Below are 57241 nucleotides of genomic sequence, written 5' to 3' on the forward strand. Positions count from 1 at the left end.
CAGACACAGCTTCGCCACGCATCTGCTTCAGAGCGGCGTCAACATCAGGGAGGTGCAGAGCCTTCTCGGACACAAGAATGTCGAGACGACTATGATTTACACTCATGTCTTGCGCGACATGTCTAATGCGCCACAAAGCCCACTTGATACGCTTTACGGAAAACACAGTGACGAAAAAAGAGAGATTACCACGCTGCGCTCGCAATGACAATAAAGGATGCCCATATCATCTTGCTTGTAATTATCCGGCATTGATTAATGGATTAAGTTTTTCACCCTCTCCCTTAGCTTATCAGCAAACAACTGATATTTGTCTCTGCCGTGCTGTTCTCCGGTTATGTCCAGCAATGACGGATAAAAAGGCTTATCAAAACGTATTGTTATTTTTTTAAATCTCGGCAGGAATGCGCCTTTTGGCAATGCCTCAAAACTTCCCCTTATCATTGCAGGGACAACAGGCACATGAAGTTCAAGAGCAAGAATGCCGATGCCTTTTTTAAATTCCATGAGATTCCCATCATAAGACCTTCCGCCTTCAGGAAATATGAAGAGGGCTTTGTTGTTTTTCAATACATAGGCAGAAAGCTGGAGCGCTTTTCCCAGATATGTCTCAGGGTCTATTGGGATAACGTGAGCAAGCCTCGCAAAAAAGGCAGTCAGCCTGCTTGTGAAATATTTCTGAAATCCCTGAAAGTAAAGTGTCCTGTAAATATTTAGAGGGAGAGCGGCAGCGACTGCAAAGCCGTCCAGATTGCTGCAATGGTTTGAGGCGATTATAAACGGGACATTAGGGATATTCTCTACCCCTTTAACTTCAAGCCTGAAAAATATTCTGAAGAACATTTTGATAATCCCCATGAGGAGTGATACAAAAAACCATTCTACTGCACCTTGTTTAAGGCCGACTTTTTTCTTCTCTTCCTCAGAAGGCTCCTGAGAAAAAACTGCCGAGAGTGTTGTTTCTGTTTTTTCTGCTTCAGAGGCTAATCCCCGACCCCTGACCCCTAACCCCTTCATTTTCTCCACTATCTCTCCAACTGTCTGGATATCTGATGCAAAGGCCTCAGGGAGTTTTATGGAAAATTTATTTTCAAGGCTGACAACAAGCTCTATCCTCTGAAGCGAATCAAGCCCGAGGTCAAGTTCAAGGTTGTCTTTGGCTTGAATAGGCATAGGTTCTTTAAGCAGAGGCGTTAAGCATTCAATGACATTTCTGCCTGTTTCATCTGCCATAAGTTCTTTATCTTCACTTTTAACTTTCAACTTTTCACTCTTAACTTTTATCGGGTCTTTAATCATGAACCTTCTCAGTTTTCCGAGAGGAGTCCTCGGCAGAGGTTCAGGGTAAAGAGTAAACCCTTTAATCCTCATGTAAGGCGGCAGTTTGCCTGAGATACGGCTCAGATCCCATCCCAGCGCCTCATGGATATTGCCTGTCTGTTGCTGCCTTGCATAGTCAATGTCAGGGACAATGATTGCATGAAGGGCTTCTATCCTGCCTTTTTCTTCAAGGCCCAGCACGCAGATTTCCTTAATAAGCGGTATCTTTGAATATTCTTTTTCTACCTCTTCAGGATATATGTTTTTGCCTGAACCGAGAACGATTACTTCCTTTATGCGTCCTGTTATAAACAGGTATCCGTCTCCGTCAATATATCCAAGGTCTCCGCTGAAAAAATAGTTGTCTTTGATTGCCTGCTCTGTTGCGGAGGGGTTTTTATAATAGCCCTTCATTACCATTGGGCCCCTGATTGCAATCTCTCCTTCCTTCATCAAACCTAATACACTTCCGTCCGCAGGGTTTATTATTTTTATCTCCACGGAAGGCAGAGGTTTTCCGGTAGAGCCGGGCTTCCGCTTGCTCATCGGGTTGAATGTGACAACAGGAGATGTCTCTGTAAGGCCATAGCCTTCAAGCACTGTAAAGCCAAGCGCCTCAAGGCCGCGCATTACCTCAGGGTCAAGCCTTGCTCCTCCGCTTGCAAAAAACCTGAACCTGTTTCCAAGCGCATTATGAACGGGTTTGAGTATTGCCTTGCTGATATTAATGCCTGTTTTCTTTCTCAGACTGCCGGAAAATTTCAACAGGGTTTTCATTAACAATGGCGCGGGCTCTGGAAGTTTTTTAAATTTATCCATAATCCCGTTTTTTATCATCTCAAGCAGTTGAGGAACGCCGACAAGAATAGTAACGCCGCTGTCTTTCATTGATGCGGTAATGTCAGGCCCCTTTAAACTCGGGGAATATGTTATTGCCGCGCCTAAAAAAAGCGGCACAAGGAATGTGGACATGAACGGGTAGGTATGATGCAGAGGCAGAAGCGAAAGGACATTGTCGGATTTTGTGATTACGCCTGCCTTTATCAGAGCCTCCGCATCAGAGCAGAAATTTCCGTGAGTCAGCATCACGCCTTTAGGAATCCCTGTTGTCCCTGATGTATAGATGATAGATGCGATATCCTCAGGCGATATCTCTGGATAAGGGACTGTTTCTTTAAACCCCGTGGGAAGCGCTGCTTCTATCGGGGTAAATCCGCATATCTCCTTAAAATCAGAAGAATCAATGTTTATTTTCCTTATATCCAGCCCTGCGGCTGCTTCATTTGCATTTGCTTCTGTCTTTGAGTTGAAAAAGATAATCTTTGATTCAGAATCAATCAAAAGATTTCGCACTGTCTCAGCATTCAACTGTGAGTCTATCGGGACTGCAATTGCGCCAGCCATCATGATTCCTAAGTATGAGGCGCACCATTCAGGCCTGTTCTCCGAGAATATCGCAATCCTGTCAGCCTTGCTGATTCCTGTTTTTATCAGGCAGGATGCGATGGCTTTTGAATCTGAGGCAAATGCGCCGTAGGTTAGCGTCTTCCATGTGCGGTCAAAGTAATGGAAGGCAATATTATCCCCGTGCTTTTCCGATGTGTTTAAGAATATGCTGTGGATAGTGTTATCAGCCATTCTTATTCATTATCTGAAAACAGAAATAAAATAGCAAATATTAAGATGATGCCGAAAAATAGACATAGAAGGTTGTCATTGCGAGCAAAGCGAAGCAATCTCGTAGTTTCTGATGAGATTGCCACGAACCCTTAGGGTTCTCGCAATGACAGCTAAATTAACGGTTTCAGAATTCTCTAATGTCGCTCAAAGGGGTTCGACAACAGAATATTATTTTATGCTAAAATCAAAGCGGTTGATGGAGGAATTATGATACAGGAATTGAAATTTGATGAGAAAGGGTTAATCCCTGCAATTATACAGGATGCGGAAAGCAATGAAGTCCTGATGATGGCTTATATGGATAAAACATCTCTTGAAAAGACTTTGAAAACAGGATTTACGCACTTCTGGTCGCGCTCAAGGAAGAAATACTGGATGAAAGGAGAGACTTCCGGAAATGTGCAGGAAGTTAAGGAAATCCTTTATGACTGCGATGAGGACACCCTGCTTGTAAAAGTAACCCAGCGCGGCGCAGGCGCCTGCCACACAGGAGAGAGAACCTGCTTTTTCAGAAGCATCAAATTTAGAGCAATAGCACAGTAGCTCAGTAGTTTTTAAGAAAGATTGTTTGGGACTGCTGGACTGTTGCTCTACTGCTCTGCCGCTCTATAATTTGCTACGCAATCCCCTGTTTTAAAATATCATGCAGATGGATTACGCCGATAGCCTTTCCATCTGCATCAGGGACTGCAAGGGAAGTTATAGAATGGGTTTCCATTATTGAGAGCGCCTTTACCGCAAGTTCATCTTCGGAGATTGTCTTTGGATTTTTTGTCATGACCTCTCCGGCCTTCATATCAAAGAATTCCTTGCCCCATTTTTCTATGCCCCTGCGTATATCTCCGTCAGTTAAAACCCCAAAAATCTTTTTGCCGGCATCACTGACAATCGCAACTCCGAGCCGTTTTGATGATATTTCTACAACCGCTTTTATCATTTCGGTTTCCGGAGATACAAAAGGAAGGGCGTCTCCTGTGTGCATGAGGTCTTTGACTTTTATAAACAGTTTTTTCCCGAGGTTCCCTCCGGGATGAAAGAATGCAAAATCTTCCTGCTTCAGCCCCCTCTTCACAAGAAGGGCCACGGCAAGCGCATCTCCCATTGCAAGCGCTGCTGTTGTTGATGCTGTGGGCACGACTCCGAGAGGGCAAGCCTCTTCTTTGACAGACACATCAAGATGCACATCTGCTGATTTTGCAAGGGTGGAGTTCAGGCTGCCTGTCATCGCAATCAGGCTTACGTTAAATCTCTTTAAAAAAGGAATCAGCCCGGAAAGCTCCGCTGTCTCGCCGCTGTTGGATATGGCGATGATTACATCATCTGATGTTACCATGCCGAGGTCTCCGTGGCTTGCCTCTGCGGGATGCATGAAAAATGCAGGCGTGCCGGTTGAGGCAAGCGTTGCTGCAATCTTTTTACCGACAAGACCAGATTTGCCCATGCCTGTGACAACAACCCTGCCCTTGCTTTTGAATATAATATCTATTGCTTTTTCAAAAGTGCTGTCAAGTTTTTCCGCGAGAGCAGCGACAGCATCGGCCTCAATCTTTAAAACCTTTTTTGCTATATCAATGCTATTTTCCATATGTTTGTTATTATGACTCTTTAATCACCTGATGCAGGGCTTTAATGGTTTTGAGCAGGTTCAAAACCTCATCCAGCCTTATCATATTCGGCCCGTCGCATAATGCCTTCTCAGGCTCGGGATGAACCTCAAAGAATAAGCCGTCAACACCCACGGCAACTGCTGCCCTTGCCAACGGCTCCGCAAATTCCCTCTGTCCTCCTGATGAACTGCCCTGTCCGCCGGGAAGCTGGAGGCTGTGCGTTACATCAAAAATCACAGGATAGCCGAAAGAACGCATTATCGGAAAGGCCCTGAAGTCAACGACAAGGTTGTTATATCCGAAAGATGCGCCCCTCTCTGTGATAAACAAATTATGATTGCCCTCTGCTGTGAATTTTTCTATGATGTTTTTTATATCCCATGGAGCAAGAAACTGACCCTTCTTAATATTCACAGGTTTTCCTGTCTTTGATGCGGCAATGATTAAATCAGTCTGCCTGCACAGGAATGCGGGAATCTGCAACGCGTCAAGAACCTCTGATGCAGGTTTCACTTCTGCAATAGAATGCACATCGGAAATAACGGAAATGTTTAATCTGCTTTTTATGTCTGAAAGTATTTTTAATCCTTTTTCAATTCCCGGGCCCCTGAAAGATTTTATTGAGGTCCTATTTGCCTTGTCATAGGAGCATTTAAATACAAAGGGCATCCCGGCGCTGCCGCATATATCCTTCAGCCTTTGGGCCGTGTGCAGCGTTACATCTTCACTCTCAATAACACACGGGCCTGCAATGATTAAGGGGGGATTATTGTTGCCGACGCTTATGTTATTGATTTTTATTTCCATAAAATCCCTCTCGATTTTCAGATTTTATAGTATACTATAGTCAATACTTTTTAAATATCCTTTTAAGCAAAAGGAGAGAAAGAGGATGTACCTTCAGAGATCACTTGTTATTTTTGCCAGCCTGCTGTTGTCTCTGGTTATAATAGCTTCCCCGCATGCCGAAAAGGACAGGCCTGTGTATATCCTTGCAGTTTCACCCTTTTCACCGCCTGTGACTATACACAGAGATTGGGCGCCTTTCGTTGAGCGGCTCTCAAATGAGATAGGGGCAGATATCCAGCTAAATGTATACAGCACATTTACAGAGATTGAGGATTCCATAAAGAAGGGCATACCTGATTTTGCCTTTTTGAATCCATATCATGCTGTTGTGGCAAAGAAAACACAGGGATACATTCCCCTTGTGAGGAGCGAAGAACCGCTAATAGGTATCCTCGTCGTCCCTAAGGACAGCCCCATCAATTCTATAGAGGATATTAAGGGCGAAGAGATCGCATTTCCTGCGCCAAACTCCTGAGCAGCAGCAATCGTTGTGCGTGCACAACTGAAGGGAAAGAATAAGATTCAGTTTACACAGAGGGATGTGACAACTCACACCAATGTCTTTCGGCATGTTATCCTTGGCTACGCAGCTATTGGAGGCTCTAATATTGCAGCCTTAAACAAGGAACCCCAGGGAGTGATCTCACAGCTTAAGATAATCTATAAGACACAAGAACTCCCTTCACATCCATTGGTTGCACATCCACGGATCCCTGAAAAAATAAGACAGGCGGTAATAGATGCTGTATTAAAACTTGCTGAGGATACAGAAGACCAGGATATGCTCAAAAAGGTAAGACTCTCAAGGCCCATGAAGGTGTATTATAAAAGAGACTATCTACCGCTCGAGAGACTTGAACTTGAAAGATATTTAATTATAGGTGGCGAATAAATGGGCCTGATGCCAAGACGGTTATACGGACATCTCCTTTTACTCGTGTCATTAATCCTCACTCTGACTTTTCTTTCTTATGGACACTTTACCGGGAAAAGACAGGCAGAGGTCTACCTGAAGGCACTGAAACTAAATGCAGAGGTAATAGCAAATAACTTAGCCATTAGCTGTGCAAATTATCTCGTTATCAGAGACTATGCAGCGATGGAGGTCTTCCTCCTGCGCTCCGCAGAACTCCCTGATGTCCGGAGAATTCAGGTATCTGATACGGATGGAAAAGTGCTTACAGATATTGTTCATAACACGGGTTCGTCACCTGCCATTCTTTACGGTTTGCCATCCATCAAAATACCATCTTCGGCTAAGGGTTCCCTTCAGATCGAAAATGACCAGATAGTTATCTATCAACCAATCACCGCGGGCAGTTTGCTTGGTTGGGTTAAGGTTAACTACAGCATGGATACGGTCTCAGATATGAAGAGAATTCTATGGAGGAACAGCCTGCTGATTGGCATAGCCGGAATCCTTGTGAGTTTTGTGCTTATTCTTATAACCCTCAGGCCGCCTATTAGAGCAATCAAGAGGCTTACTGATTTTGCCAGAAAACTGGATGACCTTAAGGGCGAACAGATACCTGTGGAACATAGCTTTATTGAAATAGAACAACTTGGGGAATCCCTCAATCATGCGTCCTTAGAGCTATATTCCGCAGAAAGAAAACTGGTTGAAGAAAGGGAGCGATTGGCAGTGACGCTCAGAAGCATTGGTGACGGTGTTGTCGCCACCGATACAGAAGGCAGGATAGTTTTGATGAATAAGGCAGCAGAGGCGCTCACCGGCTGGACAGTTGAAGAGGTTGAGGGCAAACCCTTAAGGGAGGTATTCCATATAACCGAGGTTGAGGACAACCCTTTAAGGGAGGTATTCCATATAATCAATGAAGAAACAAGAAAACCTATTGAGGACCTTGTGGGAAAGGTTCTCAAGACCGGCAGCATAGGTGTCCATTATAACCACTTCCTCACATCAAGGGATGGTACAGAGAGGAGCATAGCAGATAGCGGCGCCCCGATCATTGATAAAGGCGGGAAGATTATCGGTGCAGTTCTGGTATTCAGGGACGTCACTGAGAGAAGAAAAATGGAGGCACAACTATTAAGGTCACAGAGGATAGAAGCGGTAGGAACCCTTGCATCAGGCATAGCCCATGATTTTAACAATCTTCTGTCAGCCATAATGGGATACTCTGAGATTATGCTGGAGATGGCAAAAGAAGGCGACCCATTTTACAAACCGGCAAATATAATATACAACGCAGCAGAAAGGGGAACAGAGCTGGTAAAGGGGATGCTTACAATAACACAAAGGAAGAAAATCGAAACAAAACCTGTAGACATAAATGAGGTCACTAAACACTCAATAGAGCTTCTTCGGAGGACCATTCCAGAAAATATAGAGATTATTACAAAGCTTGAAGAAGGCATACCATTGATAATGGCAAATTCCACCCAAATTCAGCAGGTGATTATGAACCTGTCTATAAATGCCCGCGATGCCATGCCTGATGGAGGTATATTGACCATAGAGACCGCAGTTGTAAGCGCAGAAGATAGCATCCCCTGGGACAAAGATAGCGGCGTGAAACTATCTGTTTCAGATACAGGATTGGGCATGGATGAAGATACAAAAAGAAAGATCTTTGATCCATTTTTTACCACAAAGGAGGAGGGGAAGGGCACAGGGCTCGGACTTTATACAGTGCATTTAATAACAAGCAATCATGGAGGATATATTAATCTTTACAGCGAGCCCAATAAGGGGACAAGGTTCAGCGTATACCTGCCGATAACAAAGGCTGTAGATATTGAGGAACCACTGAAGGCCGAAGAACTTATGGGCTCAGGAACAATACTTGTTATAGATGACGATGCTCATATAAGGGAACTCTGCAGGGATATACTTAGGCCTCTCGGTTACAGGGTTTTACTGGCAGGCGACGGAAGCGAGGGGATAGATGTCTTCAAGATGATGAAGGATGAAATATCATTGGTCATCACCGATATAATAATGCCGAAGATAGGCGGGAGTGAAGTATTTCAAGCGCTAAGGATCATAAAGCCTGATGCAAAGGTGATACTTTTGTCTGGTTACAGTCAGAATGGTTTTACAGATATAGATAAGCTGCTTAAAAGCGGTGCAAAGGGCTTCATTCAAAAACCTTTCACACGCTATGCCATTGCACAAGCCATCAAAAAGGCGCTGTCAGAAGAATAACCCCGAAAGAAAGCCCCGCCCGAGTTTTATGCCTCCTATATTCACCTCTTTTGTGATAGTTTGCCGTTAAGAGCGCTTTTCCTCTCTGCCTTTTTTCATCTCTATTTCGCTCTCGTCATATTGAAACAAGGCGCGCTTTTCTTTCAAAGAAGCGGCTATAAATTCTCTGAATAGCGGGTGAGGATCCGTCGGCCTTGATTTAAACTCAGGATGAAACTGGCATCCTAAAAACCACGGATGGCCTTCCACTTCTATTATCTCAACAAGCTCTCCGTCAGGGCTTGTTCCGCTTATCTTCATCCCGTGCCGTGAGAGTATTCCTTTATATGCATTGTTAAATTCATATCTGTGCCTGTGCCTTTCTGAGATTTCCTTTATGCCGTAAGCCTTGAATGCATTTGTATTGTTTTCAAGAACACAGGGATATGCTCCAAGCCTCATCGTGCCTCCCTTTTCAGAGACATCAGTCCTTTCTTCTATCCTGCCTTTCCTGAAATCAAACCATCTCTCCATGAGATAAATTACAGGGTCTTTTGCATTCAGGTCAAACTCTGTGCTGTTTGCGGTAAGCCCGCATACATTCCGTGCATACTCAATCACAGCGCACTGCATCCCAAGGCATATCCCGAAATAGGGAATCTTTTTCTTGCGGGCATATCTTACAGCCTCAATCTTGCCTTCAATCCCCCTGTAACCAAATCCTCCGGGCACGAGGATGCCGTTTGCATCCGATAAATATTTATCTGCTCCGTGGACTTCTATCTCTTCAGAATCAATCCACTGCAGATTTACCCTTGCATCATTTGCGATTCCGCCGTGGATAAGGGCTTCCATCAGGCTTTTGTATGAATCCTTAAGCCCTACATATTTGCCGACTATGGCAATAGTTACTTCATGTTTCGGCTCTTTTAACTTTCTTACTATATCTTTCCACTGCATCAGGTCAACATCTTTGGCAGGGAGCTTAAGTTTGCTGACAATCTGCTGGTCAAGCCCTTCTTCGCTGAGCGCCATAGGCACCTCGTATATTGTATCCACATCCATTGCCGTGATGACTGAGTCGCCGTCAAGGTTACAATGGAGCGCTATCTTTTTCTTTGCCTCAGGAGTGATAGGCTTGTCTGTTCTGCATAAGAGCAGGTCAGGCTGAATACCGATTGCGCGCAGCTCCCTTACACTGTGCTGTGTGGGTTTTGTCTTAAGCTCGCCGGCGGTCTTTATATAAGGCACCAGCGTAAGATGCATATAAAGAACGTTTTCCCTTCCTACGTCATAGCGCATCTGCCTTATTGCCTCAAGGAACGGAAGGCTCTCGATATCGCCGATGGTGCCGCCTATCTCAACTATAACTACATCATTATTATCGCTTACTGATTTTATGGCGCGCTTTATCTCGTCAGTTAGATGAGGCACAACCTGAACCGTGTCTCCGAGGTAATCGCCGCGCCTTTCTTTTGTTATGACATTGTAATATATCTTTCCTGTCGTATAATTATTTGCCTGAGAGGTTCTTATATGCGTGAATCGCTCATAATGCCCGAGGTCAAGGTCTGTCTCTGCGCCGTCATCTGTTACGAAGACCTCGCCATGCTGAAACGGGCTCAGCGTGCCCGGGTCAACATTGATATAAGGGTCAAGCTTCTGGATTGTTACTTTCAGCCCCCGCGCCTCAAGAAGGGCGCCTGTTGCAGCCGCAGCAATGCCTTTTCCCAGCGACGATACAACTCCGCCTGTTACGAAGATAAACTTAGCCATTTCTTCACCCTCTCTAAGTCCTGCGGTGTATCAACACCCACAGTCTCGCAAGTCGTTTCTTTTACTTTTATGCGAAATCCATTCACGAGCACGCGAAGCTGTTCAAGCTTCTCTGTTTTCTCTAATTCCACGGGTTCCATTTTTGCAAGATTTAAAAGCACATCACGCCTGTAACTGTAAAGGCCGAGATGCTTATAAAAGTTGAAAGTTGAAAGTTGAAAGTTGAAAGTTTGTAATTCAAATCTTCTTTTTAACTCCTCACTTTTAACTTTCCACTGGTCTCTGTCAAACGGTATCGGCGCTCTTGAAAAATACATGGCAAAGCCTTCTTTATCAAAAACAGCCTTAACGACATTGGGGTCAAATATTTCTTCAGGGTCTTCTATTTTTTTTATCAGGGTTCCCATTGCCGCCCTTTTGTCGTCAAGCAGCCTGATAACGTCGTCTATCATCTCCGCCCTTATGAGCGGCTCATCTCCCTGAACATTGACAATTATATCATAATCCAAAGAAGCGGCGACCTCTGCTATGCGGTCTGTGCCTGATGCATGTTCCTTTGCGGTCATTACAGCCTTGCCGCCGAATTCAATCACGGTTTTAAATATGGCCTCGCTGTCAGTTGCAACGATTACATCTTCTGCGAGCTTTGATTTCTTTGAATTTTCATACACATGCCGTATCAAAGGTTTGCCATTTAGGGGTGCAAGGGGCTTTCCCGGAAAACGGGTTGACTCATAACGGGCAGGGATAATAACAATCGCTGTCATGCGCTTGGATAATTATAAATGATTTGGGAAAAAATTTAAATGAAAAAGCTGAGAAAAGAAATTAGCGCAATTATTTATCGTGTGGGCTTCGCACGCCAAGGGAGATTTCGCTTGACCAAACCCACAATTTCTCCTAAAATTACCCCAAAAGACGCATACGGCAGAAAAATAATGTTATGTCTAAGAAACAGATAACAATAACGGGCACAAGAGATTCGGACAAGCTAAAGATTCAAAAGGCTCTGAAGCTTCTTGAAAGGAAATCACCCGAACACTTCGCCTATGTTACTCGATATTTAGATTGCATACATGCAGACCCAGATAAACCTTCGCGTGTCAATTGTAGTACACGTACATTTATTATTGGTAAAAAAACATTGAAGGAAACACGCTGGTGGATTGCTGCAGCTCTCGTTCATGAGGCAAAGCATGTGGAATTCAGTCAGCCAGGCAAAAAACGTGTAACCCAAGATATCGAAGAAAAAGAGTGCCTTGAGGCAATGTTCGAGGCAGGAAGAAAAATTTTTTTATTGTGGCGATTTTTCTACGGTGAACCCAAAACGCTTTATCAAACAAAGTGGTGGAAAACAAAACCGAAGGAGCAGGATTGGTGATCAATAAGTATGGAGGACACAACACATCAATTAACCCGATTCGGTTTCGCCTCTCGGGTTATTTAGGTCATTAGCCCATAGTCCCAAAGCCACCTGAATCATCTATTCCTATGCTAAAATCCATCATGGAATTTGTTGATGTCCTTTTCCCGATTAATCTCGGGTTTGATTTCCGTATATTGTTAAATTTATCTATGTTAGCTATAATTAATATGTAATATGCTTTTATTTGAATGGGATGAGGTTAAAGCGAAAGCCAATTTCAAGAAGCATAAAGTGAGCTTTGAGGAAGGCAAAACTATTTTTAATGACCCATTCCTATTTACGTTCCCAGATAATGAGCATTCCGTAAAAGAAGAACGTTATATAAACATTGGACTTTCTGCATATGGGAGCATTTTAATTTTGACTCATACTGAACGGCAAGGTAAAATACGTATTATCAGTTGCAGAAAGGCAACGGCGTATGAAAGGAGATTTTATGAAGAAGGCAACTTCTAAAGAAATATCGGAAAAAGAAGGCATGAAATCTGAATATGATTTTTCAAGAATGAAGGGGGCAGTGCAGGGGAAATACTATAAGGCATATCGCGCTGGACATAAAGTGGAGATTCTTAAAGCAGACGGCGCTACTACGGTAGAATATTTTAAGCTTAAAGAAGGCGCCGTTATGTTAGAGCCGGACGTTAGAAAATATTTTTCAAGCTCGGAATCAGTCAACAAGGCGCTTAGGTCATTGATTGAGATTATTCCCTCAAAGAGACGGTCTGCTGCTCACTCAAAAGGATAATAGCGTTGCCGCACAACGAAGCACTCCACCGGTTATGGCGATACGAACACCGCGTCTGTGACCTCAGGCGTTTTCAAAAAACCTCAAGAGTCTCAAACTAACATAAACTATTTCCTCCTGTGCTAAAATCCATCATGGAATTTGTCGATGTTCTTTTCCCGATTAATCTGGGCCCGCTGACATACAAATGCCCTGAGCATCTGATTGATAAAGCGCATCCCGGAATGCTCGTTTCAGCGCCTCTGAAAAAACAGATAACAATGGGAATCATCCTCAGTAAATCTTCTGCGCCCATGTCCGACAACATAAAAAACATCAGCGATATCCACGGCGAATCGCCTCTGCTTGAACCGCCCTTGCTGAAACTCCTTAACTGGATGGCTGATTATTACATCATCGCAAATAAAGGACTTGTTCTTAAGAACATGCTGCCGCAGGAGACATTCAAAAAAGTAAAAGCTCGGAGCAAAGGGAAAACAGAAGAAAAGGAGAGTAATGAGATAATTGAGATAGACGAAAACATCTTATCTAAAATAAAAGAATCGCTTTCTAAAAGAGAATATAAAACCTTTCTTGTTCATGCCCCAAGTCCTTTATACGAAAGCGCAACAGTTACAAAAATCCTGCCGCAGGGCAAAAGCGCGATAATCCTTGTGCCTGAAATCGTACACATAAGCCATGTACTTCCTTTTATCAAAGAAACAGCAGGGGAGAGGTTATGCGTGCTGCACAGCGGTTTAAGCAAGGGACAGCGCTCAGAGGCTATGGAAAAAATCATTTCAGGGCAGTGCAATGTAGTGCTTGGCACGAGGATGGCGGTGTTTGCGCCTTTGAAAAATGTATCTCTGATTTCGGTTATGCATGAGCACAGCAGTTCATACAGGACAGAAGAAGGGCTGAGATTCAACGCAAGGGATATCGCTGTCATGAGGGGCTATCTTGAAAAAGCGGCGGTTGTATTGTCATCAATCTGTCCTTCGATAGAATCCGTTTATAATTCAAAACGGAGTAAATACACGCTTATCAGGCCTGACGTATATTCCCAGCGCCCGAAGATACGAATACTTAACATGAGGAATGAACATCAGCCGGCCCCTAATCTTTCAAAGACAGTTATAAATGAAGCGCTGTCGTCTATCAGTAAGAACGAAAAAATAATGTTTGTGATAAACAGGAAAGGCTATTCCATGCTCACATGCAAGGAATGCGGCTGCACCGAGACATGCGGCAAGTGCAGCATTCCGCTTATGTTCTATAAGAATGATAAGTCTCTGAGATGCCACTACTGCGGGGCGATAGCCGGTTCTCCTGAGAAGTGCAGAAGATGCGGAAGCTTTTCTCTTGAACCAGCAGGCTCCGGCATAGAACGGGTGGAAGAAAATATTAAAAAAGTTTTCGATATCGAGCCGCTGAGGATTGACAGCAACATGCTTAAAAGAAAACGCATTCCTGAAGACCTCTCTGATATAACAGAAGGCAAACCCATAATACTCGGGACAAAGCTTCTTACAAAAAGGCTGCACAGTTCAGAAAAATTAGGAATGGCGGCAGTGCTGAATGCTGACAGCTATCTGAATCAGCCTGATTTCCGCTCTGCTGAAAGGACATTTCATGAGATGTACGGCATTACCGACAAGATAAAACCCGGTGGTTCGCTTTTCATTCAGACAAGGATGCCGCAGAATTATATCTTCAGGCATCTTAAAAACTATGACTATGCTTCCTTCTGCGATGAAGAATTAGAAAAGAGAAAAGAAATGTTATATCCTCCGTTTTCAAAGCTGGCATTAATAACTTTTAATGGCAGAGATTGCGATGCACTCAGGACAGAAAAGGCAATCGGGGAGATACTTTCAGGCAATAAGGCTTTAGAGGTTCTTGGCCCTTCAGTCACGCCCACCAAAAAGGGGGGAAAGGAATATTCCCTGCTTTTTAAAGCAGTGTCAAAGAAGAATTTGCATTCTTCTGTAAAGAGATTTCTGGAGCTTCTCGGCAGCTACAAATGTTTGAATGTAAAAATTGCGATTGATCCGTAGTCTGTTTGGGAGTAATTTTAAGTGTATGCTGATTTGTCGCCGATATCGAAATGAATCGGCATGAAGACTTTTCTGAATGTGAAAAATAGAAGCATGAACGCTATCAGAAGAAGGCCGTAGGCCGCTCCTTCAAAACTAATCATCCGCACAGAGAAAAGCAAAAGATATAAAGGCATTATGAGCGCAAGGAGATAGCCTTCCGTTAACTTAAAACAGAATGCCTCTTTTGCAGCGATAAAGCCGAGACAGAGCGACAGCGGGATAAGAAGTAATGGGCCGTATGGTTTGTTGGCGACAACTCCGAGCAGATTCCCTTTCCCCACAATAAGCAGAATTACCAAGGCGGCAACAGATATGTAATAGAGCTTTTTCAATGTTCTTTTGAACTTGCTTACATAAAGGTGGATGAAAAATACGCTCATCCCAACAGATATATAAAGCGAGATGAGCAGGATATTGAATATCGTGATTAATACACGGTTATCCTGATTTTTCATGGAACTGAAGAGCATATACGAGGCGAGTGATATTATTAACGCCGAAAACACTATGCCAATCCTGTAAATCACAACCGTAACCTTGTCTTCTTTTGTCAGCGGCTGGAATATCTGCTGCTCGCCCATGGGACTATATTAACAGAAAAATCTCTGATGTTGTTCAAACAATCCCTTTTACATCCGGTTTTAGCCTGAAATTCTTGCCTCTTCTTATCAAATCGCCTTCCCTTGCTCCGGCGGGCACAGGCATAAAAACAATATTCTCATTTCTCGCAGTTGTAATATCCATGCCATCAGTATCTTTTACTGATTCAAGAACAAACAGTTTCTCTTCAAGTCCCGGCGAAAGATATTCTATAGCATCTCCCTTGTCAAGCCTGTTTCTCAGCTCAACCTTTGCAGTCCTGTTTTTAATCTCAAGGATAATCCCGACAAGCTCGTGGCTCATTCTGTAGCTTTCGCCGTCAAAGTTATAGTCGTTATCAGGCTGCTTGCCGAAGAACATCCCTGTTGTATATCCCCTGCTTGAGAACATTGAAAGCTCTTTTAACCACCTTGGATTAACAGCGTATTTCCCATTTCCGAGGGAATCTATCGCCTCCCTGTAAGTCTTCACAACACCAGCAGCATAATTTATGCCTTTCATCCTTCCTTCAATCTTAAAGCTGTCTATCCCTGCATCGCTCAGAAGGTGCAGATGCTCAATCATGCAGAGGTCTTTTGAGCTCATGATATAAGTCCCCCTGTCATCCTCAAATACGGGAAAGTGCTCTCCCTGCCTTTTTTCTTCCATGAGGGTATAGTTCCACCTGCATGAATTCGTGCATTCACCTCTGTTTGCGCTCCTTGATGTAAGAAAACTGCTTATATAACATCTTCCCGAATATGAAATGCAGATAGAGCCGTGGACAAAGACCTCAAGTTCAAGATCCGTCTTGCAGCGTATCTCCTTAATCTCATCTATAGTGAGTTCTCTTGAAAGCACAAGCCTCTTTGCGCCGAGGGTTTCCCAGAATTTCGCTGACTCGCTGTTTGTGATATTCGCCTGTGTGCTTACATGGATTGCAATCTCAGGGGTGCTTTTTTTGAACATCATGAAAAACCCGGGGTCAGAGAGTATCACTGCGTCAGGCATTGCATCTTTAAGAAACTCTATATATTCTTCCATCCCCTTTAAGTCTGAGTTGTGAGGGAAGATGTTTACTGTGACATAAGCTTTTTTATTTCTGGCGTGTGCATACTTTATTGCTTCTTTCAATTCTTCGGGTTCAAAGTTGCCAGCCTTGCCTCTGAGGCTGAACCTTGAATCGCCGAGATAGACCGCATCAGCTCCATAATGAATGGCTGTTCTGAGTTTCTCAAAATCTCCGGCAGGCGCAAGCAATTCAGATTTTTTCATCCCAAAATTTCCTTTGCTTTTTTTATATCTTTTTTTATCTGCACTTCCAGCGCCCTTGCATTTGGAAATTTCTTTTCATCACGGATGCGCTTTATAAAAAGCACCTTGATTTTTTTGCCTAAAAGATTTCCTGAGAAATTAAAAATATGAACCTCAAGACTTAATTCTGATGCGCCGAATGTCGGGTTCTTGCCGATATTAGCTGCGCCTTTATATATCTTTTTATTATTTAATGACACCGTCACCGCATAAACGCCTTCTTTGGGAGAATAGCCTTTAAATGAAATGTTTGCAGTCGGGGTATGAAGGAGCTTTTTCCCCCTTCCAGCGCCTTTAATGACTGTCCCTTCTATTGAAAAAGGCTTTCCGAGGATTTTTGCAGCCCTGTCAACCTTGCCTTCAAGAATAAGATTTTTAGTTTTCGCCTCTTTTAAGAGTTCTTTGTAAACCGCTGTAACCTGTTTTTTTGTCTTTTCAGGGTTCATGCTGTTATCAATCACAAAATCAGACTTCTTAATCTTTTCTTTTATCGGAAGCTGGCATTTGAGCCTTTCAATTACATTCCTTGGCGGAATGCCGAGCATGGAAAGCCTGTTAATTGCGGTAGTTTCTTTGGCGAATACGGTAATCATCTTATCAAATCTTCCTTCGTATCCCCTCTCAAATATCAAAGGCGCTTCTACGATGAACACCTTGCTTCCATCCTTAGTTTTTTTGAAGAAATCGTCAATCCTTTCAAAGACTAATGGATGAAGAAGGTCTTCAAGCTTAAGCCGCAGTGATTTATTCCTGAAAATCCTTTGAGCGATTTTACTCTTATCGAGATTGCCTTTTTTATCAAATACCCCTGCGCCCAAAAGTGCTTTTATTTTTTTTAGGACTTGTTTTTCCCTGAGAAGCTGTTGCACGACCCAGTCAGCGTCAATCGTAACAGCGCCAAGCTCCCTGAACATAGAAAGCACAGCGCTTTTCCCCATGCCGTAATTCCCTGTCAGCCCAGTGATGAACATAGGATTATTATACATTACGAGGGGAGTGTATCTGTTAGCGCGGGAGTTAAAGGTAACGACAGAATTCTGCGGTGGCTTTAGCCATCAGCAGAAATGATTTGTTAGATAGTTTTAATCATTACTATCTTTCTTTCCTTGATTACATTTATAGCATAGAGTTTGCAAATTATCTATTTTTGATAAACCACCCTTTGCAACAGGGATAATATGATCTATTTCAAGTTTAACGTTTTTATCTTCCTTCGGATTTGCGCCGCATTTGACGCATCTAAAATTATCTCTTTTTAGCACTTTCATGCGAGTTGTCGGAGATATTGGTTCTCGGCTATTTTTATTTTTTCGTCTATATAATTTTTCTTCGGGTAGTTGTCCTTCTTGAACTTGAACTATAAGTTTTGCTAAATACCCTAATCCCCCATACATATTTTGATAACTGTTAACTCTAAACGGGAGTTTGTTTTTGCTTAAATATGTTTCAAGCTGTCTATATGACGGTACAGCGTCGTTTTCTTGCCAACAAAGCTTAAAATGTTTAACCATTTCTTTCAATTCTAATTTACAGCTTCTTTCGGCTCTTATGCCCGCGGCAAGAAGCGCTTTCCCCCATGTGCCGAACCTTGTTCTAATTGTTCCAGAACTTGCAATACGATAAGGCCATTTGTCATATTCACGCAGGCCAAAAGTATCTTTTCCGCAGATTTCATGAAATTTCTTTAGTGACTGAATAATTTCGGGTTTGGAACATTGGGTTTTCTGTCTATCAATTTTGTATTTATAATTTTCCATCATTTTTTATGTAGCATGCATTCTTATAAAACCTTTATCCCCTCTTTTCCTGCTGCGCGGTTGAGTTTGGCGTCTGTGCTTGAAAAATAAACTTCTCCCAGTATCTTGCCTTTCAGGTTGACTGCGGATGCGAGATGAATGGAGTCAAAGCCTCTCAGAAGATATTTCTCCGCAATATCTCCGGCTGACCTTATTATCCCGTCTGTTACTTCAATGATAAAATAACTTTCCCAATCTCTGTTCAGATCCGCTACAATTTTTCTCAGGGCAGTTATTGAGAAGCCGTCATCTCTTTGTTTTCTTGCAAAGGCAGCCCTTGCCTCTGCATATGCAATCTTTGAAGCGGCAATAACAGATGCTTTTTGGGTTACATCCCTGACAATTGCCGAGCCTGCTTCTTCAACATACAGCTTTACCAGAGAACTCGTGTCCAGATAGACGATCATCTTCTGTCTTCAAGGACTATCTCTGAAACGGTTTTTCCCTTAATCCTTACAGGGTTTCTGCTGCCGGAGGGCTTTCCGCCCTTCCACGAAGCAAAGCCCTCATTAACGAGAGACAAGAGATGCGAGTCTTCCTTTGCCCTTTCAACCGGAGTGATTGTTGCTATTACAGTCTCTCTCTCAGTAATCAGGATCTTTTCGCCCTTTTTAACTTCGCGGAGATAGTGGCTCAGCCTGTTTTTAAGTTCCTTTACGCCTGCTGCTATCATGGCTACATTTTATACCGTGGTAGCTACCTTTGTCAAAGGATTTCTGTGACGGCAATCGGTATTCTACAGCTTCATGCTGGTTCGATGCCTATTATGTTATCCTAACATGTGAATTTATCACTCTTTCAAAAACCAAGCAGATACATAGATAACGAGATAAACTCTCTCAGAAAAGAGGCAGAGATTAGAGTCGCCCTATCCTTCCCTGACATCTATGATATCGGGATGTCGCACCTCGGGCTGAGAATCCTCTATAAGATAATCAATGACCTTCCATATGCCTCCGCAGAAAGGGCATTCCATCCGTGGCTTGATATGGAAGAGGAGATGAGGAATAAAGGCATCCTGCTTTCTTCTCTTGAGACAGGCAGGCCGCTGAAGGAGTTTGACATTGTCGGATTCAGCCTTCAGTATGAACTTTCATACACAGCTGTCCTTAATATGCTTCATCTCGGAGGAATCCCGATAAAGAGCGAAGAAAGGGCAAAAGGAAACTGGCCGCTGATAATCGCAGGAGGCCCCTGCACAGTCAACCCCCTTCCGATGTCTCCTTTCATAGATGCATTTTTAATAGGAGACGGCGAAGAAGCGGTGATAGAAATTTTAGAGACATACAGAAGATGGAAAAAAGAAGGGGATGGGAAGAGGGAATCTGTCTTAAAAGCCATTTCACAGATTGAAGGGATGTATGTGCCATTACTTCGTGGCAAGTTAAAAGTTGAAAGTTCAGAGTTGAAAGTTAAAAGAAGATATATTGAATCTCTCGATTCATCTCCATATCCGGAGTCTCCGATTGTCCCATATACAGCCATTGTCCATGACAGAGTGAATGTAGAGGTATCGCGCGGCTGCACGATGGGATGCAGGTTCTGTCAGGCAGGGATGATTTACAGGCCGCTTCGTGAAAGAAGCCCTGAGAATGTCCTGAAAATTGCAGGGAATTCTCTCAGGAACACGGGATACGAAGATGTCTCCTTCACATCTCTGAGCTCAGGAGATTACTCATGCCTTTTGCCTTTGATTAAAGAATTCAACAGCCGGTTTTCTGATAAAAAAGTTTCACTCTCACTGCCTTCGTTAAGGGTTGCCGCTGTTGATAGAGACATCCTTAAAGAGATAAAGAGCGTGAGAAAAACAGGCTTTACAATAGCTCCTGAGGCTGCGACTGAAAGACTGCGTAATGTCATAAACAAAGACTTCACAGGGGAAGATTACGAGAGAAGCCTTAATGCGCTCTTTGAAGAAGGCTGGCAGAACCTCAAGCTGTATTATATGGTAGGGCTTCCTACCGAGACCGATGCGGATATACAGGCAATACCTGAAATGATAATGAGGGCTTTAAGAATCGCAAAATCGCACACAGGAAGGCATGTAAAAATAAATGTGGGCGTCTCTCCATTTGTCCCAAAATCCCATACGCCGTTTCAGTGGCATGGACAGGAGAACATTGAGAGCATAAAGAGGAAGATGAAATATCTGAAAGAGATATTCAGGAAAAAGAGATTTGAGTTTAAGGGGCACAGGGAAGATATGAGTTTTCTTGAGGCGGTTTTTGCGCGGGGAGATGAGAGGCTTGCTCCTTTAATAGAGAAGGCATGGTCTCTGGGATGCAGGCTTGATGCTTGGGGAGAGACATTTGATTTTCAGAAATGGACTCAGGCAATGGAAGAGACAGGCATAAATGCAGCAGCATATGCGGAAAAGACTTACGGGACAGATGAAAGGCTGCCGTGGGACATTATTGATACAGGGGTAAATAAAGACTTCCTCTGCAAGGAATATCAGAGAGCAATTTCTGGAGAAAAAACATCTGACTGCAGGAAGGTTTGTCATGCGTGCGGGCTGAAATGTAAAGAAGTTAAGAGTGAAGACGGTAAATCCATTTTCGTGTCATTGCGAGGCGAAGCCGAAGCAATCTCAGAAGGTGAGATTCCTCGCTTTGCTCGGAATGACAAGCCGGAAATAGTGCGTATTCGCGTAGAATTCTCAAAATCAGGTGTTTTGAAATATCTATCTCATCTCGAACTTGTTACAGCGATATTCCGCGCAATGAGGAGGGCAGAGATACCAATGAGGTATTCGCAGGGATTTCATCCATCACCAAAAGTTGCTTTCGGGCCTGCTCTCGGCGTGGGCATCGCAGGCCTCAGAGAATACTTTGATATGGAGATAACACCGCCGTTTGATATAGAATATTTTATACCGAGGATGAATTCTGTTCTGCCGGAAGGCTTAAAAATAAAGGATGCTGTTTTAATATCTGACAAAGAGCCGTCCCTGAGCAGTTTCATATCACGGTACGAATATGAAATAATCTGTGATGACTCAGCGGTAGTAAGTGTCATTGCGAAGGACAGAGACCTGAAGCAATCCCAAGACGAGATTGCTTCGCTTTCGGCTTGCAATGACAAGCAAAAGGATCAAAATAGCAATAATATTGAAGACATCAAGGTGCTTGATAGAGAAACAGTCAGATTGACTCTTGTTGACGGCAAGGATAAAAAACCAAAGCTCAGCGAGATAATCCCTGAGATATTCGGTGTATCATATAAAGAGCTTGATATAACAAGGGTTGCGATGTACGGCTGGAAGGGCGAATGGTCGCTGCCTCTCGGAATTGAGCCGCAACGACTGGAAAGGAATATAACATGGTTAGCGAAATCCTGATTAATGCAACACATGAAGAAATAAGAGTAGCTCTCCTTGAAGGCGGGCAGGTGGTTGAATTCTATATTGAGAGGAAGCGCGATGCAAGCCTTGTCGGCAATATCTATAAGGGAAAGGTTGTCAAGATACTTCCGGGAATGCAGTCTGCCTTTATTGATATCGGGCTTGAAAGGGCGGCATTTCTTTATGTTGCAGACATAAGGGCTGACATCGAAGAATACGCTCCGTTTCTTGAAGAGGAAGAAAAAGGCGATTCCGTAGAATTTATCTCGCGCAAAGGCAGGTCGGATCTTGCCATAGAAGACCTCCTTCAGCCCGGGCAGGAAATCCTCGTCCATGCCTCAAAAGACCCTATAGGCAGCAAAGGCGCGCGTGTGACATCATACATCACGCTGCCGGGCCGCTATCTGGTGCTTATGCCGAATGTTGAGCATGTAGGCATTTCAAGGAGAATTGCCGATGAGCAGGAGAGGACGCGGTTAAAAACAATCGCAGAAACAATAAAGCCGAAAGGTTATGGGCTTATAATCAGGACTGCCAGCGAAAGATGCAGTGAAGAAGAACTGAAAAAGGATTTGGATTTTCTTATTCTGCTGTGGGAAAACATACAGAGGAAAAAAGAAAAGGTAACAGCGCCTTCTCTGCTTTACAGCGACCTTGATCTGGTATTCAGAAGCGTCAGAGACCTGCTTACGCAGGACGTTGAGAGACTTGTTATTGATTCTGCCGAGGAGTATGAAAGGATAAAGGAATTTGTCAGGACCTATTTCTCAAAGCTCCTTGACAAGATAATTTTCTATGAAGGGCAGGAGCCGGTATTTGATGCATTCGGTGTAGAACTGGATATCTCAAGGGCGCTCGGCAGAAGGGTCTGGCTCAAGTCAGGAGGCTATATCGTGACTGATCAGACAGAGGCGATGACTGTAATAGACGTCAATACAGGGAAGTTTGTCGGCAAGGACGATTTGGAGGACACGATATTAAAGACAAATCTTGAGGCTGTAAAGGAGATCGCATACCAGATAAGGCTGAGGAATCTCGGCGGAATAATAATAGTTGACTTCATTGATATGGAAAAACTGGAAAACAGGGAGAAGGTGTTTAACGCATTTGTTGAGGCGATGAAAAAAGACAGGGCGAAAAACACAATCCTGCATATATCAGAACTCGGGCTTATACAGATGACAAGGAAGCGCGTAAGGGAAAGCCTCGGCAGGACTCTCTGCGAGCCTTGTCCTTACTGTGAGGGAAAGGGGTTTGTGAAATCTCCGCGCACGCTCTGTTATGAAATATTCAGGGATATAAGCAAGCTTGCGATGCATGGTAGCGAAAAGATAATCATTACTGCCCATCCTTCTGTCGCGGAACTCCTGTCTGACGAAGAGAGGCTTGGCATTGAAGATATTGAGAACAAATACGGCATTAAGGTAATTATTAAAGAGAGCAATGTCCTTCATCAGGAGAAGTACGAGATAAATTCGCTGTAACCAAATACAGGAAGGAATCATCTGTTGCCAAACCCCTGCATGAGTTAAAATATCCATTATGTCAAATTCCAAACTTGAAAAATTAAATAACATCCTCAAAGAGATGGAAAGCGCTGTGCTTGCCTATTCAGGGGGTGTTGACAGCACGCTCCTGTTAAAAGCGATTCAGCTTTCAGGCATAAGGGCGCTTGCAGTAATAGCCGTTTCTGAAACCATGCCTGAAAATGATTTGTTATTTTCAAAAAAAATGTGTGAGGAGACAGGCATAAATCAGCTCATTATAAAAACAGAGGAGCTGAACATAGAGAATTTTGCAAAGAATCCTCATGACAGGTGCTTCTATTGCAAAGACGAACTATTCAGTAAGATACGGGAAATAGCAGGTGATGAGGGTTACAGGTTTGTGCTTGATGGAAGCAATCTTGATGATACGGCGGACTGGCGGCCGGGCAGAAAGGCTGCTTTAAACCACAGCGTAAGAAGCCCTTTGATAGAGGCAGGGCTGGACAAAAAAGATATAAGAGAAATATCCCGGAGGCTTAATCTTCCATCATGGGACAGGCCGTCTTCTCCATGCCTTGCATCAAGGTTTCCTTACGGAGAACAGATAACAGCAGAGGCATTACGACAGGTTGCAGAGGCGGAAGGTTTTCTGAGGTCACTGGGGTTTAAAGAATTCAGGGTGAGGCATCATAGTGATATTGCGCGGATTGAGCTTAGAGAAGAAGATATGGCTATGGCGCTTAAACCTGAGACGAGAAAAGCCATCACAGAGAAACTTAAATCCATAGGATATAAATTCGTTGTCATTGACATAGAAGGTTTCAGAAGCGGAAGGATGAACGAAGGGATAGAAAAGAAGCAAAATGAAAAACCTGCCTGATATTAAAGACCTTGAAAAGTGCGTCAGATGCGGAAGCTGTAAGGCATATTGTCCGACCTATGATGAAGACAATACAGAGGCAATGGGAGCCAGGGGCAGGCTCGCTCTTCTGAGAGGGCTTCTGCTTCAGGAGTTAAAACCCACGCCATTGCTCAATGAAAAAATTTTCAGCTGCATCCTCTGTGAGGCATGTTCCGGCCTCTGTCCGAACGGAGTTGATATAACGGAGAACATTTACAGAGGAAGGAATATGCTCAGGCAGGGAGATAAGAGGAGGAAGTATCTAAGACTTCTCGCAAAATTTTTTACCAGTAATCCTGACCTGAGCTACAAAATGCTCCAGATGTTTCAGTATGTATTGTTTCCGTATCTTATGAAAAAAGGGATTATCCCTCCTAACTTTAAGCTTCCTGAAAGTTCTTTCAAAGAAAGGACGCAGGTTTATAAGGTTCAGAAAAGGCGCGGAAGGGTGGCTATATTCACAGGTTGTGCTACCAATTTTTTATATCCTCACCTTGGGCTGTCATTAATAAACATACTCCTTAAGTCAGGTTATGAGGTGATAGTGCCCGGGGGCGAGGTATGCTGCGGAATGCCGCTGAGGGCGCTCGGGCTTGAAGAAGAAGCGCGCGAACTTGCAAAAAGAAATATGCGGATATTCGGAAAGTTAAAGGCAGAAGCGGTACTGAGCCTCTGCCCAACTTGCATTTCAGTGATAAAAAACCAATACCCAAAGATTATTAACGGCGGAATAAGCAATGCAATGGATGTGTCAAGTTTTCTTCTTGAAAGATTAGACTTTGCCCAGCCGTCACTTTTTTCACAGAAGTATGCGACAGTCACATACCATGACCCTTGCCATCTTGCATACGGGCTTGGCGTGAAAGATGAACCAAGGGGGATGCTGAAAAAAATCGGTGCAAACATCATTGAGAAAAAAGAAAATGGCTGCTGCGGTTCAGGAGGGCTTTTCAGCCTCACAAATAAAGATATTTCAGGCAGTCTTCTCAAAAAGCAGGCTGAAAGCTGTTTAAAAACAGGCGCGGCCGCTGTTGTTACAGCGTGTCCTGCCTGCATGATGCAGCTTGGCAGGGCCATTACAGGGATGCCTGTGTTTCATATCATAGAACTTATTGAGGAGGCATACTGTGACAGTGATGGGGTATAATATACGAAAATTTACTAATGAGTGCACAAGTAAAGCCTCACATTTTGTCATTCCCGCGAAAGCGGGAATCCAGAGAAAAGACTGGATTCCGTGTCAAGCACGGAATGACGGAAATGCCTATGTGAAAGTGTCTTTACTTACGGTCTTGTTAGGTAAAAGATAATAGGAGGAACAATGAAATTCTTTATTGACACAGCAAATGTAACCGAGATTAAAAAGGCATGGGAGGTCGGTGTTGTTGACGGCGTTACAACAAATCCGTCCTTAATCTCAAAAGAAGGCAGAGATCCCATCGAACTTCTTAAAGAGATATGCGGCATTGTTGACGGCCCTGTGAGCGCCGAGGTGGTTGGTTTGAAGGCAGAGGAAATGGTAAAAGAGGCAGAATCCCTTGCAAAGATACATAAAAACATAGTCGTAAAAATACCGATGACAGAAGACGGCTTAAGAGCAACAAAAAAACTTTCGGGCATGGGGATAAAGACGAATGTCACGCTCGTATTTTCTCCGAGCCAGGCGCTTCTTGCCGCTAAGGCAGGGGCAACTTATGCAAGCCCTTTTGTAGGAAGGCTTGATGACATAAGCCATTATGGAATGGGCCTTATTCAGGAGATAATGACAATCTATGAAAATTATGCGTTTGATACGCAGGTCATAGTTGCAAGCATAAGGAATCCGCTCCATGTTGTTGAGGCGGCAAAGATGGGAGCGCATGTTGCAACAATTCCGTATTCAGTGATAGCACAGCTTACAAAACATCCCTTAACAGATATTGGGATTGAAAAGTTCTTAAAAGACTGGGAAAAAGTTCCGAAGAAATAACTGAAAAGAAAGTGTTTTTTTGTCATTCCCGCTTGTCGGGAATCGTTCCCCTGTCAGAATCGTAAAGAAAGATTCTGGACAAGCCAGAATGACAGACCAAGGCAACTCGGAATAAAGCGTGACAGCTACCGCTAAAGAAGGAAAAATATACGAGGACATAACAAATCACTCGTGCGGACGGCTGATAGCCGCATACTTCAGCCCTGCGCTAAAATAGCGCCTGTTAAAAAATCCTTGACATCATAAATGCGGCGTATTAATATTAGTGTATGCTAAAATACTTAATCAAAAGAGGCGGTCGTGAAGGAATCGGCGGAATTATTTAAACTACTTTCGGTTGATAAGAGAATAGAAATCGTTGAGCTTTTGAAAAAGAAGCCTATGAGCGTTAACGCTTTGGCTGGGGCGCTGGGGATAACACAATCGGCAGTGTCACAGCATCTGCGCGTGCTTAAAAGCGCGGGGCTTGTAAAGGATGAAAGGCAGGGGTATTGGATATATTATTCTTTAATGCGCGATGCCCTTGAAAAGTGCAGACAGAGGCTTAATCGCATTTGCACATGCAGCTGTTTAGGCGGGCAGGTAAGCATGGAGAGAATAAACAAGAAGATTTCAAAAACAAAATAAGGGAAAATTTTTTACCCTTATTTATAAGTTCATGAGCAATAACTTAATCAGAAAGGAGGTGATTAACCATGGCAAAAGACATCAAAGAAAAGCCTGCTGAAAAGAAGCCCGAAGTGAAGAGTGAGACAAAGAGTTCCTGTGGTTGCGGTTGCATTCCGCCCATGAAGACGAAGTAGTAAATTTTTTGTGAGGACGGATTGAAAAAATCAATTCGCCCTCACTCTTTAAACCCAAACGGAGGACAAAATGAGAGAGATAATATTAGCGGTTTCTTATTGGCTGCATCTCATCGCAACAGTTATATGGATTGGAGGAATTGCTTTCATCCTCTTTATTGCAATACCTTCAGCAAAGCAAGTTTTAGGGGCAGACGCAGGCAAGCTGATGGGTGAAATCTCAAAAAGATTTACTCCCATAGCGAACTACAGCATCATTTTTATAGTTGTCACAGGGGCTGCATTAACAGGTTTTAACAAGCAGTTTTCCGGGATTGGAAATTTTGGAAACAGTTGGTCTTTGACTTTAATCATGAAGCATGTCTTGGTGTTTGTGATGGTTGCTGTCCATTTTTATAGAGGCTTGGTATTAGCTCCTAAAATTGCAAGAACAGAAACCGTCTCCCAAAAAACGTCATTGCAGAAATTGTCCTTGAATTTGGTCAAAGTGAATTTTTGCCTTGGGGTAATGGTTCTGCTGCTCAGCGGCATTATGTCTGTTCTCTTTAGGTATAACACTTAAATTTTAATGATTTTGCCGAATTATTAGCCAATTTTTCCGGGAAATTTTGCTTGAACAGCTGCTTATATTTTGCGAATTCGGTTTTGGACAGCGTGTTATAATATTTTATGCCTATTTATGAATATAAATGCACAAAATGCGAAGAGGATTTTGAAAGGCTTGTGTTTGGAAGCCAGAAGGTCACATGCCCGAAATGCAATTCCTCAGAGATAAAAAAGAAGATGTCCATATTCGGAATGAGCGGAGTTGAAAAGCCGTTCGCAGGCTCATCGTCGGCAAACTGTTCCTCCTGCACCAAAGCAACCTGCACCAGCTGCCATTAAGACTTTCTCTCCCTCACAACCACTGTCCCTGCAACAATATCTCCGAGACGCTGCCACTTGAGTGTGCCTGTCATTGATATTAATCCGACAAGGTAATAAAAGAAATTATCAGCGATACGCAAAATATTGCGCAGAAATCCTGAGAGAAGCCCGCATTTTGTGAAATCATCTTTCAGAACAATAATCCCACAGAGCTTTTTACCAAGAGTTTTTCCGTAAATGCCTTCAAGCAGCCAGTGATAAATAAGATTCCCGAGTATGAGATAGCCGAATGCCAGAAATCCGAGCATAAATAGCTTAAGGGGATGAAACTGAAAGTCTGAGCCAAAGAAATAGAGGCTAAAGAACACAGCAGGAGGAAGCATTATAATTATTGAGTCAAGGGTTTTTGCAAGGAAACGCCTGAAGAGGCTTGCAAACTCATACTGTCTTAAGTCCGTTTCCCATGTCCTGAGCTTAAACCTGTTAATGAACAGTGAAAGAAGATAAACGAATACAAAGAATATAAGATTTCCAAAAATTATCAGCAGGGCAATCTTCCATGCAAACCCTTTTTGCGAGAGGCCGCTTTTAAATTTTACAGGATTAACTGCTTTGTTGTTTTCGATTGCGTAAAGAGTTTCGGAAAAGAAACCGCGCACAAGGAGGAGAGGTTTTCCTTTAAATATTGCAGGAGTCCAGTCAACGAATAAACCGCTGATGCCGAGTTCCCCAGCTTCGTTCCACTTGCTGTTCTCGAATGTTGCCAATGAAATCACCGGCGCCTCAGCGCCCTCGCTGAAAAAATATATTCTTTTATCATCAGCTATTGCTTTTATCCTTCCATGATGTTCAGATGGTTCTGAGACATTCCATGCACTTCCGTCATAAGAGGCAAAATAACAAAGGTTTTTTGATGTCCAGAATAGATAAAGCCTGTCCTCAAACAAAACAAGATTTACCGAGCTTGTGCATATTTCTTTATCTTCTGCATACTTGGCAGGCAGAGGCAGAGGAGATACCGCATCCCCTTTTATCCGGTTTAATATCTTATTATCCTTCTTTCCACTTAACACCCAGATGCCTTCAGCATTTGCTGCTGCCTTCGGATTTTTTCCGACGGCGTCTGTTTTTGTCTCTGTCCACTGAGCGCCGTCAAAAGTCCTGAAAAAACCTTTACCGAAGAAATAGATTTTATTGCCGGATTGAGCATAGGAATAAAAAGGCTTTATTACCTGAATGGCAGAGATGTTATTGTTTTCAAGGATGCCGAGCATGAATTTTTCATCGGGCTGTTTCTTGCTCTCAAATGAGACGCCGCTCAAATCAACTTCTTTTGAAATTACATACAGTTTCTCATTGAGAGGGACAATCTCCCTTGAAAGCGAGGGGAAAGGCATCATGCCGAATAGCAGTCCCGGCTTGAGAAACATGAGGGCAAACATCAGCGCATATATAAAGGCAAAAAGCAGGATACCGATTGCAGCAACGCCGATTGCAAGTTTTACGTTTTTTTTCTTTTCCTTCTCAAGGTCAACCGGCATCTGAGAAGAGTTTATCATAAAAGAAAAGACATCGCTACGGCTTTTTTACTCAGGCTGGCGGAACGGGCTTGCCCTGAGAATGCGGCTTAGTTTCAAAGGGCTCCCTTCAAATATGAATAGTGCAGTGCCGCGCTCCTCTGCTGTCTGCCCTCCTACAACCCATTTCCCGTTCCATGCTATTTTCATGGATACAGATGTTTTCTCTATCTCAACCCATTTGGAAGAAAATGTAAGCTCTGCCTTATCAAAGCTCTTTATTGCGCCGAGAAGCTCTCTGTAGCCTTCTTTTGTTGTGTTCTTTTCAATAACTGCAAGGTCTTTTTTCAGGTAAGCTTCCTTGATTTCTTCTGCTAAGGCGATTGCCTCCTGAGCTATTTTTGATTCGTCGGTAACTTTTTTAACTTCTTTTTTCCCGCAGGATAAAAGTGGAAATACTGCAATTAATAATAAGATTAGCGCCTTTTTCATATTACCTCCGGGTGTTCTCACGGCCTTTTGAAACTAATTGATTTTTCTATTGCCTTTTTAATTCCGTTTCTTAATTCTTCATCATGTATCGGGGATACAGTTTTTTCTATGTAAGAACGGTCGTCCGCTGTGATTGGCTTGTGGAGGATTTCCTCCCCCTTTTTTTCTTTTTCCCATGGCGTGACCTTTCCCAGCCTGAGACGGACTGCTTTTACTCCAAAGCCCTGAAGTTTATCAGCCATTTTATCTTTAAAAAAACTGAGCTGCTGCATCCACATGGGTGAATCTACATTAATGAGCAGTTCTCCCTCTTTCAGCATTGCAGGAAACATGTGAAGAGAGACAGGATTTTCAAAAATATCCGGCCACCCTGTCTTTATGCGCCCCAGTTTTACGGCGTCTTCCAGCTTAAGATTCTTAATAAGGGGAGCAAGCAGAGAATCAGCCCTTTTCACTTTACGAGTCCACGGCTAAACAGCCTTCTTGACTTTACCTGAGCGCAGGCACCGCGTGCAGACATATTCTCTCTTTGTGCCGTGAGATGTTACTATCTTTGCCCTCTGCAGATTCGGAAGTATCTGCCGCTTCGTTCTATTGTTTGCATGGCTTACGTTATTGCCTATTGTCCTTGTCTTTCCACATACAAAACAGCTTGCCAACGTTTTTCCTCCTTTCAAGAGTCATTGCATGAAATTGCTTTAAAAAGGTTTTTTATGATAACATTTTAAGACCAATGTTACAAGCCTGTTATCAAGGGGGCTTAGTCCAGGGGGAAGAGGCAGATAAGCTAAATGTCCAAATTAAGAGTCCATGAACTTGCCAAAAAACTTGGCGTTGACAATAAAGAGATATTAAAAGCGCTTTCAGACCTTGGGGTTAAAGGCAAGACGCATTCCTCAACAATAGAGGTCGAATTTGCTGAAAAAATAGAAAAACTGCTGAAGAAAAAGACAGCGCCGGCAGTTAAACCTAAAAAGACAGTTGCAAAGCCGGAAAAAAAGAAACCTGCCGAAGAAAAAAAACCTGAGGAGAAAAAACCTAAACCGGCAAAGGCTGCGCGGCCTGTAAAGAAACCTGTTGAGCCGGCAGCAGAGCCAAAGGCCAAGCCTGTCGCAGAGGCTAAAAAACCTGTCCAGCCAATAGTCCAGCCGGAGAAGATAAAAGAACCTATAAAGCCGATAGAAGAAAAAAAACAGCCCAAGGAGATAAAACTCCCGGAGGAAAAACCACTGCCTGTTGAGGAAGCGCTGTCTGCAGAGACCGCTGTGCCTCTGCCCGAGGAAGAGGTTGTGCAAAAAGTTCCCGACAGATTCAAGAAAGAACTGGAAACTGAAAAAGAAGAAAAATTCAAGGCAAAACCGCAGATGCAGAGGGCCTTTCAGGCGATAAGAAAAATAGAGACGAAGAAATGGCATGACCCCAAACAGTTTAAAAGGACCGGTAAAGATAGATTCATCCAGAGAGAAGAACAAAAACCGCAGTTACAGCCTGGCATAGCGCGGAAAAAAACATTAAAACTGCGTGAAGGAATGACAGTAAAAGAATTTGCAGAACTCATAAGCATAAAAGTATCCGATGTCATGAAAAAATTTATGGAATTGGGACATATGACTACAATAAATGAGCCTGTGGACATAGACGCTGCCATGCTCATCGCAGAGAGCGTTGGGATAAAGCTTGAAGTAATGGCTGTAGAAGAGGAATTAATTGCAGAAGAGGAAGCAGAGGATTTATCCAGGCTTAGCCTTAGGCCGCCCGTAGTCACGATAATGGGGCATGTGGACCACGGCAAAACCTCTTTGCTTGATGCGATAAGAGAGACAAAGGTTACAGAAACAGAGGCAGGCGGAATAACACAGCATATCGGAGCATACAAAGTTAAGCTTAAAGGAAAAGATATAGTATTTATTGATACACCCGGACATGAGGCGTTCACTGCCTTACGGGCCAGGGGTGCAAAGGTTACGGACGTAGTTGTGCTTGTTGTCGGCGCGGATGACGGAGTAATGCCGCAGACCATTGAGGCGATAGACCACGCAAGGGCTGCAAACGTACCTATTCTCGTAGCGATAAATAAAATAGATAAACCGGAGGCAAATCTCCAGAAGGTTAGAACCGAACTTGCAGAGCGCGGAATACTCTCCGAAGAATGGGGAGGCCAGAACATATTTGTTGAGGTATCTGCCAAGAAGCGCATTGGCATTGAACATCTCCTTGAGATGATACTGCTTCAGGCAGAGGTAATGGAGCTCAGGGCAAACTCTGACAAATTGGCGAAGGGGACAATCATAGAGGCAAAACTTGATAGAGGAAGAGGCCCTGTTGCGACCGTGCTTGTTCAGGCAGGCACCCTTAAGATTGGAGATATTTTCCTTGCAGGCACAAGCGTGGGAAGAGTAAGGGCTTTGATAGATGACATAGGAAAACGCATTCAAACCGCAGGCCCTTCAACACCTGTTGAGGTCATAGGCTTTCCTGAGGTTCCTACAGCAGGAGCTGTATTTACTGCAGTGGAAGATGAAAAGCGTGCAAGGCAGATTGCGCTTACACGGCTGCAGAAGGAAAGACAGGCAGAAATGGCAAAGAGAAGAAAGCTTACACTGGATGATCTCTATGCGAAGATAAAAGAAGGAGAAGTTAAAGATCTTAATATGATAATAAAGGGGGATGTTCAGGGCTCTGTGGAAGCCACACGTGACGCCCTGGAGCGCATCACTCATCCGCAGGTTAAGGTTAAGGTCATACATACGGCAGTGGGCGGGATTAATGAATCAGATGTTATGCTGGCTGCGGCCTCAAATGCCATTATAATAGGGTTCAATGTAAGGCCTGAAATAAAGGCATCTCAGACAGCAGAGAAGGAAGGCGTTGACATAAGGCTTTACAATATCATCTATGAAGCCATAGAAGATGTGAAAAAAGCGCTTGAAGGACTGCTTGAGCCCACTCTCAAGGAAAAGATTCTCGGCAGGGCAGAGGTGAGGCAGACATTCCAAGTATCAAGAATCGGGACAATAGCAGGCTGTTATGTTATTGACGGCGCTGTCAGCCGTGCAAGCGACGGGGTCAGGATTATCAGAGACAATATCGTTGTTTATGAAGGCAAGCTCTCATCCTTAAAAAGATTCAAGGATGACGTCAGGGAAGTCCAGACAGGATATGAATGCGGCATCACAATAGAGAATTACAATGACATGAAGGTTGGAGACATCATTGAAAATTATGTCATTGAGAAGGTAGCAGGGAAACTGTAAAAACAAGTTAGAAGTTAAGAGTTGAGAATTAAAAATTAAGGAAAATTTTACAACTCTTGTCCGTATAACTTTCAACTTTTAACTTTTAATTTCTAACTTTAAGACTATGCTTCCATACAAACGCTCACAGAGAGTCAGCGATCTTATCAGAGAAGAAATCGCTGATATCATAATGAATAAAGTGAAAGACCCCAGGCTGGGTTTTGTCACAGTCACGGGAGCAAAGATAACAGAAGACCTGAAAATAGCGACAATTTATCTAAGTATCCTGAAGGAAGAGGAAAAAGAAACAACTCTGGAGATGCTTAATTCAGCAAAAGGTTTTATCCGCGCAGAGCTGGCAAAAAGGCTCAAGATGAAGTTTATCCCTTCGCTTATATTCAGAATAGACGAATCCCTTGAATACGGGGTCAGGATTGAAAAACTTCTGAGGGAGATAAAAAAGGAGGATTAAACCATAAAGATGTCTCGTCCTAATAAAATGATCCCTCCGAAAGAACTGCTCCATTTTTTAAAGAAAGAAAATAATTTTGTAATCGCAGCGCACATAAGCCCTGACGGCGATGCGCTTGGTTCTTCCATTGCGCTTTCAATGGCGCTTGAATCCCTCGGAAAAAAAACAATAGTCTATGACAAAGATACGGTGCCTGAATTTTATAAATTTCTTCCCGGTCATGAGAAATTCACAAGCTCACTCTCAACTTTTAACTCTCAACTTTTAACTCTGATTTTAATTGACTGCAATGATGCTGAGCGCGCAGGGATAGGAAAGCTGCAATTTACTTCCTCGGCAGTCATAGACCACCACGAAACAGCAAGGGACTTCGGCGATATAAAGTGGATAGACCCAAAGTCGCCTGCAACCGGGCTGATGATTTTTTATTTGATAAAAGAATTGGGCGTAACTGTAACAAAAGAGATTGCCGCAAACCTTTATACTGCCATTGCTATTGATACAGGCACTTTCAGGTACAGCAATACTACGCCTGCTGTTTTGCGGGTGTCGGCAGAACTGATTGAAGCCGGAGCAGACCCGTCATATATCGCTGAAAACATCTATGAGACATGGACAGACAGCAGGTTCAGGCTTCTCCTTAAGGTTCTTAACACGCTGGAGATATACAATGATATTGCAATCACTCATGTTACGCTTGAGATGTTCAGGGAAACAGGCGCTGCAATCTCAGATACGGAAACTTTTCCGGGATTTCCAAGGAAGCTGAGGTCCATAAAAATTTCCGCCCTTTTCAGGGAGATAGAGAATAACCACTATAAGATAAGCCTCCGCTCAAAAGGAAGGGATGTAAATGTCGCAAAAATAGCCGAGATGTTCGGGGGAGGCGGCCACAGCAATGCAGCTGGATACAGGATACGCGCAGACTTTAAGGCGGCAAAAGAGGCGCTTTTGAAGGTAGTAAAAGAGGTTGTATAGGATAGAGACAGATACCCAACCCCTCTCGCTTTCTGCATAGAATTTTTGACAAATCTAAGGCTTGTCTTTGCTGTCATTGCGAGAACCCGAAGGGTTCGTGGCAATCTTTCTGCAAAAGCTTGAGATTGCTTCGTTTCACTCGCAATGACAATTTCTAAATCGGGATTTGGGTCAAAGTTAAATGTTGCCTATCCCTGAATCTTAGCGTAAAATATTTTTGTGAAGATAGAATTGTTAAGGAATATAGGCAGGCAGCTTCTGAAAGAAATTCCCCTGTTAAAACAAAAACCCCTTACGCAGACAGCCCTCGGAGTCGGCGCCTCAGGAGATAAGACTTTCCCGATAGATAAAAGGGCTGAGGATATTATCATCTCAGGGCTTGAGGCATCAGGAGAGCCTTTAACCCTTGTCTCAGAGGAAGCAGGCATCCGTGAGATAAAAGGCGGCGGCAGGAAAGTATTGATAGACCCTATTGACGGCAGCAAGAATGCAATAGCGGGAATCCCGTTTTATTGCACATCTATTGCAGTTGCCGGCGGCAGCACAATCGGTGACATTGAGCTTTCATACATTGTGAACCTTATCAATGGAGATGAGTTCTGGGCGGAGAAAAATAAAGGCGCTTTTTTGAATGGCGAAAGGATTTCAACACAGAAAGACAGAGAGATGTACCTTGTCGCATACGAGGCGCAGTCTCCGGCAAGGGATATACAGGGGATAATGCCACTGCTCTCAAAGTCAAGGAAAACCCGGTGCCTTGGAGCAACAGCTCTGGACCTTGCATATCTTGCCAGCGGTTCAATCAGTATATTTGCGAACCCTTCGTTTTCACGGAGCTTTGATTTCGGAGGAGGCTGGCTGTTGGTCAAAGAGGCTGGCGGAATATTTACGGATATAAAAGGCAATCCCATTGAGACAGCGGAAATTAGTCTTAAAAAAAGTACATCTCTGCTTGCATCAGGAAACGAAGAACTGCACAAGGAGGCATTGAGGTTATTAGCGCAATGAGAAATCTGCCGATAGACTGGATTGGTTTTCGCTTTTTGCAGAGATTTTTCTGTCGTTCTAAGGCTAATTCCGCTACAGCCGCAAAACTCGTTCCGAAAGCTTTCGGAACTCAAACAGTTGCGGCTGTTAACGCTCCATTAGCCAAGAACGTCAACGAAAAATCTCTAATGCCGCTCAAACCAACCCAGTCTATCGTTTGTGTAGCGTTCTTTTTATTATTCCCTGCGTTGCTTTGCGCTAATGAAGGCATAATTGAAAAGGATATAACTTATACTGTTGTAAAAGGCGATTATGGAGGGGTGATTGAAGGCAAACTCGGGCTTGAGTGGAGCCACATTGCCTCAAGCAATCAAATCAAATACGATGCTCCGCTTGAAGTGGGGCAGAAATTAAATATAAAGTTCAGGCGGATTATTCCGCCCCGTATTGACAATGGCATAATCATAAATATACCCGACAGAACGCTTTACAGATTTTCTGAAGGAAAGCTTAAGGATTATTATTTCATTGCGGCAGGCAAACCCACCTGGCAGACGCCGCTCGGCGAATTTACCATAAAGAGCAAGGCAAAAGATCCGACATGGTATGTTCCTCCGTCCATCCAGAAGGAGATGGAAGATAATGGGCAGGATGTTATTGTAGAGATACCGCCGGGCCCTGAAAATCCCATCGGGAAATACTGGCTTCAGCTTTCGCTTGAAGGCATAGGGCTTCACGGAACAAACTCACCCCATAGCATTTACAAATTCAGGAGTCACGGCTGTATGAGGCTCAGGCCCGAGGTCGCAGAGTTCTTGTTTAATGATGTAATTGCCGGCACAAAAGGGATAGTCATGTATGAGACTGTAAAGGCGGCAAAGACCTCTGACAACAGGATTGTGATTGAGGTTTATAAAGATTTTTATAAAAGGCGTGTAAATTATGATGAAAAAATAAAGGAAAAGCTTAAAGAACTCAATGCGCTTGAAAAGGTTGACTGGAATAAAATCAAAGAGGCGATAGAGAAAAAAGACGGGCTTGTATGGGATGTGAGTTTATGAGCAGCCTATATATCAATTTCTATCACCTTCTCCTTTGACTTCTCGCCCCTGAGTATCTTCACGCTGCTTTTTCTTACCTTAAAATGTTCTGCCATGACTTCAGCCACAACCTTATTTGCCTTTCCGTCAACAGGAGGGGCGTTTACATAGACCTTCAGCGTTCCCTCTCCTTCAACAACCGCGTTTCTCTTTGCATTTGTGATTACCTTTATCTTCAGTTTTTTCATCGGGAATCCTTATCTTTGTCATATTACCACATAATACGTAATGCCCTCAAAGGCTGCACACTGATTTTCTTGCTTTTTTATCTTTCTTAATGCGTTGTCTTGTGCTATATTGTTTTAAATTGTCGGAAAAAGCGAAGGGTCGGATATTGATTGTTACAGCTCAAAATTATTAAGGACATAAAATGAACAAGGAAGGACATAAATTGAACGAGAAAATTTATACTATTCTTGACGATATGCGTCTCTGTGTTGGTAAAGATAAAATTCCTATTGCCGATTGTGATAAACAAATTTACCTCTCAATCAAATCTTCCGAGCTTCTTGTTCTTCTTGCGGAAGAAAATGAAAAGTCCGCCAAAAAAATCGAAAAACTGACAAAGACACTTACTACCCTTACTTGGGTTATAGTTGCCCTTACAGCATTCTTGGTTTTGTCGGTCTTTTTTGAATTACCTAAGAAGACTATACAGGTCACTCAAAATCCAAGCCTCCGCGCAGAACAGACAAAGAAATCCGGCAACAACACCAAAATACAAGCACTTTCCGAAAATAGTCAGAGCGTTCCAAATGTCAGCAAATGAATTCATAAATAAAACCTCAACTGTAACAAATTACTCAACCAGACGGGCAGAAGAAATAAATAGGGACACATAAGAAATAAATAGGTAAGAAATAAATAGAGGAAGAAATCACATAATAAATAGGGACACATCACATTTTCTTGACGATGCTAATTGCCCCTGCGCCTTAGTGCCCTCGTTTCTAAAAATTTGGTTATGCGGTTTGTTGCCAAAATGCACACATTGTGCTAATCTATTAATGGATGAAGCATATAAATTGGAATACCGAAAAGAGCCTGAAACTTAAAGAATTAAGGGGGATTTGCTTTGAGGATGTAGTTTATTATATTGAGAAAGGCGACATTTTGGATGATTACCTACACCCAAACCAGAAAAGGTATCCAGAGCAACGGATAATGGTAATCGGGATAAATAATCGTGCATACCTTATTCCTTATATCGAAGATGCAGAAGAAATATTTTTGAAAACCATTATCCCCAGTAGAAAGGCGACAGACATTTATTTTGGAGGTGAAAATGAAAGCTAAATTAACCAAAGAAGAACAGGAGATATTGGACAGTTTTGAAAAAGGCGAATGGGTTCCGGTCAAGAATCTTGCAAAAAGAAAAGCCGAACTGATGAGCTATGCAAGAAATACTTTAAAGAAAGATAAAAGACTAAACATAAGAATTTCCGAAAAAGACCTGAATGAACTGCAAAAAAAGGCAATAAGCGAAGGACTGCCTTATCAGACGTATGTTTCAAGCATAATTCATAAATTTGTCAGCGGCAGACTAAGAGAGGCAAAGAATTAAGCCTATCCATAGAAAGCAGCCTACTGTATGCACACGCTTCTGACCTGCTTATAGGTTGTGAGGCCGGAAAATACCTTTGATATACCGTCCTGATAAAGGGTTCTCATGCCGTCTTTAATTGCCTGCTGCCGTATCTCTTCCACAGTGCCTCGCTTTGCAATAACCCTCTTTATATCTTTTGTTCCTATTAACAATTCGTATACGCCGGCTCTGCCTTTATAACCTGAGTGGTTGCACTCATCGCAGCCCTTTGGCTTATAAAGAGCAAGCTTATCATCATATGCTATTCCAAGTTGAGGGAACTGCTCGCCGTAAGATTTTGACAGAGATTCAAACTCTTCCCTCTCAGGGTGATAAAGTTCTTTGCATTTCTTGCACAGGGTTCGTACAAGCCGCTGTGCCAGTATGCCTAAAATAGAATCCGCAAAGTTAAGGGGGTCTATGCCCATATCAATAAGACGAGTAATTGTTTCAGGCGCGCTGTTGGTGTGAAGCGTGGAAAGGACCAGATGCCCTGTAAGTGACGCCTCTATGCCGATATGCGCTGTCTCGCGGTCTCTCATCTCGCCGACCATAATCACATCAGGATTAGCCCTTAAAAAGGAGCGCATCGCCCTTGCAAAATCAAATTCTATCTTGGGCTTTACCTCAACCTGACGGAGACCTTCCTGCGTTATTTCAACAGGGTCTTCAGCAGTCCATATCTTTTTCTCAGGCGTGTTTATATAGGCCAGGGCTGCATGAAGAGTTGTAGTCTTTCCTGAACCTGTGGGGCCTACAGCAAGAATGATGCCGTAGGGACGGCTGATTATTTCTTTTAAGTTCGTATAGTCTGACTCTGAAAGGTACAAAGCCTCCAACGGCATCGCCTCAGCTGAGGCAAGAATCCTCAGAACCACATCTTCTCCTGCTACCGTAGGCAGTGTAGCCACGCGCAGTTCAACAGGCTTGTTCTTGTAAATGAATTTAATCTTGCCGTCCTGAGGCAGTCTTCTTTCCGCGATATCAAGGCTCGCCATTATCTTTATCCTTGACACAACAGGACTGGAATAGGTTAGAGGTATCTCAAGATGTCTCATGCATACCCCGTCCACTCTGTAGCGGACAAAGGTTTTCTTTGCGATCTTGCTCGGCTCGATATGAATGTCCGAAGCCCCTTTCTCGTAGGCGTCAATAATTATCTGGTTCACAAGGCGCACTATGGTATTGGACTGTTCGTCGTACTCCGATTCTATAGCAACTATTTCATCCTCATCCTCTTTTTTGACGTCTATCTCTGCGAGGATGTCTGACATTGAACCCGCGGCGCCGAAGTCAAATTCAGGAGCTTCAAGGAATTTAATTATGTCATCCCTTAAAGCAACCTGAAATTCATACTCATTTGCCTTGATAAGGTTTTTTACATCAAGCGCCTTGGCGTCTCTTGGATTATCTATCAGGATGACTGCTTTCCTGTCCGAGAGCGATAAAGGAACCCAGTAGGATTTTTTAAGATAGGCGACATTAAGGCCCTTAAGCAATTCTCTCTGAATAAATACGCTGGGGCTGTATTCAATAAATTTGCATTTGTAGTACATGCCGAGGGACATTCCTATGTCTGATTTTTTGACCTTATAATTTTCCATAAGGACTGTTTCAATGTCTTTTTTCTGCTCCCGCGCAAGCGCAGTAGCTGCTTTCAGCTCTTCATCTGTAATAATATTGTGGCTTATCAGGTAGTCAAAGCGTGTGTGAAGCATCTTTGACTGATTCCTGAAGGCAATGCCGAGCACGCGCGCCATTTCCTCAACGCTCTTTTCGTCAACTTTAGTAAATCTCGGCTGGCTCTTTTTGTTAATTAACTGTATGACGCCAAGGATTTTATTTTCAAAGAGTATCGGAGCAGTAAGAATCTGTTTTGTGCTGTAGCCTGTTTTCTGGTCCCAGCTGCTGTCAAATTTCAGGTTCGGGTCTATGGCAAATAGTTCTTTTGTGTCATGTACGTCTCCGATATTTACCATTTTTAAGTCATGCGCTGTGTATCCTGCAATACTGGCATGAGATATGGGAAGCAGTATTTCCTTGATGGCAGAACCTACGAGGTACTTTGAGACAAGCTGCCGCTTTACGGGGTCTATGAGGTATATGGTAACTCCTTCGGCGTCAAATAGGCCTAAGATGTCATTTTTAAGCTGGAACAGAATCTCGTTAACATTGTTGGCAGCGTGTATCCTGTTCGTTACAAATTTCAGCTTTTCAGTGAACTGGAGCTGTTTCTCCAGTATCTGAATCTTATATGTCTCGCCGGTTTTTTCAGCAGCCATGTTGCCTCCTGCCTTATTATCATATCTCTATTACAGGATAGTTTCAACCGTAATTTATGGGGTTCCCTATTGCCAAATCCTTTGCCTGACTTTAAAATGTCTTATGCCTGATATAAAGGTTCTTCCTGTTGACTTAAGAAATAAAATCGCTGCCGGAGAGGTTGTTGAACGGCCTGCCTCTGTTGTGAAGGAACTCATAGAAAACGCAATTGACGCTAAAAGCACAGAGATAAATATAGAAGCGCTTTACGGAGGCAAGAGGCTAATCAGGGTTTTGGACAACGGCACAGGCATGGATGAAGAAGACGCGCGTTTGTGTTTTGAGCGCCATGCCACAAGCAAGATCAGCAGTGATGCGGATCTGTTCAATATTACGACAATGGGGTTTCGCGGAGAAGCGCTTCCTTCAATAGCTTCCGTTGCAGGGATAAAACTTATTACAGGCTTAAAAGGCGCTGATTCCGGAATATCAGTAGAAATCGCCGGAGGAGAAATAAAAGAGATAAAAGCATCCCCTTTTTCAGGCACGTCTGTTGAGGTGAAGGATTTATTCTTCAACACGCCTGCGAGAAAAAAATTCCTGAAGACAAACAGCACAGAGCTTTTTCATATCATTGATACTGTAACAAAGGAAGCCCTCTCGCATTATGAGATTGGATTCAGGCTTTTGACTGAAAATCAGGAAACCATGATTTTCCCAAAGGCGTCAGGACTCAGGGAAAGGCTGATGCAGGTATACGGCGATGAATTTGTAAACGGGCTGATAGAGGTTCATAAAGAAGAGGGCAAGGGGCTTATAAAAATAAGCGCCTTTGTCTCTGACATAGGGAATTTCAGGAACAGCAAGGCGCATCAATTCATATTCATAAATAAGCGGCCGATAAAAGATGCTTCGCTTTCCCACGCGGTATACAGCGCTTACGAAGGAATACTTCCAAAAGATAAGCACCCGGTATTTTTTCTCTTCCTGGAGCTTGACCCCCGGAAAATTGATTTTAATGTCCATCCAACAAAGAGAGAGGTCAGGTTTGAAGACAAAGAGTCTGTTTACCGGTTTGTGAATACAGGCATACGCGATGCCGTAAAAGGCGATAGGGCAGGGCATGTAAAACCATTTACAGAATCCCCATCAATGCAGTATGACTCTGCAAATTATGAAGGAACAGGTGAGGCACTGCCTTCTCATGTCTCGGAGAATCTCGAACTGCCGTATAAACCGTCGCTGCCATTTGTATATCTCGGCGATACATTCATCGCTGTTTCAGGAAGAGGAGGGCTGAGCCTTATAGACCATCACGCAGCCCATGAAAGAATACTTTACGAAAAATTTCTTAAAAAAATAAAGCTGGACTCGCATCAGATGCTTTTCCCAAGACAGGTAAATCTTTCGCATAAGGAATACATGGTTATACTTGAAAACAAAACTCTCCTATATGAGCTTGGCATTGAGATTGATGACTTCGGACATGACGCGATAATTATCCGTTCGCTTCCTGACGCGCTTGCCGGGGGTGACCTGAGAGGAATACTCTCAGATGCCGCATCAGCAATCATAGAAGGAGACAGGCCTGACAGAACTGCAAAGGAAGAGATTGCAGCAAGGATTGCCTGCCACAAATCTGTTCGCGGGAAAGAGATACTGAACCAGTCAGAGGTCTCGCAGCTTCTTTCTGACCTTGAAAACACAGAGCATCCTGACCAATGCCCTCACGGCAGGCCGACACGGATTTTCTTTTCACTGGATGATTTAAAGAGGATGTTTAAGAGGAAATAGTGCACAAAGGCTATCTTATCCTTATCCTCCATGCCCACTTGCCTTATATCAGGCACCCCGAACACGAATACTTTCTTGAAGAAAACTGGCTTTACGAGGCAATCACAGAGAGCTACATACCGCTGATTGATGTATTTGACAGGCTTCTGAACGACAATATTGATTTCAGAATTACGCTCTCTCTGAGCCCGGCGCTTGTTGAGATGTTCAATGATTCTCTTTTAAGAGAAAGGTATCTGAAATATATAAACAATCTTATCGAGCTTTCAGAAAAAGAGCTTCTCAGAAACAGAGGTGATATATCGTTTGAGCCTCTTGCAAGGATGTATAACAACAGATTCAAGAGAGTCAAGTTTCTGTATGAAGAATCCTGTAAGAAAGACCTGACCGCTGCCTTTAGAAGATTGGGGGAAACAGGAAAGGTTGAGATTATAACCACTGCTGCCACTCACTCATATTTGCCTGTCCTGAGTATGTATCCTCAGGCAGTAAGGGCTCAGATAATGGTTGCAAAGACACATCACATAAAAAACTTTGGGAAAGCGCCTGCCGGGATATGGCTGCCTGAATGCGGCTATTACAATGGGGCAGACAGAGTGTTGGCAGAAGCAGGCATAAAATTCTTTTTTATGGATACACATGGGATACTGAACGGAACGCCCACGCCGAGATACGGCGCATACAAGCCTGTAGCCTGCCCTTCAGGAGTTATTGCATTCGGAAGGGATATTGAGTCATCAAAACAGGTTTGGAGCTCGATAGAAGGCTATCCCGGAGATTTTGCTTACAGGGATTTTTACAGGGATGCCGGATTTGACCTGCCGATGGATTATGTCAGACCGCACATACATCCTGACGGCATAAGAACATATACAGGCATAAAATACTACCGTATCACAGGCAAGACAGAGGATAAGATGCCTTATGTAAGAGAACAGGCATTGGCTAAAGCAGAAGAGCACGCTGAAAACTTTATGCTCAGCAAAAAATGCCAGATAGAGTTTCTGTACAACAATGTGGGGTTTAAGCCTGCGATAACAGCTCCGTATGATGCCGAACTTTTCGGACACTGGTGGTTTGAAGGGCCGGACTGGCTTGATTTCCTTATGAGAAAAGTCGAACAAACGCGTGCACAGGATGTTTTCAGGACAATCACGCCGTCAGAATATTTAAGCGAACCCCGCACGAGCCGTTGGCTCACAAAGGGGCATGAAAATAGTCATTCAAACGATAACAACAATGTCATTCCCCGACTTGATCGGGGAATCCAGACGCGGGCCCCGCGAAAGCGGGGAACTCTGAAGAAGAACTGGATTCCGCATCAAGTGCGGAATGACAAATTAAATGCATTTTCGGAGCAAAATCATGAATTCCAATACATAACACCTTCAATGTCAAGCTGGGGTTATAAAGGGTATAACGAGGTGTGGCTTAACAGTTCAAACAGCTGGATTTACAGGCATCTGCACAGGGCAGTCGAAAAAATGACAGAGCTTGCAAATATGTTCCCGCGTGCTGATGGTTTGCTGAAGAGGGCGCTTAATCAGGCTGCAAGAGAAATTCTTCTGTCACAGCATAGTGACTGGGCCTTTATAATAAAAACAGGGGCCGCAGCCGAGTACGCTTCAAGCAGGCTCGCTGAGCATATAGAGAGATTTAACGGTCTATACGCGGCAATCAGGAAAGGCGATATAAACGAGGCGTGGCTGCTTGAGATTGAGAATAAAGACAAACTATTTCCGGAGATAGATTATCGCGTCTATTCAGACAGTGAAAGAAGGTTGTCAAAAGGATAAGCCTTAAGATATGACAGGAACTCATCCACTGCATGGGATGATATCGCCTTTTTCTGTAATATCAGGGAAAAATCCCTCAGCATTTTCTCTTCTTTAAAGCTCAAAGGCTTTAAAGTCCCGTATTTGATTTCTTTTCTTACAGCCCATCTTGACACAATGGCGATGCCAATGCCATTTTCAACCGATTCCTTTATTGCCTCTGTGCTCCCCAAAACCATAGAAATCATCATATTCTGAGGAGTGATGCTGTATTTGCCGAGGTATTTTTCTATTACCTGTCTTGTGCCTGACCCTTCCTCTCTGAATATGAAAGGTTCTTTCGTAATTTCAAAGATAGAGACATTTCTCTTTTTTGCCAATGGATGAAGCGGAGGCACGATCAGCGCAAGCTCATCTGCGACAAGTTTATCAACAACCATCTTCTGCCTTGCGACATCTCCCTCTACAAGCCCGATATCAATATTGCCGGCGTTCAAGAGCTCCACCACCCGCTTTGTGTTGCCGACAAGGAGGTGAATTTTTATTTTCGGGTGTGTCTTTCTGAAGGCTGCGATGACTCCGGGCAGGAGGTAGTTTCCTATGGTTGAACTTGCGCCGACACTTATGCTGCCTTTTACAAAACCTATTATTTCTCCGATGTTCTTTTCAGCAGCAGCATAAAGATTAAGTATCTCCTTTGCATATCTGTAGAGCATCTCCCCTGCAGGTGTGAGGGTGACTGTATTGCTGGCCCTGTCAAAGAGTTTTGTCTCATATGTCTCCTCAATTGCCTGGACTAAAAGGCTGACGGCAGGCTGCGTAAGATGTATTATCTCAGATGCCTTAGAAAAACTCTTTGTCTCCGCAACTGTGCAGAAAACCTTTAGCTTATGGTCTTCCATTCCCATAACTTTTGTTAATTATAAAATAAAACAAAAAAATAATTCAATGAGAGGTTTTGGCTGCTGCTTTTTTCGCAAGGGAATCTGCTCTTTTGTTCTGTTCTCTGGGGATATGACTGATGGTGTAAGCCTTAAAAGACTTCAGGTGCGAGAGCGCCTCCTGATACAGCGCTTTCAGATTTTCACTTTTCACCTTATAACTTCCTTGAATCTGTTTCACGATAAGCTCAGAATCAAGAAATATCTTCAGGCTTTCAGCCTTCAGCGCTTTTGCTCTGGAAAGCCCCTTTATAAGGGCCGTGTATTCTGCGATGTTGTTTGTTGCTGTTCCGATGTGTTCCGATATCTCGTATGTCTTGCCTTCCAGGAGAAGGACTGCGCCAATGCCTGATTCCCCGGGATTCCCGCTGGACGCCCCGTCACAGTACAAAACACCTTCTTTCATTCGCCTCTTTCTTTCCAGTAAAGGATTCTGTCGCACAGCTGGCACTGAATGGTCTCTGTATTTTTTCTTAGCTCAACAAACATCTGCGGCGGTATGTTCATATTACAGCCCTGACATATCTCATCCCTTGCCTCTACGACCGCAAGCCCATTGCATTTTTCAAGCAAGGCCATATAATTACTGTACTCATCAGGGTCAAGCTTATCGGCTATTGCTATGCGCCTGGCCTTGAGTTCTCCCAGTTCCTTTTCTGCTTCTGCTATCTCTTTCTCAACCTCTTTTCTGAATGCCTCTACCTTATCTTTTTCGGTTTTCATTTTAAGCTCTTCAGCTTTTACCTCTTTGGCTGCAGCCTCAATTGCTTCCATGGCGGAGAGTATCTCATCCTCTATTGCATACCGCTCTTTCTCTATGGTTTCAATCTCTTTAAGATGCGCCTGATATTCCTTGTTGGTTTTTATATTTAAAGCGTGGGCCTTTGTTTTCTTTATCCTCTCATTTATATCCTCAATTCCCCTCTCCTTGTCCTTTTTTTTCTTCTCAAGAAGTTCGCATTTCTGTTTTTCTTTTTCATAGAGAGACTGGAGTTCTTTAAATAATTTCTCAGCTGATGAGAGCTTGGAAGGCAGCGAATCAATAACAGCCTTTTTTCTTATGATAGTGGAATCCTCTTCTTGAAGTTCGATAAGTAGTCTTATATTTTCCTGCACGCACCCTCCACACAAAAAGTTAAGAGTTGAGGGTTAGGAGTTAAGAAAAATTAACTTTCAACTTCTAACTTTTCACTCTTAACTCTTAACTCTGATTTCGCAAAGCGAAATCAGTTGGTGGGCCCACCAGGACTCGAACCTGGGACCAACCGGTTATGAGCCGGTAGCTCTACCAGCTGAGCTATGGGCCCTGCAAGTAGTAATTGTAAATTTTAAGGGGCATTTTGGTCAAGTGCGGATTGTCACAGGTTTTGTTTGACATCACTCTTTTGTTTCTTATATGCTATTAAACAACAAAACAGATATGAAATTCTTTCCTAAAGAAATAGACTTTTTCGAGATATTTGACAGGGCTGCATTAAATGTCACGAAAGCAGCTACCCTCCTTGTTTCTCTCATGGAAAACTTTGACAATGTCGATGCGAGGGCCAAGGAGATATATGAGGTTGAGCAGGACGGCGATATGCTGACCCACGATATAATGAAAAAGCTCAACAAGACCTTTATTACTCCCATAGACAGAGAAGATTTACATGCCCTTGCCTCAAGCCTGGATGATGTCCTTGATCTGATATGGGCTTCTGTTGACAGGCTGTCTGTTTTCAAGATAACCGAACCGACAAAAGAGGCTGTTGCAATGTCTAAAGACCTTCTTACAACCGCCGAAGTCATTCATAAGGCAATAAAGAAATTAAAAGAAAAGGATTATTCTTATGTCCAGGAATATTGTATTGAGATAAACAGGCTGGAAAACAGGATTGACAGGGATTTCAGGGACGCGCTCGGAGCGCTGTTTAACGACGTGAAAGACCCTATCCTTATAATAAAGTGGAAGGAAATATACGAACATCTCGAAGACGCATCTGACAAGTGCGAGGATGTTGCCAATGTCCTTGAGTCTATAGTCCTGAAGTATGCATGATACGTTTTTTCTTCTCATATGTGTAATAGTCCTTGCGACAGTCTTTGATTTTATAAACGGTTTCCATGACACGGCAAATGCGATAGCCACATCAGTTTCAACAAGAGTTCTTTCTCCTAAAGTTGCCGTTGCCATGGCAGCGGTGTTAAACATGGTTGGGGCGCTGTCAGGAACTGCTGTTGCCAAAACAGTAGGAGTAGGGCTTATAGAGACTGCAAGCGTCACGCAAGTGACAGTTATATCCGCGCTTCTGGCAGCCATAATATGGGACATAATAACGTGGTATTTCGGTCTGCCGACATCTTCAAGCCATGCAATTCTTTCAAGTCTGGTAGGCGCTGCGATAGCAACCGCGGGAGTAGAAGTTATTATCCAAAAAGGAGTTTATAAGATTCTTCTCGGTCTGGTTTTTTCTCCTCTTGTCGGGCTCGCATTAGGTTTCCTGCTTATGTTATTCCTTATGTGGATATTTAAACGCTCTGCGCCGTCATTGGTTTCAAGGCTCTTTAACAGGCTGCAGATTGTTTCAGCAGCCTACATGGCTTTCAGCCATGGCAGCAACGATGCCCAGAAAACCATGGGCATCATAACAATGGCGCTGATCAGCTATAAAGGGTTGTCTGATTTCCATGTTCCGTTCTGGGTAATTGCCTTGTGCGCTGTTTCGATGGCGTTGGGCACAGCAGCAGGCGGCTGGAGAATCATAAAGACCCTTGGCGTGCGTCTTGTCCACCTGAGGCCGATTAACGGTTTTGCGGCAGAGGCCTCAGCGGCTACTATTATAGAGATTGCATCAAGGATAGGCCTTCCGCTCTCAACCACGCATATCATATCCTCAACCATAATGGGCGTTGGCGCATCCAAGAGGTTGTCGGCGGTAAGGTGGGGCGTTGGCGGGAATATAATAATAGCATGGCTGCTTACGCTGCCTGTGTGCGGTGTTCTTGCATGGGCTATCTGTAAAGCAATTCTTCTGTTGGTTTAATGAAAATTCTGCCTGCAGCATTTGTATTAATTGCCATCCTGGTTTTATCTTCCACGGCAGGCGCCGAGGTTATATTCTTTGATGACATTTCACTTAAAGGCGAGCCGGTGATGCTCAAAGCTGTGACAAAAGGAAAGATCTTCAGCAAAGGCGGGCAGCTGGTTGAATTTTATGTTGACGGAAAATCTATAGGCAGGTCGCTTTCAGGCGGTGACGGCGCCGCATTCAAGGAATTCAGAGCGGAAAAAACAGGACTGCATAAAGTCTCCGTAGTATCCGGCAAAGATAAAGACAGCGGCTTCCTGCTCTCTCTTAAAAAAGGGGCAGAGATTGTTTTCATTGATGTTGAGGGAAGCATGTTCGCGCCCCTGTCAGGCAAACCAATGAAAGACAGCCGGAAAGTGATTAAGGCAATAGCAAAGCGATTTCCTGTTGTGTATCTTCAGGCAGGGGTTCTTGATATCAGGGCATTAAAGAAATTACTGAAGGAAAATGAATTCACAGAGGCGCCATTGCTTCCATGGAGAGAGGGGAATGCGTTTGAGGAAGCGGATAAAAAAGGGTTGAAGATTAAGTTTGTAATAGGCGGTAAAACAGTTATAGAATCAGCAAAAGAATTCAAACCGAAAGCGTTCAGTTTTAATGAAGTGGAAGGAGCAGAGGAAGTAAAAGGCTGGGAGGAGATAGGGAAGAAGATGCGTCTTGTGATAAAATAAAAGTGCATGAATTAACAGCATTAATATGAAAACAAAAAAGTCAGGCAGCGAACTTTTCTTTGATATCTTTGAAAGCCCTGTTGGAAGGCTGTTCCTTTTATTTTCAGGGAAAAATCTTGCAGGAGTATCCTTTGAAAAGCCGGATTGCAGAAGAGGAGAGGCGCCTGAATCATTTAAGCAAGAACTGAAAAATTATTTTGAAGGAAAGAGTGAAGATTTTAAGCAGGGCGCTGTATTTTTGGAAGGCACGGATTTTGAGAAAGAAGTCTGGCTTGCATTAAAAGAAATTCCATATGGAGAGACGCGCAGTTATAAATGGCTTGCGGAAAAAATAGGGAGTCCGAAGGCAAGCAGGGCAATAGGACAGGCGCTTGGCAGAAACCCAATTCCGATAGTCCTGCCATGTCACAGAATAATCGAGTCTGACGGCTCAATCGGAGGCTATTCACCAGGCGTTGATATAAAGAGAAGGCTGCTTGAGATGGAATACTATAACGCCCTTTCAAATAGCGCTGGAAGAGAGGCTTTTAAAATAAAGGAGAAAATATGGCAAAGGTAAAAGAAGGAGATACAATAAGCATCCATTACACAGGCAAACTTGAAGACGGAACAGTCTTTGATTCTTCTGAAGGCGGCGCGCCTCTGGAATTCAAGGTAGGCGGAGGAGCGTTTTTGAAAGGGCTTGAAGACGGCGCCATAGGAATGGGAATCGGAGATGAAAAAACAATCAGAATTCCCGCTGAAGAAGGATACGGCATTTACATGAAAGAAAAGGTTTTTGAATTTGGCAGAGACAGGGCGCCTGAAAACTTTGACTCTGAGATAGGACAGCAGCTTCAGATGTACAGGGCTGACGGTATGCCTATAACAGTTAAAGTTACCGGCAAAACAGAGAAGGCATTTATCATGGACTGCAACCATCCATGGGCGGGAAAAAATCTGGTATTTGAGATAAAGCTTGTGGAGATTTTGTAGGCAGTGTTGTCTATCTGATATATGCCTCGGTGACGTATCTTCTCATCATCCTGTGGCTGTTGAAGTAGTAGGCATTTTTGCCTATGGCATTCTGCATCATTCGAATCCATGTATGTCTGTCGTTGTGATACATGGGGATTATGATGGCCTCAAGCTTGTTGTATAAATCATCAGCGTCTCTTTGGTCTATTGCGTCAACATCGTCTGTAAGCATTGTTTCTGTCGGGCTTGGACCAATAGCCCATCCTGTAAATCCCTCAATATGGCCCTCTATCCACCAGCCGTCAAGCACGCTGAAGTTTATTACGCCGTTATGAGCTGCCTTCATGCCGCTTGTGCCTGACGCCTCATGCGGCCTGAGAGGCGTGTTAAGCCATATATCAACACCGGAGACAAGCTTAAGGGCTTTCTCCATGTCATAGTTTTTAAGGTAGGCTATCTTAACTTTTCCTTTTAACTTTTCTTTTATTACGTGGATTTTTTCTATCAGCCATTTGCCGTGGTCGTCTTTCGGATGCGCCTTGCCTGAGTAAACAAGCTGTATCTTTCCTGAGGCAATCCTTTCTAACCTGTCAATATCGCTGAAAATAAGGTCAGGGCGTTTGTACGCAGTTGCCCTGCGCGCAAAGCCTATTGTAAGGGTGTCGTAATCCATGCCTGCTTTAGTTTCTGAATTTACAAAATCAATAAAAACCTTTTTTGCTTCAATATGGGCTGTCCATAATTCTTCTTCGGGGATTCTGCCTACTCTCACAAAAAGTTCAGGTTCGTTTGCCCATCCCGGCAGGTATTTGTCATAAAGCTTTTTCAGGCTGTCGCAGGTCCAGGTATAGCTGTGCACGCCGTTTGTTATTGCCGATATCTCATAACCGGGGAACATGTCCTTTGAGACATCTCTGTGCTTTTTAGCAACACCGTTAACGAACTCGCTCAGGTGTAAAGCAAGCATAGTCATATTTAGATTGTCCTTGCCTCCGAGATCTTTCAGCACATTTAAAGGTATTAATTCCCCCATTACCCGCAGGATCAGGTCATATGAGAATTTGTCATGGCCGGCCTCAACAGGAGTGTGGGTTGTAAACACGCAGATATTTTTTACCCTGTCAACATCCCACACAAGCCGCTCGTCCCATACGTCTTCTATCGGCCGTTTATATCTGAGCAGCAATTCCAGCGTAAGAAAACCGGCATGTCCCTCATTCATGTGGTATTTTTTTATCTCAAATCCGAGTTCATAGAGCATCCTTACACCGGCTATGCCGAGGACAATTTCCTGTTTGAGCCTGTATACATGGTCGCCTCCGTAGAGGTAAGAGGTAATCTCCCTGTCATCCTGAGAGTTTTCTGCAACATCAGTATCAAGAAAAAACACAGGGATGCTTCCGCCTGTCAGACTTTTCACAATGTAAAGCCACGCCTGAACCGCAACATCTCTTCCTTCTATCTGCACATATACCTTTGCCGGAAGAAGGGTCATCTGTTTTGACGGCTCCCATAGTGTCGGCATCTCCGTCTGCCTTCCCCTTTCGTCTATCTCCTGTGTGAAATATCCTTTTTTGCTGAGAAGGGTTACAGCAGCCATCGGGAGCTTAAGGTCCGCGCCTGATTTAATCGTATCTCCTGCGAGCACTCCAAGGCCGCCGCTGTAAGATGGGATATCGTTGGCAATTCCTATCTCCATTGAGAAATAGGCAATCTTCGGGTCTTTTGTGAATTCCTGCAGTTCGGGCAAGAACTGGTTCATATAGCTTTAATCCCTGCCTCTTTGAATCCCTTTGCCCTGAAAATGCAGCTGTCGCATTTTCCGCAAGGCGTAACGGTGAATCGGTGAATCGGTGAATCGGTGAATCGTTTTGCTTCTGCCCCTCTGTAACTTTTCACTTTTAACTTTTCACTTTTAACTTTTTTAGGCTGCGGGTCATAACAGCTCCATGTCAGGGAATAGTCCAGCCCTAATTCTTTCCCCTTTCTAATTATCTCTGCCTTTGTCAGATGAAGAAGAGGGGCTTTAATGCTGAATCTGATTTTTCCTTCCACCGATGCCTTTGTTGCAAGGTTTGCCATTTTTTCAAAGGCCTTCAGATATTCGGGACGACAGTCAGGATAGCCGCTGTAATCTACCGCGTTTGCGCCGATAAATATATTCTCAGCCTTAAGCGCCTCTGCCCATCCAAGCGCAAACGAAAGAAAGATTGTGTTGCGTGCAGGGACATAGGTGACGGGAATAGAGCAGCAGGACTTTGTGGAAATTTTTTTTACCACTGAACTACTGCACTGCTGCTCTTCTGCTCTATTTTTCGGCACTTCCATCTCTGATGTCAGAGCCGAGCCGCCGATTGCTCTTAAATCAAATTTTATTACGAGATGTTTTTTTACTTTTAATGATAGGGCGACTTTTTTTGCCGCCTCAAGCTCTATTTTGTGCCTTTGATTGTAATCAAAGCTCAGGGCATAAACTTCATAACCCTCGTGTTTTGCTATTGCTGCTGTTGTGGAGGAATCTACCCCGCCGCTGAGAAGGACAACCGCTTTTTTAGCGTTGTGCCTTCTGCTTTTAGTAAACGTCATCCGCTGTGCCTTCTTTACCGTCAGGCCCTGCGCTGAAGAGGATAAAATCACCGGCCTCTGTTTTATAGATATATTGCCTGCCCCACGAATCAGTCGTTTTTGTTATCTGATCTATTGATTGTGGATAAGAGCCGTTCTCATATTTATATGCCTCAATAATAAATCTTATGTTATCTATGTCCGCTGATGTTTTAATTCTGTCAGTGTAGTCAGACCGCTGCGAAGGAAATGAGATTATCGCAATAAAAAGGCTGACCAGGAATATAACCGGAGTAATAAATGGCGGGTAGGGAATGCCTTTTTTATCCGGCCGCGCTGCCCCGCGCAAAGCAATCTCAGGAGCTACAGGAGCAGTCTCTTTAGGTTCTATAAGGCCTTTTTCCATAAGGGATACGAGAAACTTGGACGCCTGAAAACTGTCCATATGACTGGATTCAATTGTTGCGCTGACATCTCTTTCGCCATCCACAAGCCCGAGGATCTCTTCCTCATCAGAGGTAAGCGCGGCGCCTGATTTGCCTGTTTTTTCAAATATGGTGTCAGGGCTTAACTTGCCTTCTATCAGCGACCATTCATCTATGATGCGAAGCCCTTCCATCAGGACATGCTGGGTATCAAGCGATACAGGCATCTCCTTGTCAACAGGCACTCCTTGCGGAGAAAACTCATAGTCACCATCTTTCCAGCTGAAGAGTTGAATCACTGTCTCGGTTATCTGCGTTGTAAGAATTTCCTGTATCTGTTCTTTTCCAATAAGACCCTTTTTTATAAGTACGCTGCCAAGCTTTTCTCCTGTTGACTGCTGTTCCTCAAGGGCTTTCTGAAGGTCTTCTTCTTTGATAAGCCCCTTATTTAAGAGCAGTTTTCCAAAACGGTTTGCCTCAACCTTTCTCCTGGTCTCTGCTGATATAATATTGCCCTCATAGAACAGCAGCCGAACCCTGTCCATCCTGCCTTCAAGCGTGAGAACGCCTGTTTTATGCTGGAAGTATATAAGCTGCAGTATATCTGCCAGGCCGAATTCTTTTAAGGAACCCTCTAAAGACATATCCTACTTCAGCCTCCTTCGCGCAGCTATATTGGAGATAAGGTATAAAAAAGCCATAAGCATCACTGCCGGAATTGTAAGCCAGCTATGTGAAAACAGTGAAAGTCCTGTAGAAAATAGCGGTTTAAGCAATATCAAAAGCAGCAGGAAAACAAATAACCACAGGAATAAAGTTCCTGAAAGAATTCTCCCCCAATAAATATGGGCTATTCCCGGCGGTGCAAAAGAAAGGATACTGATTGTGCGCCTTTTTTTCTTCTGGAGTTCCTGCACCTCAAGCTGTTTTGCTACCCGTATCCTTGAATCAAGGGCATCAAGTTTAATAAGAGACTTATAGCATAAGGAGCACATTTCCCCCCAGAGCTTTCCTTTCCCGCACTTTCCGCAGAGTATTACACCGCACCGTTGACACCTGTAGGCCCTCTCTTTGAATGCCGAGTCCATAATGTAAAACAGCGCCAACAGGGCAATAGAGACGATGACAGAAGAGGCAGAATTCAGGGGGGAGATTTTTATGAGTCCCCGTGCGCCGGTTTCCGCATATTCCCACATGACTGACATTGGAAGGTTTTCATCAGTGACAAGTCTGTTTGGATTCCGGCTTGCGGCTGACGAGAATTGGGATACGGATTCACTGCTGAGTTTTATGGCTTCGGTGAAATATTCCTCTCCCTTTGCAAAGTCAAGTGTTTCTCGCGATACCTGGCTGAGATTGTAATAAGCCGATGCAAGCGGTTTCAATTCTATGGATTTTTTATATGATTCTTTTGCCGCAGCCATATCATTGACGCCAGCATAGGAATTTCCGAGATTGACGTAAGCCCTTGGGTCTGGATATGAGGCCAAAAGTTTTTTATAGGCAGCTATTGCCTCTTCATAGCGTTCCTCCCGTTTGAGCGCAAGGCCGTAGGAAAAAAGGGATATAAAATCATCTTTATTTTTAAGAACGGAAGCGGCGTATTTATTGTCTCTGCTTTCATTGACAGCCACAATAGCCCTGAGTTCGGGAGAGGGAGCGGAGAGAAACATGTTTATAATGTTCAGACAGAGAGGAGACAGAAGGAGAAGCAGAACAGATGCATAAACAACAGTCTTATTCATTCCTCTGAAATATAATCCCAGCAGAAACAGGGAGCCTGTCATGAAGAATAAAGGGCCGAGAAAAGAGAGCGGGACAAGCAACATGGCAATTAAAATATTTTTCTTGCTTTCCTTAATATCATGAGATAAAAGAGGGATGTCTGTAAAAAGCCTTACAGCTAAAACCACAGCAAGCACAATAACAAAAGAAAGCATGAAGCTTGCGGTAAAAAGCCCGGATATACTCATCAACCACCAGAAATTTTTTTTGTAAGCCTTAAATCCCTTAATAGTATAATCAAGGCTCTCAAACATGCCGCTTGCTGAAGGCGAAAAACTTATTTTTGCCATTTCAAAATATGCGGGGGGGAGATTCGGAGAATGCTTTACCGCCTCTGTTAAAAGGCTCTTGGCTCTTGACGGGTCAGCGTGGGCTTTTTTTATCAAGACATACGAATAAGGCTCATTGTTTTCAAGCCCCCTGTCAAGGTGCGACTCATAGATGTCTTCAGCGAAGGATGAGACTGAAAATGCAAAAGTAAAAATTAAAAATGCTAAAGTAAGGAAAAAAATATTTTTGACACCTTCGTAAAAAGTGTCATTGCAAGCGGAGGTCCCTCGCCTGTCATTGCGAGCAGAGCGAAGCAATCTTGTTTTATCGCTCAGGGCAGTCTCCGCCGAAGCAATCTTAAAGCAGGCTCGGGATAAACTCCGCAATCTCACAGTTTGCAACTCATTGAAAAACTTAGATTGCTTCGTCATTTCATTCCTCGCAATGACAACATTTTTGAATTTTTAACTGCCCCGATGCCGTTCGCCAATCTTTTTTTCCGTCCCTTTTATGAGCCTCTCTATATTACCAATGTGTCTCACTAAAATCAAAAGCGCAATCAGGGCCGAGATTAGTACTTTTATCCTCACAGGGTCCAACAAAAATACATTTACAGGAAGAAGCCCGAACGATATTATCGCGCCGAGAGAAGAATATTTTGTTATAAGAGCTGCAACAAGCCATATTATAAGTGTAAGTATAGCAACTTTAGGAGAATAAATCACTAAAACACCGAGGCTTGTGGCAACGCCCTTGCCTCCTCTGAATCTGAGAAAAAGCGAGAAATTGTGGCCAAGTATTGCAGAAAGTCCCGCCAGCCCTTCAATTGCGGCTTGAGGGTTTGATGTGAAAGATTGTAAGAGTCCGGCCCCAAATTCTGAGGCGTAGAATCCGGGGTCGGAAACGAAAGCCCTTGCTATTGCCACGGCTGCTGTGCCTTTCAGCATATCTCCCAAAAGCGTAAGCAAAGCAGCCTCTTTTCCTAAAGACCGCAGCACATTTGTTGCGCCTATGTTGCCGCTTCCAATTTTTTTCAGGTCCACGCCTTTAGCCTTTGCGATTATTACCCCGCATGGAATTGAACCCAATACAAAGGAGAAAGCTATAAGCAATGTTATTTCCATATGAAAATCCCTTCTTTGTCATGCTGAACTCGTTTCAGCATCTTTAAGATTCCGAACCAAGTTCGGAATGACACCTCCACCTACATTTGTGTTTCATTTTATCTTTTTCCAGAAAGAGATTGTATACTGAATTCCTGAGATTACAGAGAGGACGAGCGCGGCCCATATAAAAATCATGCCGACATCATAAAGGTCTATATCAAATATGCTTTCCCCGAGAATCAGGCAGAGGATTGCTGTTATCTGCGCTGTTGTCTTGAGTTTTCCACCCATTTCAGCCGGTATGATTATGTCCTTTGACAATGCGACAACCCTCAGTCCTGTTACAAGGAATTCCCTGACAATTATAACTATTGCCATCCATGCGGAAAGCCGGGCCATATCCACCAAGACCACAAGAGCCGAAATAACAAGGAATTTATCTGCGAGGGGATCAAGGATAATGCCGAACTTTGTTATCTGCCCTGAACGCCTTGCAAGATAGCCGTCAAGAAAATCTGTTATTGCTGCGATTCCAAATACTGCCGCGCCCCAGAACGGATGCTGATAGGCTACGATTACGAAAACAGGGATAAGGATAATCCTGCTTAATGTAAGGACTGTCGGGATATTAAGTTTTAAGATACCCATCTATGACTTTATTCCATAACCCCTTGGCCTTAAGGATAAGGTCCGTGACTTCTCTTGCAGCGGCCTTGCCCCCTCTGTTTTTTGTGACTGCTGAGGCGTGAGATTTGACTTCTTCAGGCGAATCAGCAACAGCAAAAGAAAGCCCGACTCTCTTTAGCAGAGGCAAGTCCACTATGTCATCGCCTATATATGCTATCTCATTATCCCGGAGAGAAAACTTGCTTTTAATACGATTGTAGGCTTCTATTTTGTTATAGCATTTCTGGTAAACCTCGGCAATGCCAAGCTCTTTTGCCCTTCTCTCCACAACCTTTGAGCGCCGTCCTGTAATTATGGCGGCCTGAATGCCTGCCCTGATGAGCATTTTTATGCCGTGCCCGTCGCGCACATGGAAGGCCTTGAACTCGTTGCCTTTATTGTCAAGAATAATGCTTCCGTCCGTAAGAACTCCGTCAACATCAAGAATCAGAAGCTTTATATTTTTAGCAATCTCCGTGATTTGTTTTTTAGTCTTTTTCATGATGAATTTCAATTCTGGTGGAGCTGATCGGGATCGAACCGACGACCTCTTGAATGCCATTCAAGCGCTCTCCCAACTGAGCTACAGCCCCTCTTTAAAAAGTTTTAAGTTAAAAGTGAAAAGTTCTTTTAGTATTGAATTTTAAATTTTAAACTGCACTTTAGTCAACATGAGCAGAGCAGCAGAACAGTAGAGCAACAGAACAGAAGCAAAAACTACTGCACTACCGAGCTACTGCTCTACTGCGCTGTTGCGCTACTGCTCCTTGATATTATTTCCATAAAGCAGGGAGAGTTGCGGATGTTGTCATAGGTCTTTGATGTCTTTATATAGCTCCAGTTGTTATATCCCTTTCCTATTGCCTTTTTTAGCCACATGCATGCTTCTTCCGCATCATTT

General features: G+C 43.5%; 60 protein-coding genes and 2 tRNA genes (1 of these 62 cut by a window edge). 32 read left to right on the forward strand and 30 right to left on the reverse strand.

Annotation, left to right across the window (positions count from 1 at the left end; genetic code table 11):
* The coding region (locus tag HY035_08385; GenBank protein MBI3378396.1) for a tyrosine-type recombinase/integrase at window positions 1-208 on the forward strand (208 nt) is incomplete at its 5' end.
* A 47-nt stretch (window positions 209-255) separates the two neighbouring features.
* On the opposite strand, the gene HY035_08390 is transcribed toward HY035_08385, so the two are convergent.
* Complete coding sequence (locus HY035_08390) at window positions 256-2958, reverse strand: AMP-binding protein (GenBank protein MBI3378397.1); 2703 nt, start codon at window positions 2956-2958, stop codon at window positions 256-258.
* Between the two features lie 249 nt (window positions 2959-3207).
* Here HY035_08390 and hisI point away from each other — a divergent pair, with 249 nt between their 5' ends.
* Entirely contained in the window at window positions 3208-3543 is a 336-nt protein-coding gene (gene hisI, locus HY035_08395; GenBank protein ID MBI3378398.1) for a phosphoribosyl-AMP cyclohydrolase, read from the forward strand.
* Between the two features lie 73 nt (window positions 3544-3616).
* Here hisI and HY035_08400 read toward each other — a convergent pair whose 3' ends face one another.
* Together HY035_08400 and kdsA are read right to left on the reverse strand one after the other, a co-directional pair.
* Entirely contained in the window at window positions 3617-4585 is a 969-nt protein-coding gene (locus tag HY035_08400) for a KpsF/GutQ family sugar-phosphate isomerase (GenBank protein MBI3378399.1), read from the reverse strand.
* A 10-nt stretch (window positions 4586-4595) separates the two neighbouring features.
* Window positions 4596-5414 carry a 3-deoxy-8-phosphooctulonate synthase gene (gene kdsA / locus HY035_08405; GenBank protein MBI3378400.1) on the reverse strand — a complete coding sequence of 273 codons (819 nt, stop codon included), beginning with the start codon at window positions 5412-5414 and terminating at the stop codon, window positions 4596-4598.
* Between the two features lie 85 nt (window positions 5415-5499).
* Between kdsA and HY035_08410 the strand changes: the two genes are divergently transcribed.
* From HY035_08410 to HY035_08420, 3 genes are read left to right on the forward strand one after another with little or no spacing between them, the layout of a single operon-like run.
* Complete coding sequence (locus HY035_08410) at window positions 5500-5931, forward strand: PhnD/SsuA/transferrin family substrate-binding protein (GenBank protein ID MBI3378401.1); 432 nt, start codon at window positions 5500-5502, stop codon at window positions 5929-5931.
* A gap of 15 nt (window positions 5932-5946) precedes the next feature.
* Window positions 5947-6348 (forward strand): PhnD/SsuA/transferrin family substrate-binding protein, encoded by a 402-nt coding sequence (locus HY035_08415; GenBank protein ID MBI3378402.1) that lies wholly within the window; start codon window positions 5947-5949, stop codon window positions 6346-6348.
* Window positions 6349-6357: 9 nt separating this feature from the next.
* Window positions 6358-8625 carry a response regulator gene (locus HY035_08420; GenBank protein ID MBI3378403.1) on the forward strand — a complete coding sequence of 756 codons (2268 nt, stop codon included), beginning with the start codon at window positions 6358-6360 and terminating at the stop codon, window positions 8623-8625.
* Between the two features lie 66 nt (window positions 8626-8691).
* Here the strand turns inward: HY035_08420 and HY035_08425 are convergent, their stop codons facing one another.
* Both HY035_08425 and kdsB read right to left on the reverse strand, forming a co-directional pair.
* Window positions 8692-10380: a CTP synthase gene (locus HY035_08425; protein ID MBI3378404.1), complete on the reverse strand. Its 1689-nt coding sequence runs from the start codon at window positions 10378-10380 to the stop codon at window positions 8692-8694.
* Window positions 10359-11147: a 3-deoxy-manno-octulosonate cytidylyltransferase gene (kdsB, locus tag HY035_08430; protein ID MBI3378405.1), complete on the reverse strand. Its 789-nt coding sequence runs from the start codon at window positions 11145-11147 to the stop codon at window positions 10359-10361. The genes HY035_08425 and kdsB overlap by 22 nt, the downstream gene beginning before the upstream one ends.
* Before the next feature lie 176 nt (window positions 11148-11323).
* Here kdsB and HY035_08435 point away from each other — a divergent pair, with 176 nt between their 5' ends.
* The 4 genes from HY035_08435 (at window position 11324) to priA (ending at window position 14587) form a co-directional block, all read left to right on the forward strand.
* On the forward strand, window positions 11324-11761 hold the full coding sequence (locus HY035_08435) for a hypothetical protein (protein MBI3378406.1): 438 nt from the start codon (window positions 11324-11326) through the stop codon (window positions 11759-11761).
* Window positions 11762-11980: 219 nt separating this feature from the next.
* Entirely contained in the window at window positions 11981-12262 is a 282-nt protein-coding gene (locus HY035_08440; GenBank protein MBI3378407.1) for a BrnT family toxin, read from the forward strand.
* The gene (locus HY035_08445; protein ID MBI3378408.1) at window positions 12243-12551 is read left to right on the forward strand and encodes a hypothetical protein; all 309 of its coding nucleotides are present in this window, start codon (window positions 12243-12245) and stop codon (window positions 12549-12551) included. The genes HY035_08440 and HY035_08445 overlap by 20 nt, the downstream gene beginning before the upstream one ends.
* A 134-nt stretch (window positions 12552-12685) precedes the next feature.
* On the forward strand, window positions 12686-14587 hold the full coding sequence (priA, locus tag HY035_08450; GenBank protein ID MBI3378409.1) for a primosomal protein N': 1902 nt from the start codon (window positions 12686-12688) through the stop codon (window positions 14585-14587).
* A 17-nt stretch (window positions 14588-14604) separates the two neighbouring features.
* On the opposite strand, the gene HY035_08455 is transcribed toward priA, so the two are convergent.
* The 6 genes from HY035_08455 to HY035_08480 all read right to left on the reverse strand — a co-directional run bounded on the left by HY035_08455 (window position 14605) and on the right by HY035_08480 (window position 18991).
* Window positions 14605-15210 carry a hypothetical protein gene (locus HY035_08455; GenBank protein MBI3378410.1) on the reverse strand — a complete coding sequence of 202 codons (606 nt, stop codon included), beginning with the start codon at window positions 15208-15210 and terminating at the stop codon, window positions 14605-14607.
* Between the two features lie 34 nt (window positions 15211-15244).
* On the reverse strand, window positions 15245-16483 hold the full coding sequence (locus HY035_08460) for a U32 family peptidase (GenBank protein ID MBI3378411.1): 1239 nt from the start codon (window positions 16481-16483) through the stop codon (window positions 15245-15247).
* A complete protein-coding gene (locus HY035_08465; GenBank protein ID MBI3378412.1) occupies window positions 16480-17508 on the reverse strand; it encodes a dephospho-CoA kinase in 1029 nt (342 codons plus the stop codon). Before HY035_08465 ends, HY035_08460 begins: the two co-directional genes overlap by 4 nt.
* Before the next feature lie 96 nt (window positions 17509-17604).
* Window positions 17605-17916: an HNH endonuclease gene (locus tag HY035_08470; protein ID MBI3378413.1), complete on the reverse strand. Its 312-nt coding sequence runs from the start codon at window positions 17914-17916 to the stop codon at window positions 17605-17607.
* Window positions 17917-18302: 386 nt separating this feature from the next.
* On the reverse strand, window positions 18303-18725 hold the full coding sequence (locus tag HY035_08475) for a type II toxin-antitoxin system VapC family toxin (GenBank protein ID MBI3378414.1): 423 nt from the start codon (window positions 18723-18725) through the stop codon (window positions 18303-18305).
* Window positions 18722-18991, reverse strand: coding sequence for a type II toxin-antitoxin system prevent-host-death family antitoxin (locus HY035_08480; GenBank protein ID MBI3378415.1), 270 nt, complete (start codon window positions 18989-18991; stop codon window positions 18722-18724). The genes HY035_08475 and HY035_08480 overlap by 4 nt, the downstream gene beginning before the upstream one ends.
* Before the next feature lie 108 nt (window positions 18992-19099).
* Here HY035_08480 and HY035_08485 point away from each other — a divergent pair, with 108 nt between their 5' ends.
* The 8 genes from HY035_08485 (at window position 19100) to HY035_08520 (ending at window position 27706) form a co-directional block, all read left to right on the forward strand.
* The gene (locus HY035_08485) at window positions 19100-21658 is read left to right on the forward strand and encodes a TIGR03960 family B12-binding radical SAM protein (GenBank protein ID MBI3378416.1); all 2559 of its coding nucleotides are present in this window, start codon (window positions 19100-19102) and stop codon (window positions 21656-21658) included.
* Window positions 21640-23145 (forward strand): Rne/Rng family ribonuclease, encoded by a 1506-nt coding sequence (locus HY035_08490; protein ID MBI3378417.1) that lies wholly within the window; start codon window positions 21640-21642, stop codon window positions 23143-23145. The genes HY035_08485 and HY035_08490 overlap by 19 nt, the downstream gene beginning before the upstream one ends.
* A gap of 58 nt (window positions 23146-23203) precedes the next feature.
* Window positions 23204-24028: an ATP-dependent sacrificial sulfur transferase LarE gene (larE, locus tag HY035_08495; protein ID MBI3378418.1), complete on the forward strand. Its 825-nt coding sequence runs from the start codon at window positions 23204-23206 to the stop codon at window positions 24026-24028.
* A complete protein-coding gene (locus tag HY035_08500; GenBank protein ID MBI3378419.1) occupies window positions 24012-25196 on the forward strand; it encodes a (Fe-S)-binding protein in 1185 nt (394 codons plus the stop codon). Before larE ends, HY035_08500 begins: the two co-directional genes overlap by 17 nt.
* Before the next feature lie 174 nt (window positions 25197-25370).
* Window positions 25371-26018 carry a fructose-6-phosphate aldolase gene (gene fsa, locus HY035_08505; GenBank protein ID MBI3378420.1) on the forward strand — a complete coding sequence of 216 codons (648 nt, stop codon included), beginning with the start codon at window positions 25371-25373 and terminating at the stop codon, window positions 26016-26018.
* Between the two features lie 300 nt (window positions 26019-26318).
* Window positions 26319-26645 (forward strand): winged helix-turn-helix transcriptional regulator, encoded by a 327-nt coding sequence (locus HY035_08510; GenBank protein MBI3378421.1) that lies wholly within the window; start codon window positions 26319-26321, stop codon window positions 26643-26645.
* A gap of 246 nt (window positions 26646-26891) precedes the next feature.
* Window positions 26892-27383 carry a DUF4149 domain-containing protein gene (locus HY035_08515; protein ID MBI3378422.1) on the forward strand — a complete coding sequence of 164 codons (492 nt, stop codon included), beginning with the start codon at window positions 26892-26894 and terminating at the stop codon, window positions 27381-27383.
* Window positions 27384-27490: 107 nt separating this feature from the next.
* Window positions 27491-27706: a zinc ribbon domain-containing protein gene (locus HY035_08520; protein MBI3378423.1), complete on the forward strand. Its 216-nt coding sequence runs from the start codon at window positions 27491-27493 to the stop codon at window positions 27704-27706.
* Here the strand turns inward: HY035_08520 and HY035_08525 are convergent.
* The 4 genes from HY035_08525 to HY035_08540 are packed head-to-tail and all read right to left on the reverse strand — an operon-like array spanning window position 27703 to window position 30356.
* Complete coding sequence (locus HY035_08525; protein ID MBI3378424.1) at window positions 27703-29229, reverse strand: RDD family protein; 1527 nt, start codon at window positions 29227-29229, stop codon at window positions 27703-27705. The genes HY035_08520 and HY035_08525 overlap by 4 nt on opposite strands.
* Before the next feature lie 45 nt (window positions 29230-29274).
* Complete coding sequence (locus HY035_08530; GenBank protein ID MBI3378425.1) at window positions 29275-29697, reverse strand: hypothetical protein; 423 nt, start codon at window positions 29695-29697, stop codon at window positions 29275-29277.
* A gap of 17 nt (window positions 29698-29714) precedes the next feature.
* Entirely contained in the window at window positions 29715-30152 is a 438-nt protein-coding gene (locus tag HY035_08535) for a DUF721 domain-containing protein (protein ID MBI3378426.1), read from the reverse strand.
* Between the two features lie 15 nt (window positions 30153-30167).
* Window positions 30168-30356 (reverse strand): 50S ribosomal protein L28, encoded by a 189-nt coding sequence (locus HY035_08540; GenBank protein ID MBI3378427.1) that lies wholly within the window; start codon window positions 30354-30356, stop codon window positions 30168-30170.
* 132 nt (window positions 30357-30488) lie between these two features.
* Between HY035_08540 and infB the strand changes: the two genes are divergently transcribed.
* The 5 genes from infB to HY035_08565 all read left to right on the forward strand — a co-directional run bounded on the left by infB (window position 30489) and on the right by HY035_08565 (window position 36431).
* Entirely contained in the window at window positions 30489-32951 is a 2463-nt protein-coding gene (gene infB / locus HY035_08545; protein ID MBI3378428.1) for a translation initiation factor IF-2, read from the forward strand.
* Between the two features lie 106 nt (window positions 32952-33057).
* Window positions 33058-33405: a 30S ribosome-binding factor RbfA gene (gene rbfA / locus HY035_08550; protein MBI3378429.1), complete on the forward strand. Its 348-nt coding sequence runs from the start codon at window positions 33058-33060 to the stop codon at window positions 33403-33405.
* Between the two features lie 9 nt (window positions 33406-33414).
* Window positions 33415-34383, forward strand: a complete 969-nt coding sequence (locus tag HY035_08555; GenBank protein MBI3378430.1) for a bifunctional oligoribonuclease/PAP phosphatase NrnA — start codon at window positions 33415-33417, stop codon at window positions 34381-34383.
* A 219-nt stretch (window positions 34384-34602) separates the two neighbouring features.
* Window positions 34603-35391, forward strand: coding sequence for a hypothetical protein (locus tag HY035_08560; GenBank protein MBI3378431.1), 789 nt, complete (start codon window positions 34603-34605; stop codon window positions 35389-35391).
* Window positions 35388-36431 carry a L,D-transpeptidase family protein gene (locus HY035_08565; protein ID MBI3378432.1) on the forward strand — a complete coding sequence of 348 codons (1044 nt, stop codon included), beginning with the start codon at window positions 35388-35390 and terminating at the stop codon, window positions 36429-36431. Before HY035_08560 ends, HY035_08565 begins: the two co-directional genes overlap by 4 nt.
* A gap of 5 nt (window positions 36432-36436) precedes the next feature.
* Here the strand turns inward: HY035_08565 and HY035_08570 are convergent, their stop codons facing one another.
* Window positions 36437-36658 carry a DUF167 domain-containing protein gene (locus tag HY035_08570; protein ID MBI3378433.1) on the reverse strand — a complete coding sequence of 74 codons (222 nt, stop codon included), beginning with the start codon at window positions 36656-36658 and terminating at the stop codon, window positions 36437-36439.
* Window positions 36659-36840: 182 nt separating this feature from the next.
* On the opposite strand from HY035_08570, the gene HY035_08575 reads away from it, so the two are divergent.
* From HY035_08575 to HY035_08585, 3 genes are all read left to right on the forward strand, one after another.
* On the forward strand, window positions 36841-37239 hold the full coding sequence (locus HY035_08575; protein ID MBI3378434.1) for a hypothetical protein: 399 nt from the start codon (window positions 36841-36843) through the stop codon (window positions 37237-37239).
* 242 nt (window positions 37240-37481) lie between these two features.
* Entirely contained in the window at window positions 37482-37766 is a 285-nt protein-coding gene (locus HY035_08580; GenBank protein MBI3378435.1) for a BrnT family toxin, read from the forward strand.
* Window positions 37756-38034, forward strand: coding sequence for an antitoxin (locus HY035_08585; protein MBI3378436.1), 279 nt, complete (start codon window positions 37756-37758; stop codon window positions 38032-38034). The genes HY035_08580 and HY035_08585 overlap by 11 nt, the downstream gene beginning before the upstream one ends.
* A 20-nt stretch (window positions 38035-38054) precedes the next feature.
* Here HY035_08585 and HY035_08590 read toward each other — a convergent pair whose 3' ends face one another.
* Entirely contained in the window at window positions 38055-40337 is a 2283-nt protein-coding gene (locus HY035_08590; GenBank protein MBI3378437.1) for a GspE/PulE family protein, read from the reverse strand.
* A 103-nt stretch (window positions 40338-40440) separates the two neighbouring features.
* Here HY035_08590 and mutL point away from each other — a divergent pair, with 103 nt between their 5' ends.
* Both mutL and HY035_08600 read left to right on the forward strand, forming a co-directional pair.
* A complete protein-coding gene (gene mutL, locus HY035_08595) occupies window positions 40441-42111 on the forward strand; it encodes a DNA mismatch repair endonuclease MutL (protein MBI3378438.1) in 1671 nt (556 codons plus the stop codon).
* A gap of 1106 nt (window positions 42112-43217) precedes the next feature.
* The gene (locus HY035_08600) at window positions 43218-43907 is read left to right on the forward strand and encodes a DUF1957 domain-containing protein (GenBank protein ID MBI3378439.1); all 690 of its coding nucleotides are present in this window, start codon (window positions 43218-43220) and stop codon (window positions 43905-43907) included.
* On the opposite strand, the gene HY035_08605 is transcribed toward HY035_08600, so the two are convergent.
* The 4 genes from HY035_08605 to HY035_08620 form a co-directional block, all read right to left on the reverse strand.
* A complete protein-coding gene (locus tag HY035_08605) occupies window positions 43871-44788 on the reverse strand; it encodes a LysR family transcriptional regulator (GenBank protein ID MBI3378440.1) in 918 nt (305 codons plus the stop codon). The genes HY035_08600 and HY035_08605 overlap by 37 nt on opposite strands.
* A gap of 43 nt (window positions 44789-44831) precedes the next feature.
* Window positions 44832-45233 (reverse strand): ribonuclease HI family protein, encoded by a 402-nt coding sequence (locus HY035_08610; protein MBI3378441.1) that lies wholly within the window; start codon window positions 45231-45233, stop codon window positions 44832-44834.
* Entirely contained in the window at window positions 45230-45943 is a 714-nt protein-coding gene (locus HY035_08615; protein MBI3378442.1) for a hypothetical protein, read from the reverse strand. Before HY035_08615 ends, HY035_08610 begins: the two co-directional genes overlap by 4 nt.
* Before the next feature lie 115 nt (window positions 45944-46058).
* Window positions 46059-46134: transfer RNA gene (locus HY035_08620), tRNA-Ile, on the reverse strand.
* A 113-nt stretch (window positions 46135-46247) separates the two neighbouring features.
* Here HY035_08620 and HY035_08625 point away from each other — a divergent pair.
* The 5 genes from HY035_08625 to HY035_08645 are packed head-to-tail and all read left to right on the forward strand — an operon-like array spanning window position 46248 to window position 49541.
* Window positions 46248-46865 (forward strand): DUF47 domain-containing protein, encoded by a 618-nt coding sequence (locus HY035_08625; GenBank protein ID MBI3378443.1) that lies wholly within the window; start codon window positions 46248-46250, stop codon window positions 46863-46865.
* Window positions 46858-47850 carry an inorganic phosphate transporter gene (locus tag HY035_08630; protein ID MBI3378444.1) on the forward strand — a complete coding sequence of 331 codons (993 nt, stop codon included), beginning with the start codon at window positions 46858-46860 and terminating at the stop codon, window positions 47848-47850. The genes HY035_08625 and HY035_08630 overlap by 8 nt, the downstream gene beginning before the upstream one ends.
* The gene (locus HY035_08635; GenBank protein ID MBI3378445.1) at window positions 47850-48566 is read left to right on the forward strand and encodes a hypothetical protein; all 717 of its coding nucleotides are present in this window, start codon (window positions 47850-47852) and stop codon (window positions 48564-48566) included. The genes HY035_08630 and HY035_08635 overlap by 1 nt, the downstream gene beginning before the upstream one ends.
* Before the next feature lie 25 nt (window positions 48567-48591).
* Window positions 48592-49125: a methylated-DNA--[protein]-cysteine S-methyltransferase gene (locus HY035_08640; GenBank protein MBI3378446.1), complete on the forward strand. Its 534-nt coding sequence runs from the start codon at window positions 48592-48594 to the stop codon at window positions 49123-49125.
* Complete coding sequence (locus HY035_08645) at window positions 49113-49541, forward strand: peptidylprolyl isomerase (GenBank protein MBI3378447.1); 429 nt, start codon at window positions 49113-49115, stop codon at window positions 49539-49541. Before HY035_08640 ends, HY035_08645 begins: the two co-directional genes overlap by 13 nt.
* Window positions 49542-49551: 10 nt before the next feature.
* On the opposite strand, the gene glgP is transcribed toward HY035_08645, so the two are convergent.
* The 9 genes from glgP to HY035_08690 all read right to left on the reverse strand — a co-directional run.
* Window positions 49552-51222: an alpha-glucan family phosphorylase gene (gene glgP / locus HY035_08650; protein ID MBI3378448.1), complete on the reverse strand. Its 1671-nt coding sequence runs from the start codon at window positions 51220-51222 to the stop codon at window positions 49552-49554.
* Window positions 51223-51281: 59 nt separating this feature from the next.
* Entirely contained in the window at window positions 51282-52109 is an 828-nt protein-coding gene (queC, locus tag HY035_08655; GenBank protein MBI3378449.1) for a 7-cyano-7-deazaguanine synthase QueC, read from the reverse strand.
* Window positions 52096-53157, reverse strand: coding sequence for a DUF4388 domain-containing protein (locus HY035_08660; protein ID MBI3378450.1), 1062 nt, complete (start codon window positions 53155-53157; stop codon window positions 52096-52098). Before HY035_08660 ends, queC begins: the two co-directional genes overlap by 14 nt.
* Window positions 53158-53160: 3 nt before the next feature.
* Window positions 53161-54960, reverse strand: a complete 1800-nt coding sequence (locus tag HY035_08665; GenBank protein ID MBI3378451.1) for a tetratricopeptide repeat protein — start codon at window positions 54958-54960, stop codon at window positions 53161-53163.
* Between the two features lie 72 nt (window positions 54961-55032).
* Window positions 55033-55692 carry a glycerol-3-phosphate 1-O-acyltransferase PlsY gene (gene plsY, locus HY035_08670; GenBank protein ID MBI3378452.1) on the reverse strand — a complete coding sequence of 220 codons (660 nt, stop codon included), beginning with the start codon at window positions 55690-55692 and terminating at the stop codon, window positions 55033-55035.
* A gap of 93 nt (window positions 55693-55785) precedes the next feature.
* Complete coding sequence (pgsA, locus tag HY035_08675) at window positions 55786-56322, reverse strand: CDP-diacylglycerol--glycerol-3-phosphate 3-phosphatidyltransferase (protein ID MBI3378453.1); 537 nt, start codon at window positions 56320-56322, stop codon at window positions 55786-55788.
* Window positions 56303-56842, reverse strand: a complete 540-nt coding sequence (gene kdsC / locus HY035_08680) for a 3-deoxy-manno-octulosonate-8-phosphatase KdsC (protein ID MBI3378454.1) — start codon at window positions 56840-56842, stop codon at window positions 56303-56305. The genes pgsA and kdsC overlap by 20 nt, the downstream gene beginning before the upstream one ends.
* A 15-nt stretch (window positions 56843-56857) precedes the next feature.
* Window positions 56858-56933 (reverse strand) — tRNA-Ala (locus HY035_08685).
* A gap of 148 nt (window positions 56934-57081) precedes the next feature.
* Window positions 57082-57241, reverse strand: the final stretch of a protein-coding gene (locus tag HY035_08690; protein ID MBI3378455.1) for a tetratricopeptide repeat protein. The gene runs 419 nt beyond the window's last position; the window shows 160 of its 579 coding nt (coding positions 420-579); its start codon lies off the right edge, out of view — the gene reads right to left on this strand; its stop codon occupies window positions 57082-57084.

The sequence above is a fragment of the Nitrospirota bacterium genome (assembly GCA_016195565.1).
Taxonomy (GTDB): Bacteria; Nitrospirota; Thermodesulfovibrionia; order Thermodesulfovibrionales; family UBA1546; genus UBA1546.

Bases quoted from the DNA above. Each gene is read 5' to 3' on its own strand.
- HY035_08525 (MBI3378424.1), bottom strand. From the start codon at position 29,229: ATGCCGGTTGACCTTGAGAAGGAAAAGAAAAAAAACGTAAAACTTGCA.
- HY035_08635 (MBI3378445.1), top strand. From the start codon at position 47,850: ATGAAAATTCTGCCTGCAGCATTTGTATTAATTGCCATCCTGGTTTTA.
- rbfA (MBI3378429.1), top strand. From the start codon at position 33,058: ATGCTTCCATACAAACGCTCACAGAGAGTCAGCGATCTTATCAGAGAA.
- HY035_08610 (MBI3378441.1), bottom strand. From the start codon at position 45,233: ATGAAAGAAGGTGTTTTGTACTGTGACGGGGCGTCCAGCGGGAATCCC.
- HY035_08575 (MBI3378434.1), top strand. From the start codon at position 36,841: ATGAACAAGGAAGGACATAAATTGAACGAGAAAATTTATACTATTCTT.
- HY035_08490 (MBI3378417.1), top strand. From the start codon at position 21,640: ATGGTTAGCGAAATCCTGATTAATGCAACACATGAAGAAATAAGAGTA.
- HY035_08630 (MBI3378444.1), top strand. From the start codon at position 46,858: ATGCATGATACGTTTTTTCTTCTCATATGTGTAATAGTCCTTGCGACA.
- plsY (MBI3378452.1), bottom strand. From the start codon at position 55,692: ATGGAAATAACATTGCTTATAGCTTTCTCCTTTGTATTGGGTTCAATT.
- kdsB (MBI3378405.1), bottom strand. From the start codon at position 11,147: ATGACAGCGATTGTTATTATCCCTGCCCGTTATGAGTCAACCCGTTTT.
- larE (MBI3378418.1), top strand. From the start codon at position 23,204: ATGTCAAATTCCAAACTTGAAAAATTAAATAACATCCTCAAAGAGATG.
- HY035_08570 (MBI3378433.1), bottom strand. From the start codon at position 36,658: ATGAAAAAACTGAAGATAAAGGTAATCACAAATGCAAAGAGAAACGCG.
- pgsA (MBI3378453.1), bottom strand. From the start codon at position 56,322: ATGGGTATCTTAAAACTTAATATCCCGACAGTCCTTACATTAAGCAGG.
- HY035_08600 (MBI3378439.1), top strand. From the start codon at position 43,218: ATGAGAAAAGTCGAACAAACGCGTGCACAGGATGTTTTCAGGACAATC.
- HY035_08585 (MBI3378436.1), top strand. From the start codon at position 37,756: ATGAAAGCTAAATTAACCAAAGAAGAACAGGAGATATTGGACAGTTTT.
- HY035_08580 (MBI3378435.1), top strand. From the start codon at position 37,482: ATGAAGCATATAAATTGGAATACCGAAAAGAGCCTGAAACTTAAAGAA.
- HY035_08475 (MBI3378414.1), bottom strand. From the start codon at position 18,725: ATGATCGTCTATCTGGACACGAGTTCTCTGGTAAAGCTGTATGTTGAA.
- kdsC (MBI3378454.1), bottom strand. From the start codon at position 56,842: ATGAAAAAGACTAAAAAACAAATCACGGAGATTGCTAAAAATATAAAG.
- glgP (MBI3378448.1), bottom strand. From the start codon at position 51,222: ATGGAGATAGGAATTGCCAACGATATCCCATCTTACAGCGGCGGCCTT.
- HY035_08470 (MBI3378413.1), bottom strand. From the start codon at position 17,916: ATGTATGGGGGATTAGGGTATTTAGCAAAACTTATAGTTCAAGTTCAA.
- infB (MBI3378428.1), top strand. From the start codon at position 30,489: ATGTCCAAATTAAGAGTCCATGAACTTGCCAAAAAACTTGGCGTTGAC.
- HY035_08645 (MBI3378447.1), top strand. From the start codon at position 49,113: ATGGCAAAGGTAAAAGAAGGAGATACAATAAGCATCCATTACACAGGC.
- HY035_08605 (MBI3378440.1), bottom strand. From the start codon at position 44,788: ATGGAAGACCATAAGCTAAAGGTTTTCTGCACAGTTGCGGAGACAAAG.
- HY035_08590 (MBI3378437.1), bottom strand. From the start codon at position 40,337: ATGGCTGCTGAAAAAACCGGCGAGACATATAAGATTCAGATACTGGAG.
- HY035_08455 (MBI3378410.1), bottom strand. From the start codon at position 15,210: ATGGGCGAGCAGCAGATATTCCAGCCGCTGACAAAAGAAGACAAGGTT.
- HY035_08400 (MBI3378399.1), bottom strand. From the start codon at position 4,585: ATGGAAAATAGCATTGATATAGCAAAAAAGGTTTTAAAGATTGAGGCC.
- HY035_08465 (MBI3378412.1), bottom strand. From the start codon at position 17,508: ATGTATAATAATCCTATGTTCATCACTGGGCTGACAGGGAATTACGGC.
- HY035_08555 (MBI3378430.1), top strand. From the start codon at position 33,415: ATGTCTCGTCCTAATAAAATGATCCCTCCGAAAGAACTGCTCCATTTT.
- HY035_08480 (MBI3378415.1), bottom strand. From the start codon at position 18,991: ATGATAGCAGCAGGCGTAAAGGAACTTAAAAACAGGCTGAGCCACTAT.
- fsa (MBI3378420.1), top strand. From the start codon at position 25,371: ATGAAATTCTTTATTGACACAGCAAATGTAACCGAGATTAAAAAGGCA.
- kdsA (MBI3378400.1), bottom strand. From the start codon at position 5,414: ATGGAAATAAAAATCAATAACATAAGCGTCGGCAACAATAATCCCCCC.
- HY035_08530 (MBI3378425.1), bottom strand. From the start codon at position 29,697: ATGAAAAAGGCGCTAATCTTATTATTAATTGCAGTATTTCCACTTTTA.
- queC (MBI3378449.1), bottom strand. From the start codon at position 52,109: ATGACGTTTACTAAAAGCAGAAGGCACAACGCTAAAAAAGCGGTTGTC.
- HY035_08520 (MBI3378423.1), top strand. From the start codon at position 27,491: ATGCCTATTTATGAATATAAATGCACAAAATGCGAAGAGGATTTTGAA.
- HY035_08565 (MBI3378432.1), top strand. From the start codon at position 35,388: ATGAGAAATCTGCCGATAGACTGGATTGGTTTTCGCTTTTTGCAGAGA.
- HY035_08500 (MBI3378419.1), top strand. From the start codon at position 24,012: ATGAAAAACCTGCCTGATATTAAAGACCTTGAAAAGTGCGTCAGATGC.
- HY035_08410 (MBI3378401.1), top strand. From the start codon at position 5,500: ATGTACCTTCAGAGATCACTTGTTATTTTTGCCAGCCTGCTGTTGTCT.
- HY035_08445 (MBI3378408.1), top strand. From the start codon at position 12,243: ATGAAGAAGGCAACTTCTAAAGAAATATCGGAAAAAGAAGGCATGAAA.
- HY035_08625 (MBI3378443.1), top strand. From the start codon at position 46,248: ATGAAATTCTTTCCTAAAGAAATAGACTTTTTCGAGATATTTGACAGG.
- HY035_08660 (MBI3378450.1), bottom strand. From the start codon at position 53,157: ATGTCTTTAGAGGGTTCCTTAAAAGAATTCGGCCTGGCAGATATACTG.
- HY035_08390 (MBI3378397.1), bottom strand. From the start codon at position 2,958: ATGGCTGATAACACTATCCACAGCATATTCTTAAACACATCGGAAAAG.
- hisI (MBI3378398.1), top strand. From the start codon at position 3,208: ATGATACAGGAATTGAAATTTGATGAGAAAGGGTTAATCCCTGCAATT.
- mutL (MBI3378438.1), top strand. From the start codon at position 40,441: ATGCCTGATATAAAGGTTCTTCCTGTTGACTTAAGAAATAAAATCGCT.
- HY035_08460 (MBI3378411.1), bottom strand. From the start codon at position 16,483: ATGAAAAAATCTGAATTGCTTGCGCCTGCCGGAGATTTTGAGAAACTC.
- HY035_08515 (MBI3378422.1), top strand. From the start codon at position 26,892: ATGAGAGAGATAATATTAGCGGTTTCTTATTGGCTGCATCTCATCGCA.
- HY035_08420 (MBI3378403.1), top strand. From the start codon at position 6,358: ATGCCAAGACGGTTATACGGACATCTCCTTTTACTCGTGTCATTAATC.
- HY035_08640 (MBI3378446.1), top strand. From the start codon at position 48,592: ATGAAAACAAAAAAGTCAGGCAGCGAACTTTTCTTTGATATCTTTGAA.
- HY035_08435 (MBI3378406.1), top strand. From the start codon at position 11,324: ATGTCTAAGAAACAGATAACAATAACGGGCACAAGAGATTCGGACAAG.
- HY035_08440 (MBI3378407.1), top strand. From the start codon at position 11,981: ATGCTTTTATTTGAATGGGATGAGGTTAAAGCGAAAGCCAATTTCAAG.
- HY035_08425 (MBI3378404.1), bottom strand. From the start codon at position 10,380: ATGGCTAAGTTTATCTTCGTAACAGGCGGAGTTGTATCGTCGCTGGGA.
- priA (MBI3378409.1), top strand. From the start codon at position 12,686: ATGGAATTTGTCGATGTTCTTTTCCCGATTAATCTGGGCCCGCTGACA.